The 57,671-nt window shown below is 47.7% G+C and carries 49 protein-coding genes, 5 tRNA genes and 1 pseudogene (1 of these 55 running past the window's edge); 26 read left to right on the forward strand and 29 right to left on the reverse strand.

Annotated features, from left to right (window positions below):
• Nucleotides 1-402 precede the first annotated feature (402 nt).
• The 5 genes from SD53_RS10195 to SD53_RS10215 form a co-directional block, all read right to left on the reverse strand.
• Nucleotides 403-1,587: a class I SAM-dependent methyltransferase gene (locus SD53_RS10195; RefSeq protein WP_106693147.1), complete on the reverse strand. Its 1,185-nt coding sequence runs from the start codon at nucleotides 1,585-1,587 to the stop codon at nucleotides 403-405.
• Between the two features lie 64 nt (nucleotides 1,588-1,651).
• Complete coding sequence (locus tag SD53_RS10200) at nucleotides 1,652-3,154, reverse strand: DNA recombination protein RmuC (RefSeq protein ID WP_046520141.1); 1,503 nt, start codon at nucleotides 3,152-3,154, stop codon at nucleotides 1,652-1,654.
• 22 nt (nucleotides 3,155-3,176) lie between these two features.
• The gene (locus tag SD53_RS10205) at nucleotides 3,177-3,596 is read right to left on the reverse strand and encodes a hypothetical protein (protein ID WP_046520142.1); all 420 of its coding nucleotides are present in this window, start codon (nucleotides 3,594-3,596) and stop codon (nucleotides 3,177-3,179) included.
• 189 nt (nucleotides 3,597-3,785) lie between these two features.
• On the reverse strand, nucleotides 3,786-4,712 hold the full coding sequence (locus SD53_RS10210; RefSeq protein ID WP_046520143.1) for an electron transfer flavoprotein subunit alpha/FixB family protein: 927 nt from the start codon (nucleotides 4,710-4,712) through the stop codon (nucleotides 3,786-3,788).
• Nucleotides 4,712-5,461 (reverse strand): electron transfer flavoprotein subunit beta/FixA family protein, encoded by a 750-nt coding sequence (locus SD53_RS10215; RefSeq protein ID WP_046520144.1) that lies wholly within the window; start codon nucleotides 5,459-5,461, stop codon nucleotides 4,712-4,714. The genes SD53_RS10210 and SD53_RS10215 overlap by 1 nt, the downstream gene beginning before the upstream one ends.
• Before the next feature lie 231 nt (nucleotides 5,462-5,692).
• On the opposite strand from SD53_RS10215, the gene SD53_RS10220 reads away from it, so the two are divergent.
• The 3 genes from SD53_RS10220 (at nucleotide 5,693) to SD53_RS10230 (ending at nucleotide 10,705) form a co-directional block, all read left to right on the forward strand.
• Nucleotides 5,693-7,321, forward strand: a complete 1,629-nt coding sequence (locus SD53_RS10220; RefSeq protein ID WP_046520145.1) for an electron transfer flavoprotein-ubiquinone oxidoreductase — start codon at nucleotides 5,693-5,695, stop codon at nucleotides 7,319-7,321.
• A gap of 370 nt (nucleotides 7,322-7,691) precedes the next feature.
• Nucleotides 7,692-9,788, forward strand: coding sequence for a hypothetical protein (locus SD53_RS10225; RefSeq protein ID WP_241481786.1), 2,097 nt, complete (start codon nucleotides 7,692-7,694; stop codon nucleotides 9,786-9,788).
• Between the two features lie 89 nt (nucleotides 9,789-9,877).
• On the forward strand, nucleotides 9,878-10,705 hold the full coding sequence (locus SD53_RS10230) for a 5'-nucleotidase, lipoprotein e(P4) family (RefSeq protein WP_046520147.1): 828 nt from the start codon (nucleotides 9,878-9,880) through the stop codon (nucleotides 10,703-10,705).
• A gap of 52 nt (nucleotides 10,706-10,757) precedes the next feature.
• Here the strand turns inward: SD53_RS10230 and SD53_RS10235 are convergent, their stop codons facing one another.
• On the reverse strand, nucleotides 10,758-11,720 hold the full coding sequence (locus SD53_RS10235) for an aldo/keto reductase (protein WP_046520148.1): 963 nt from the start codon (nucleotides 11,718-11,720) through the stop codon (nucleotides 10,758-10,760).
• 156 nt (nucleotides 11,721-11,876) lie between these two features.
• Between SD53_RS10235 and SD53_RS10240 the strand changes: the two genes are divergently transcribed.
• From SD53_RS10240 to SD53_RS10265, 6 genes are all read left to right on the forward strand, one after another.
• Entirely contained in the window at nucleotides 11,877-12,653 is a 777-nt protein-coding gene (locus tag SD53_RS10240; protein ID WP_046520149.1) for a pseudouridine synthase, read from the forward strand.
• On the forward strand, nucleotides 12,650-14,443 hold the full coding sequence (locus SD53_RS10245; RefSeq protein WP_046520150.1) for a sensor histidine kinase: 1,794 nt from the start codon (nucleotides 12,650-12,652) through the stop codon (nucleotides 14,441-14,443). Before SD53_RS10240 ends, SD53_RS10245 begins: the two co-directional genes overlap by 4 nt.
• The gene (locus SD53_RS10250; protein WP_046520151.1) at nucleotides 14,444-15,826 is read left to right on the forward strand and encodes a sigma-54-dependent transcriptional regulator; all 1,383 of its coding nucleotides are present in this window, start codon (nucleotides 14,444-14,446) and stop codon (nucleotides 15,824-15,826) included.
• A gap of 198 nt (nucleotides 15,827-16,024) precedes the next feature.
• The gene (locus tag SD53_RS10255) at nucleotides 16,025-17,347 is read left to right on the forward strand and encodes a dicarboxylate/amino acid:cation symporter (RefSeq protein WP_046520152.1); all 1,323 of its coding nucleotides are present in this window, start codon (nucleotides 16,025-16,027) and stop codon (nucleotides 17,345-17,347) included.
• A complete protein-coding gene (locus SD53_RS10260; RefSeq protein ID WP_046520153.1) occupies nucleotides 17,340-18,296 on the forward strand; it encodes a porin in 957 nt (318 codons plus the stop codon). The genes SD53_RS10255 and SD53_RS10260 overlap by 8 nt, the downstream gene beginning before the upstream one ends.
• A gap of 44 nt (nucleotides 18,297-18,340) precedes the next feature.
• Entirely contained in the window at nucleotides 18,341-19,759 is a 1,419-nt protein-coding gene (locus SD53_RS10265) for an SLC13 family permease (RefSeq protein ID WP_046520154.1), read from the forward strand.
• Between the two features lie 111 nt (nucleotides 19,760-19,870).
• Here the strand turns inward: SD53_RS10265 and SD53_RS10270 are convergent.
• The 8 genes from SD53_RS10270 to SD53_RS10305 form a co-directional block, all read right to left on the reverse strand.
• Nucleotides 19,871-19,946 (reverse strand) — tRNA-Gly (locus tag SD53_RS10270).
• Between the two features lie 73 nt (nucleotides 19,947-20,019).
• Nucleotides 20,020-20,106: transfer RNA gene (locus SD53_RS10275), tRNA-Leu, on the reverse strand.
• A gap of 58 nt (nucleotides 20,107-20,164) precedes the next feature.
• Nucleotides 20,165-20,238, reverse strand: a tRNA-Cys gene (locus SD53_RS10280).
• 15 nt (nucleotides 20,239-20,253) lie between these two features.
• A tRNA-Gly gene (locus tag SD53_RS10285) sits at nucleotides 20,254-20,329 on the reverse strand.
• A 133-nt stretch (nucleotides 20,330-20,462) separates the two neighbouring features.
• On the reverse strand, nucleotides 20,463-21,005 hold the full coding sequence (gene pgsA / locus SD53_RS10290) for a CDP-diacylglycerol--glycerol-3-phosphate 3-phosphatidyltransferase (RefSeq protein ID WP_046520155.1): 543 nt from the start codon (nucleotides 21,003-21,005) through the stop codon (nucleotides 20,463-20,465).
• Between the two features lie 30 nt (nucleotides 21,006-21,035).
• Nucleotides 21,036-22,850: an excinuclease ABC subunit UvrC gene (gene uvrC, locus SD53_RS10295; RefSeq protein WP_046520156.1), complete on the reverse strand. Its 1,815-nt coding sequence runs from the start codon at nucleotides 22,848-22,850 to the stop codon at nucleotides 21,036-21,038.
• Nucleotides 22,851-22,874: 24 nt separating this feature from the next.
• On the reverse strand, nucleotides 22,875-23,510 hold the full coding sequence (gene uvrY / locus SD53_RS10300) for a UvrY/SirA/GacA family response regulator transcription factor (RefSeq protein WP_436197674.1): 636 nt from the start codon (nucleotides 23,508-23,510) through the stop codon (nucleotides 22,875-22,877).
• Nucleotides 23,511-23,724: 214 nt separating this feature from the next.
• Nucleotides 23,725-23,815: transfer RNA gene (locus SD53_RS10305), tRNA-Ser, on the reverse strand.
• Between the two features lie 233 nt (nucleotides 23,816-24,048).
• Between SD53_RS10305 and ansA the strand changes: the two genes are divergently transcribed.
• A complete protein-coding gene (ansA, locus tag SD53_RS10310) occupies nucleotides 24,049-25,062 on the forward strand; it encodes an asparaginase (RefSeq protein ID WP_046520158.1) in 1,014 nt (337 codons plus the stop codon).
• 65 nt (nucleotides 25,063-25,127) lie between these two features.
• On the opposite strand, the gene SD53_RS10315 is transcribed toward ansA, so the two are convergent.
• The 5 genes from SD53_RS10315 to SD53_RS10335 form a co-directional block, all read right to left on the reverse strand.
• On the reverse strand, nucleotides 25,128-27,824 hold the full coding sequence (locus tag SD53_RS10315; protein WP_052749341.1) for a DUF349 domain-containing protein: 2,697 nt from the start codon (nucleotides 27,822-27,824) through the stop codon (nucleotides 25,128-25,130).
• Complete coding sequence (locus SD53_RS10320) at nucleotides 27,811-28,092, reverse strand: YeaC family protein (RefSeq protein ID WP_046520159.1); 282 nt, start codon at nucleotides 28,090-28,092, stop codon at nucleotides 27,811-27,813. The genes SD53_RS10315 and SD53_RS10320 overlap by 14 nt, the downstream gene beginning before the upstream one ends.
• Before the next feature lies 1 nt (nucleotide 28,093).
• Nucleotides 28,094-28,420 carry a hypothetical protein gene (locus SD53_RS10325; RefSeq protein ID WP_046520160.1) on the reverse strand — a complete coding sequence of 109 codons (327 nt, stop codon included), beginning with the start codon at nucleotides 28,418-28,420 and terminating at the stop codon, nucleotides 28,094-28,096.
• Between the two features lie 96 nt (nucleotides 28,421-28,516).
• Nucleotides 28,517-29,644, reverse strand: a complete 1,128-nt coding sequence (locus SD53_RS10330) for a M14 family metallopeptidase (protein ID WP_046520161.1) — start codon at nucleotides 29,642-29,644, stop codon at nucleotides 28,517-28,519.
• Nucleotides 29,645-29,799: 155 nt separating this feature from the next.
• Nucleotides 29,800-31,251: a glyceraldehyde-3-phosphate dehydrogenase gene (locus SD53_RS10335; RefSeq protein WP_046520162.1), complete on the reverse strand. Its 1,452-nt coding sequence runs from the start codon at nucleotides 31,249-31,251 to the stop codon at nucleotides 29,800-29,802.
• Between the two features lie 165 nt (nucleotides 31,252-31,416).
• Between SD53_RS10335 and SD53_RS10340 the strand changes: the two genes are divergently transcribed.
• Nucleotides 31,417-32,211, forward strand: coding sequence for a DUF2989 domain-containing protein (locus tag SD53_RS10340; RefSeq protein WP_046520198.1), 795 nt, complete (start codon nucleotides 31,417-31,419; stop codon nucleotides 32,209-32,211).
• Here SD53_RS10340 and msrB read toward each other — a convergent pair.
• The 5 genes from msrB to malQ form a co-directional block, all read right to left on the reverse strand.
• Nucleotides 32,192-32,590 carry a peptide-methionine (R)-S-oxide reductase MsrB gene (msrB, locus tag SD53_RS10345; RefSeq protein WP_046520163.1) on the reverse strand — a complete coding sequence of 133 codons (399 nt, stop codon included), beginning with the start codon at nucleotides 32,588-32,590 and terminating at the stop codon, nucleotides 32,192-32,194. The two genes, SD53_RS10340 and msrB, sit on opposite strands and share 20 nt — an antisense overlap.
• A gap of 115 nt (nucleotides 32,591-32,705) precedes the next feature.
• Nucleotides 32,706-34,235 (reverse strand): NADP-dependent phosphogluconate dehydrogenase, encoded by a 1,530-nt coding sequence (gene gnd / locus SD53_RS10350; RefSeq protein ID WP_046520164.1) that lies wholly within the window; start codon nucleotides 34,233-34,235, stop codon nucleotides 32,706-32,708.
• 89 nt (nucleotides 34,236-34,324) lie between these two features.
• Nucleotides 34,325-36,370 (reverse strand): glycogen debranching protein GlgX, encoded by a 2,046-nt coding sequence (gene glgX / locus SD53_RS10355; RefSeq protein WP_046520165.1) that lies wholly within the window; start codon nucleotides 36,368-36,370, stop codon nucleotides 34,325-34,327.
• A 2-nt stretch (nucleotides 36,371-36,372) separates the two neighbouring features.
• Entirely contained in the window at nucleotides 36,373-38,550 is a 2,178-nt protein-coding gene (glgB, locus tag SD53_RS10360) for a 1,4-alpha-glucan branching protein GlgB (RefSeq protein WP_046520166.1), read from the reverse strand.
• Between the two features lie 163 nt (nucleotides 38,551-38,713).
• Entirely contained in the window at nucleotides 38,714-40,897 is a 2,184-nt protein-coding gene (gene malQ, locus SD53_RS10365; protein ID WP_046520167.1) for a 4-alpha-glucanotransferase, read from the reverse strand.
• Between the two features lie 185 nt (nucleotides 40,898-41,082).
• Between malQ and gap the strand changes: the two genes are divergently transcribed.
• Together gap and SD53_RS10375 are read left to right on the forward strand one after the other, a co-directional pair.
• On the forward strand, nucleotides 41,083-42,096 hold the full coding sequence (gene gap / locus SD53_RS10370) for a type I glyceraldehyde-3-phosphate dehydrogenase (RefSeq protein ID WP_046520168.1): 1,014 nt from the start codon (nucleotides 41,083-41,085) through the stop codon (nucleotides 42,094-42,096).
• A gap of 67 nt (nucleotides 42,097-42,163) precedes the next feature.
• The gene (locus SD53_RS10375) at nucleotides 42,164-43,015 is read left to right on the forward strand and encodes a D-hexose-6-phosphate mutarotase (protein WP_046520169.1); all 852 of its coding nucleotides are present in this window, start codon (nucleotides 42,164-42,166) and stop codon (nucleotides 43,013-43,015) included.
• On the opposite strand, the gene SD53_RS10380 is transcribed toward SD53_RS10375, so the two are convergent.
• Nucleotides 43,012-43,416 carry a hypothetical protein gene (locus SD53_RS10380; protein WP_046520170.1) on the reverse strand — a complete coding sequence of 135 codons (405 nt, stop codon included), beginning with the start codon at nucleotides 43,414-43,416 and terminating at the stop codon, nucleotides 43,012-43,014. The genes SD53_RS10375 and SD53_RS10380 overlap by 4 nt on opposite strands.
• 290 nt (nucleotides 43,417-43,706) lie before the next feature.
• On the opposite strand from SD53_RS10380, the gene ccoN reads away from it, so the two are divergent.
• From ccoN to ttcA, 11 genes and pseudogenes are all read left to right on the forward strand, one after another.
• Nucleotides 43,707-45,137 carry a cytochrome-c oxidase, cbb3-type subunit I gene (ccoN, locus tag SD53_RS10385; protein ID WP_046520171.1) on the forward strand — a complete coding sequence of 477 codons (1,431 nt, stop codon included), beginning with the start codon at nucleotides 43,707-43,709 and terminating at the stop codon, nucleotides 45,135-45,137.
• A gap of 10 nt (nucleotides 45,138-45,147) precedes the next feature.
• Nucleotides 45,148-45,789 (forward strand): cytochrome-c oxidase, cbb3-type subunit II, encoded by a 642-nt coding sequence (gene ccoO / locus SD53_RS10390; protein WP_046520172.1) that lies wholly within the window; start codon nucleotides 45,148-45,150, stop codon nucleotides 45,787-45,789.
• A gap of 5 nt (nucleotides 45,790-45,794) precedes the next feature.
• Nucleotides 45,795-45,974, forward strand: a complete 180-nt coding sequence (locus SD53_RS10395) for a CcoQ/FixQ family Cbb3-type cytochrome c oxidase assembly chaperone (RefSeq protein ID WP_046520173.1) — start codon at nucleotides 45,795-45,797, stop codon at nucleotides 45,972-45,974.
• Complete coding sequence (gene ccoP / locus SD53_RS10400; protein WP_046520174.1) at nucleotides 45,967-46,944, forward strand: cytochrome-c oxidase, cbb3-type subunit III; 978 nt, start codon at nucleotides 45,967-45,969, stop codon at nucleotides 46,942-46,944. Before SD53_RS10395 ends, ccoP begins: the two co-directional genes overlap by 8 nt.
• 71 nt (nucleotides 46,945-47,015) lie before the next feature.
• Nucleotides 47,016-47,501: a FixH family protein gene (locus SD53_RS10405; protein WP_046520175.1), complete on the forward strand. Its 486-nt coding sequence runs from the start codon at nucleotides 47,016-47,018 to the stop codon at nucleotides 47,499-47,501.
• 3 nt (nucleotides 47,502-47,504) lie between these two features.
• Nucleotides 47,505-49,895, forward strand: coding sequence for a heavy metal translocating P-type ATPase (locus SD53_RS10410; protein ID WP_046520176.1), 2,391 nt, complete (start codon nucleotides 47,505-47,507; stop codon nucleotides 49,893-49,895).
• A complete protein-coding gene (ccoS, locus tag SD53_RS10415) occupies nucleotides 49,892-50,080 on the forward strand; it encodes a cbb3-type cytochrome oxidase assembly protein CcoS (protein WP_046520177.1) in 189 nt (62 codons plus the stop codon). The genes SD53_RS10410 and ccoS overlap by 4 nt, the downstream gene beginning before the upstream one ends.
• The gene (locus tag SD53_RS10420; protein ID WP_046520178.1) at nucleotides 50,077-50,763 is read left to right on the forward strand and encodes a sulfite exporter TauE/SafE family protein; all 687 of its coding nucleotides are present in this window, start codon (nucleotides 50,077-50,079) and stop codon (nucleotides 50,761-50,763) included. The genes ccoS and SD53_RS10420 overlap by 4 nt, the downstream gene beginning before the upstream one ends.
• Nucleotides 50,764-50,790: 27 nt before the next feature.
• Nucleotides 50,791-51,510, forward strand: a pseudogene (gene fnr / locus SD53_RS10425) (fumarate/nitrate reduction transcriptional regulator Fnr); the annotation flags it as partial.
• Nucleotides 51,511-51,727: 217 nt separating this feature from the next.
• Nucleotides 51,728-52,660, forward strand: coding sequence for a universal stress protein UspE (gene uspE / locus SD53_RS10430; protein WP_046520180.1), 933 nt, complete (start codon nucleotides 51,728-51,730; stop codon nucleotides 52,658-52,660).
• Nucleotides 52,661-52,731: 71 nt separating this feature from the next.
• A complete protein-coding gene (ttcA, locus tag SD53_RS10435) occupies nucleotides 52,732-53,652 on the forward strand; it encodes a tRNA 2-thiocytidine(32) synthetase TtcA (protein ID WP_046520181.1) in 921 nt (306 codons plus the stop codon).
• A 54-nt stretch (nucleotides 53,653-53,706) separates the two neighbouring features.
• Here ttcA and SD53_RS10440 read toward each other — a convergent pair whose 3' ends face one another.
• Genes SD53_RS10440 through SD53_RS10450 form a run of 3 tightly spaced genes read right to left on the reverse strand, consistent with a single transcriptional unit; the run spans nucleotide 53,707 to nucleotide 55,774 of the window.
• Complete coding sequence (locus tag SD53_RS10440) at nucleotides 53,707-54,258, reverse strand: DTW domain-containing protein (RefSeq protein WP_046520182.1); 552 nt, start codon at nucleotides 54,256-54,258, stop codon at nucleotides 53,707-53,709.
• 11 nt (nucleotides 54,259-54,269) lie between these two features.
• Complete coding sequence (locus SD53_RS18050) at nucleotides 54,270-54,914, reverse strand: DUF2987 domain-containing protein (RefSeq protein ID WP_082101846.1); 645 nt, start codon at nucleotides 54,912-54,914, stop codon at nucleotides 54,270-54,272.
• A complete protein-coding gene (locus tag SD53_RS10450) occupies nucleotides 54,914-55,774 on the reverse strand; it encodes a glucosaminidase domain-containing protein (protein ID WP_046520183.1) in 861 nt (286 codons plus the stop codon). The genes SD53_RS18050 and SD53_RS10450 overlap by 1 nt, the downstream gene beginning before the upstream one ends.
• Before the next feature lie 225 nt (nucleotides 55,775-55,999).
• On the opposite strand from SD53_RS10450, the gene SD53_RS10455 reads away from it, so the two are divergent.
• Complete coding sequence (locus tag SD53_RS10455; RefSeq protein ID WP_046520184.1) at nucleotides 56,000-56,632, forward strand: toast rack family protein; 633 nt, start codon at nucleotides 56,000-56,002, stop codon at nucleotides 56,630-56,632.
• Nucleotides 56,633-56,650: 18 nt separating this feature from the next.
• Here the strand turns inward: SD53_RS10455 and SD53_RS10460 are convergent, their stop codons facing one another.
• Nucleotides 56,651-57,061, reverse strand: coding sequence for a hypothetical protein (locus SD53_RS10460; protein ID WP_052749344.1), 411 nt, complete (start codon nucleotides 57,059-57,061; stop codon nucleotides 56,651-56,653).
• A gap of 121 nt (nucleotides 57,062-57,182) precedes the next feature.
• Between SD53_RS10460 and SD53_RS10465 the strand changes: the two genes are divergently transcribed.
• On the forward strand, nucleotides 57,183-57,671 hold the beginning of the coding sequence (locus SD53_RS10465; protein WP_046520185.1) for a pyridoxal phosphate-dependent aminotransferase. 726 nt of this gene lie beyond the right edge of the window; the window shows 489 of its 1,215 coding nt (coding positions 1-489); the start codon lies at nucleotides 57,183-57,185; its stop codon lies beyond the right edge, outside the window.

Raw genomic sequence — 57,671 nt, forward strand, 5'->3', positions numbered from 1 at the left:
TGAAACTAAAAAAAACGAAATGGTTAATAAGGCTATAACTTTGAACATTTTAGAAATTCCTTTTATGTTTTTATTTTTAAAAATCTGAGTCTGCACCTGAAATCGGGAATTCAATTTAGCAGCGTAAGCCAACGTTAGTAAATGATTTTCGGTGTTAGTAGGTGACTATTTTATCTAGGAAAACTCAAGCATGAAATTGAAGCGGCTGAAGTAGGGCAAATGTTCAGAGTGCCTGCTTTTCACACAAAGCGACGATGCAAAGGAACTTAGAAAACGGACGGGCTACTACGTTAGCAGACCCTGTCCAGCATGGATGCTGGACAGGAGCCTACAAGGATGTATTTACGGCGTGTCTGCGTTGTAGTTGCCCGCTCCGTTTTGAGGCAGAAGCACGAGTCTGAATCACTCCGACTGCAGCAATAACTCTTCCAAGCAATGCTGCTGTATCCCGTAAAACGCTTTGATCTGCTGAACCTGGGCCAAAATCTGTTCGCGGCTTTTAGGCTTTTGGCTTTTTACCGCCAGGATCATTTTATTTTTGCTGGTGTGTTCCAGTGAGATAAATTCAAACACCTGAGTGTCGTAGCCATAAGCTTCCAGCAGCAAGGCGCGTAAGCTGTCGGTGAGCATTTCAGCTTGCTCACCGGCATGAATACCGTGTTTGAGCATAGGTTGTAACAGTGGCGGGCTGATCAGTTGCGGTCGTAGCTGTTTATGGCAACAAGGTGAGCACATAATCATCGAAGCGCCGGTGCGAATGCCCATATGAATAGCGTAATCCGTCGCTATATCGCAGGCATGCAGCGCTATCATCACATCTATGCCTTTGGCCTGAAAATGCTTTACATCGCCCTGCTCAAAGCCAATACCCTGCAAATTTAAATCACAGGCCACGCTATTGCATAAATCCACCAGTTCCTGGCGCAGTTCGACGCCCGTCACTTTGGCATTAAGCCCTAACTGATGTGTCAGATAGTCATGCACCGCAAAAGTCAGATAAGCTTTGCCGGAGCCAAAATCAGCAATATGCACTTGAGGTTTTTGTTTTAAGCCGGTTTGGTTTAACGCCCGGTCGAACACTTCAACAAACTTATTGATTTGCTTCCATTTACGTGACATGGCGGGCACCAGCTTATGGTTAGCATCCGTCACACCAAGCTGCTGCAAAAAAGGCCTGTCCAGCGTTAAAAAGCGCTGCTTTTCTTTATCATGAGTGAAGGCCGCAGAGCTCGCAGCAGCCTGTTTAATAGCTTTAGTGCTGCTTAACACTTTGCCTTTTTTGCTGATACTGAGCTGTGTTTCGCTATCCAGCGCTGTGAAATGAGCGGCTTTAAAATCAGTGCCTAATAAGGTTTGAATAAGCACAAGCCCTTCAGTCACCACGAAGTTTTTAGTGATATCCCGCGTTTTATGCCGGTATAAAAAACTTAAATGCGGGATTTCTTTTAATACCACAGGCCGCACTTCAATCCGCACCAATGTGCTGTCTTCGCCCTGATAACTGCTTAAAACCAGCTTTTGCCAGCTATTGTGTTCAAGTTTTTGCTGAAGAAGTTGCATAAAGGCGCTGAAATCTGAAGTACTCACGGAAATTCTCTGCAATTAAAAAAGGCGGTTAGTATAAACCTGACCACGCATCGCCCCTAGTGCTTTATGGCGCTGACGGAGTTTTTGTCTCTGCCAAAGCGTCTGAATCAAACTCAATCTGCGATTTTTCGACAAAATACTCCGGCAGCTCCGCCTGTATAGCCGGAGTTAACTCTTTAAATTCATTGACCTGTTTCACCAGGTTCGCCCTGCCCTTATACAGTTGGCTTTCCGCGGTTTCGTAGGCTTCCTGCGCCTTGTTCAGGCTTTCTTTCACCCTTAAAAAGGTGGTCAGGAAAGTGCGCAGTTTGTTAAACACCGCATCGGCGCGTTTGGCGAGCTCTGCCGTGTGCTTATGCTGCTCCTCGTAGCGCCATAACTGCCGCACAATATTCAGGCTGGTGAGCAACGTAGTCGGTGTCGCTACCAATACATTCTGATTCAGCGCTTGCTGGAATAAGCTTTCATCGGCTTTTAACGCTTCAACAAAAGCCGATTCAATAGGCACAAACATAAAGACTAAATCCGGAGAATTCAGGCCAGGTAATTTATGATAATTACGGTCGGACAGCTCTTTAATCCGCGCCGCCATGGAAGCCACATGTTCCTGTAGCGCCAGTTTACGCTCCGTATCATCTTCTGAATTGATATACCGGCTGTAGGCGTTTAACGACACTTTGGCGTCAATGATCAAATGTTTGCCCTGCGGCAAAAACACTACTAAATCAGGCCTTAACTTATGGCCATCTTCCTGAGTGACCGAAAACTCGCGCTGGTAATCCTGGCCTGATCGCAAGCCGGAACGCTCCAGTACATTTTCTAAAACTAGTTCACCCCAGTTGCCCTGAGTTTTTTTTTGGCCTTTCAGTGCCACCGCCAGTTGATGCGCTTCTTCGGTGATTTGCTGGTTCAGCAGTTTTAAATGCTGTAGCTCGTGATTGAGGAGCGCCTGCTGCTGACTGTCTTTGAGGTGAATATCTTCGACTTTGCTTTTAAAGGCATCCAGTTGCAAACGGAATGGATTAAGCAGGCTATTTAATGCCTCTTGATTCGAGGCCTGGAAACGGCTCGATTTTTCTTCAAAAATTTGCTGCGCTAGCTGCTGAAATTCAAGGCTGAGTTGCTGCTTGCTTTGTTGTAACAAGGCTTGCTGCTCGGCGAAATGCTGCTGTTTTTCTTTTAAGCTGATTTGCAAGGCGCTGTGTTCACGCTGCAACTGCATATAGTCGTGCTGCTGGCTTTGATACTGCTGTTTTAATTCAGTCCAAAGTTCCGATACCTGCTGATACTGGCTTTGGCTGCGCGCCAGCTCGGCAGCATATTTTTGCTGCTGGTAACTTAAGTCTTTAAAGTCGTCCTGCGCCTGTTGTAGCTGCTGCTGAACCTGCTCAAGCACTAGCTTATCGTGTTGATTTTGTTGGGCTTGCAGTTGGTTAGCGCTTTGCAGTAACAGCAATTCCTGCTGCTTTTTCTGCGCTTCTCTGTACCAATACCATAGGCCGCCAGCACAACACAGCATCCCCACAGCGCAACACACCAATAAAATAAACGAAGCTTGTGGGGTCATGGTCCTCTCGGTATCTGGTTATTTAGCGGCTTGGGTTACCTATAGCGCATTTATGTTCAATACAGGCGCTGACGGGTGGCAGCATCATCTGGCAGGTTGACATTAAGCCAAGCTTTTCATTTTGCTGCTTTTTTAGCTTTTGGTAACGTTCACTGGTGTAGCTTAGCATTTTTTCATCCGTGTGCAGTGTCGAATAAATCAGATACTGATCCGGTCCTCCACAAGGCCGGGCTCCTATACCTATAACTTTGCACTGATTGTCCTGCTCACAGCCTTTATTCTCAGTCAGGCGCTCCAGCCGCATTTGCAATTGGCGGGTGTCCAGTTGCAATTGAGCTAAAGGGCCATCTAACTGGGTGGTCAGGTTGTCTTTGTCTGCAGGTACGGTAGCGCACCCGGTTAATGACAATACAAGCAAACTCAGAGTTAACGTTTTTTTCATTTTTTATCTCCTGAACAGCTTGCCCGCCCAAATGGCGAAAAGCCCTGCAACAGCGCATGATGCGCCTATCTTAGAGATCGAACGCAACGCGGACAAGAGAGTTACAGCAGAAATTTGTAAGCAATTTATTAACTTGAGTAAAGAGAGCGAAAAAACACTCTCTTTACTCCGATCAAATGAAGGTGAACATTAAATCTTCGCTTCGAGCTCAGGCAGGATAGTAAACAAGTCGCCGACCAGACCGTAATCGGCCACCTGGAAAATAGGCGCTTCAGGGTCTTTGTTGATCGCCACTATTACTTTGGAGTCTTTCATCCCCGCCAAATGCTGGATGGCACCAGATATACCCACCGCAATATACAAGTCTGGCGCTACAATTTTACCTGTCTGACCAACCTGCATATCGTTTGGCACAAAACCCGCGTCTACTGCAGCGCGTGAGGCACCAATAGCAGCGTTCAGCTTGTCGGCTATACCATTTAACAGCGCAAAGTTTTCGCCATTTTGCATACCACGGCCGCCTGAGATAATCACGCGTGCTGCAGTCAGTTCCGGGCGCTCAGATTTGGTCAGCTCTTCACCAACAAAACGGGATACACCAGCGTCTTTTGCCAGGCTGATAGTTTCAATCGCTGCACTATTGCCTGTTTCCACCGCATCAAAAGCGGCAGAGCGTACTGTCAGCACTTTGATGGCATCGCTACTTTTTACTGTCGCTATCGCATTACCGGCATAGACTGGGCGGACAAAGGTATCGGCGCTTTCAATGGCAATGACATCAGAAATTTGTGCCACATCTAATAAAGCAGCAACCCGGGGTAAAAAGTTTTTACCATGGGTGGTCGCACTGGCGACAACATGCTGATAATCCTTTGCCAGTTCTGTCACCAGCAAACTGATATTTTCTGCCAACTGATGCTGATACACGGCTGAATCTGCGTGCAATACTTTGCTGACACCCGCCAAAGTCGCCGCTTCAGCCGCTACTGCAGCAGAGTTAAAGCCTGCTACTAGCAGGTGAATATCACCACCAATCTGACTGGCGGCTTTAACGGCTTTATGGGTATCGGCCTTCAGGCTCTGATTGTTGTGTTCGGCTATGACTAAAATGCTCATCAGATCACCTTCGCTTCTTGTTTTAATTTGGCTACCAATTCATCAACTGAACCCACCACTACACCGGCTTTGCGGCTTGCCGGGGCTGTGACTTTCAACGTAGTGACATTGGAGTTTAAGTTCACACCGTAGCTGTCGGCCGCTTTGACATCCAAAGGTTTTTTCTTCGCTTTCATAATGTTAGGCAGTGACGCATAACGAGGTTCGTTTAAACGCAGATCGGTCGATACCACGGCTGGTAAGTTCAATTCCACCTGCTGTAAACCACCGTCAATTTCGCGAGTCACATTGACTTTGCCATCGGCCACAACCACTTTAGAGGCAAAAGTGCCCTGGCCCATACCCGTTAATGCCGCCAGCATCTGACCTGTCTGGTTATTGTCTGAATCTATGGCTTGTTTACCCAAGATCACCAGTTGTGGCTGCTCATCTGCCACCACTTTGCTTAATAACTTCGCCACTTGCAGTGAATCAAGGCTTAATTCAGTGTCAATTTGCAATGCACGGTCTGCACCTAAAGCTAATGCAGTACGCAGTTGTTCCTGCACTGCGGCAGGCCCAATAGACACCACCACCACTTCAGTGGCTACGCCTGCTTCTTTTAAGCGTACTGCTTCTTCGACTGCGATTTCACAAAACGGATTGAGTGCCATTTTTACGTTGGCTAAATCCACACCGCTTTGATCGGCCTTTACCCGTACTTTGACGTTGTAATCTATGACCCGTTTGACCGGTACTAAAATCTTCATAAAAACCCCATTCGGCCGCTATACTCAGCACTAAGTTGACGTTAAGGTAAAGCTGATTCGTTTCACGCCAACAATCTACTGACTGTTGACGTTAACGTCAACCTGAAATACCCTAGCGCACAGCAGAAGTTCTAAATTTTATGTCAAGATAAACATCCATCAGCAGAACAAGGCAAAACGCCAGACAAAAACGATGGATAAGTTGAGGTTGTTGTGGTTGAACGTGAGTCGATGGAATTTGATGTAGTGATAGTAGGTGCGGGCCCTGCAGGTTTATCGACCGCTATCCGCCTGGCTCAGCAAGCTAAAACCGCTGGCACAGAGATCAGCCTCTGCGTGGTGGAAAAAGGCTCAGAAGTGGGAGCCCATATTTTATCCGGTGCCGTATTTGAACCCCGCGCTTTAAACGAGCTATTCCCTGACTGGCAAAAGATGAACGCTCCCGTAACCACATCGGTTACGCATGACCATATTTATCTGTTAAAAAATGAAACCGATGCACAAAAATTGCCTAATTTTCTGGTGCCTAAAACCATGCACAATGAAGGGAACTACATTGTGTCGATCGGCAACTTATGTCGCTGGCTCGCCACACAGGCGGAACAACTGGGAGTCGAGATTTTCCCCGGTTTTACTGCCGCAGACTTGCTGATCGAAGATGATGTGGTCAAAGGTGTAATTACCGGCGAAATGGGCGTAGCCCGGGATGGCAGCCAAAAAGACAGTTACGTGCCCGCCATGGAGCTGCGTGGTAAATACACTGTGTTTGCCGAAGGCTGCCGTGGTCATTTAGGCAAGCAACTGATTGCCCGCTATGAACTGGATAAAGGCCGCTCTCCGCAGCATTATGCGTTAGGTTTTAAAGAAATCTGGGACGTACCGGCAGAGCAGCATCAACAAGGTTTAGTGGTGCACAGCGCAGGCTGGCCATTACAGGACGACACCAGCGGTGGTGGTTACTTATACCATGCCGAAGGTCAGCAAATTGTGGTGGGTTTAATAGTGGATTTGAACTACAGCAACCCACACCTGAGCCCCTTTGAAGAATTTCAACGTTACAAACAGCACCCTGTGATTAAGCAGTATCTGCAAGGCGGTAAACGGGTGTGTTACGGTGCCCGCGCTATTGCCAAAGGCGGTTTGAATAGCCTGCCAAAAATGACCTTTCCCGGCGGCGTATTGGTCGGTTGTGACGCCGGCACGCTGAACTTTGCCAAAATCAAAGGCAATCACACTGCGATGAAATCCGGCATGTTGGCGGCAGAAACTATCTTTGCAGCCTTGCAACAAGACAAAGCTGGTGCTGATCTCACTGAATTTGCAGCGCAGTTTGAACAAAGCTGGTTATTTGATGAGTTATTCAGAAGCCGCAACTTTGGTCCTGCCATGCATAAATTTGGCTCCTTCTGGGGCGGTGCTTTTAATACGCTGGATCAGAATATCTTTGCCGGCAAACTGCCCTTTACTTTAAAAGATGAGACTGTGGATCATCTGACGTTAAGACCAGCAGCCGAAGTGCCAAAAATTCAGTATGCCAAACCAGACAATGTCCTTAGTTTCGACCGTTTGTCTTCGGTGTACTTGTCCAACACCAATCATGAAGAAGATCAGCCCTGCCATTTGAAACTGGCGGATGCTGCTATTCCTGTGTCAGTGAACCTGGCTTTATACGATGAACCTGCACAGCGCTATTGCCCCGCCGGTGTTTACGAAATTGTTGAAGAGAATAACCAGCCGCGACTGCAGATCAATGCGCAAAACTGTATTCATTGCAAAACCTGTGATATCAAAGACCCACGCCAAAACATCACCTGGGTGACGCCTGAGGGCGCCGGTGGTCCAAATTATCCGAATATGTAGTGCTCACTAGGTAATAGTCAGGGGGAGATGGGATCAGAAGCAAAAAACTAAAATCGACAGCTTCTGATCCCATTTATTTGCAGCGAACTGCCATATTTTTCAATTTTATTTTTCTGTTTATCAAAAAGTTCAATTCTCTGCGATGATTTTGCTGTACTGTTCCAGATGCCAATTGTAATAATAGACAGCTAAGTCTATGTTTATGACACGAATAGATTGCAGCTCAGAACAATAAAAATAGCCCGGAAGGTCATCCATGAGTACAAAAGTGATAAAAAGCAGCGCCAGTAAAGACGATGTCAGTGTAACAGTGCGTCCATTCTCCGCCACTGAAACTGAAGCTGACCTGAATTTTGGTTCGGGCCGCTACATGTATTTCACTGAACGCGACCTGAGCCGGATTTTGTCCAATCTGGATGCTTTACGAAATAGTGTATTCCCCGTTACCGCCTCAGAAGAAGAAGACTCCAACAGACGCCAGCAACAATTTCCTTCGGTTTGCTTAATAGGTTTAGGCCGTTGTGGCTCCAACATAGCGTTGGATGTGGCCTCTCTTGTCTACAACGCCCGTAGCTTCTATATGAATGAATTTAATATTGAAGAACGTCAGCAAAAAGAGACTGAATACCGCCCGGTGCGCTGGATTAAAAAAGGTTTAAATCTGGATAGATCACATCAGGTTAAACCTGTGTTCCTGATTGAGCCGCTGGTGATGTTGGGGGATTTGGATAAGGACATTGAAGGCCGTATTCGTTTTTCACACAAAGGCGAAAAGTCCAATTTCCTGCAGGATTACAATAAAATGAAAATCATGGACTTGTCTGAAGTCCATGCCGGTGGTGCAGGTAACGCCCCTATTCTGGGCCAGTATTTAGCCAAAATCATTCTGAATAAAGACACACAAAAGTTCTCCAATCAGGACTGGAAATTTATCCACTCTTATCTGATTGACTCCTGCGGTATCAAAGCCAACCAGTCGCGTTTGTATTTCTATATTTTCAGTGCCGGGGGTGGTACTGGTTCTGGTATGGCATCCGAATTTGGCCTGGCGCAGCAATATGCCTATATGGCGAAAACCTTTGATACCAGACCGGAAACGGAAAACGAAGCTAACGCGGGCCACTCTTTTGTGTTCGAGCCTATTTTCACCAGTGGTATCTGTATTCTGCCGAATATTACCGACCACGGCGTAGAAATGTCAGAAGCGCTGCATATCAACTCAGGCCGCTTGTTGTGTAAATACCTGGCGGAAGAATGGGATTTCTCCTACAACCTGGAAAATGAAGACAGCGCCGAATCCAGCGTGATGCACCGTATCCGGCCGTGGAATGCGATGATGCTGATTTCTAACGATATTATGCGTTATGCTGAAGAAACCGATGATGGTGAAATTCAGCACATCGACGTGAATGCGATGGAAAAATATGCCAACCAGTATATTTCGCAGCAAATTTTCAACATTTTAACAGCACAAGCGGTCACCACAGACTACGACGAGAATTACTTCCGTCGTGCCGGTATCGACATTGGTGAAACCATACGTTTAGACGCCAACGACTTGTTTATGAGTCTAGCCGGCCCCGTGGCTGTGGCTTATGCCGAATCGGTGATCCCTAATGCGCCTGCTGCTGTGGATAAACTGAAACTGTTCGACAAAAACAGCAACAGCGGTTTGAATATAGATGATCTGTTTTTCCGCTCTATTGACCTGCCCCACTTTAATAAAGTGACCCAGGCCATTGAGGGCATCAGTTTATTACCTATCGAGTCTGGTCGTTACCGTGAAGCTTTAGCCTCCTATGTGAAAAATGGCTACGATCCAAAGGATTTAAAAGACCTGCACTTCTTTAAAAACTGCTCGTCTGTGGTGTCTATCATCTCGTTACCGAAAGACTACAAACTGTCGTACATGGATTTAAATCGCCTGAAGAGCCATTTAAATACCCTGTTCCCGAACACTACCTTAAAACGTTATGCATTGGTGATTGGCGCCTCAGCCAATATCTCGCTGACCACATTGATTGTAAAAAGTCCGTGTTTAAGTGACGATTTCCTGACCTTGATCGTGTCGTTTATCAAACGTTGTTTCGCCAAAGATGACTACCGCTTTAACGATTCACTGGACAAAGCCATGCTGGACTTTATCCGTGATGAGCACTTTGACGAAGAACGTTTAGACAGCATGCTGCACGAGTTTGAAAATCCAGCGAAAATTCTCGATACCAATTGGTATGCGATCAAACCTATGTACGAGAAAAAATACCGTGAACTGATCCGCAACAGAGACAAGTTTGTCTCTATTAATGACATCCGTTTATCCCGTGACAGTGTGAAAAAATCTATTCATTACCTGCGCGAGATTTATCGTCATAAGATCAGTAAAACCAAGGTGATTTCTCTGAATAATTTGTCGGACAAATCGTCTGACAAAGCAGCCAAAGCCGATCCGGCTGCGGACAGAGCCTGAATCTGAAGGCCTCCGCAGCGCGGAGGCTTTTTTCTATAAAGAAGTACCGCTGTTCTTTTAATCTGCTAACTGTTCCTTTGGAGTCTCTGATGAAATTCTCTGTATCTTCGCTGCTCAGCGGCCTGCTGTTGTGTACTTTTGCTTCGCAAGCCGCACCTCATGACAATATGAACGCCACCTTGTGGTATCAAACCTCAGCCGAATTTAAAGCCAGTGCTATTCAGACTTATCAAACGGCCGCTTTACAGTTGCCGCATGCTATTGCAGATAAAAACTGGACAGCCTTACCAAACCAGACCCACAACTACCAGCAGTTACCTCTGGCCATTATTGTCGATATTGACGAGACTATTCTGGACAACTCACCCACCGCAGCACAAAGCGTGCTGTTAAACGCCGGTTATGATCCAAAACGCTGGGATCAATGGGTGGCGCTGGCAGCCGCCAAAGCTGTGCCAGGTGCTGTGGCTTTTGTCAATAAAGCCGAAGCGGCCGGGGTGAAAGTGCTGTATATCAGCAATAGGGAGTGTGAAAAACGTGCCGGTTCCAATGAGAGCTGCCCACAAAAAACTGACACGCTGCGTAATTTAAAAGCTGTGGGTATAACAAAGATAGACGCTTCTCAAATCTGGTTAAAGTCAGAACAACAAGACTGGAGCAGTGAAAAAGAAAGCCGCCGTCTGCTGGCCGCCAAAGATTTCCGTATTTTAATGTCGATTGGCGATGACTTCGGGGATTTCCTGCCGGACGTAAAGAAAAATATCACGCCTGAACAGCGCTCAGCCTTAGTCGACAAGTTCCAGGACTACTGGGGCGCCAAATGGTTTGTGTTAGCCAACCCAACTTATGGTTCCTGGCAGACCATTTTAAAGCAGCCCAACCGTCAGTATTTGCAGTCCGTGCCTGCAACTAAGTAATTAATTTTAACAATAAAAAAGGGCCGGCAGGCCCTTTTTTATTCCACCGGCATTAAGGTAACGCCTTGCCTCTGGCTGCCACATATAGCGCATACCAGTGTTCACGGCTTAAGTTCACTGTTAAAGCCTGCTGGCAAGCGGCAATACGTGAGGGTGACGTTGTGCCTATCACAGGCTGGATCCCGGCCGGATGTTTCAATAAAAACGCCAGAACTATAGCTTCAGCGCTGGTTTGATAGTCCGCGGCTAACTGAGCCACCAATGCCGCTGTCGCTTGTTGTGCGGCAGTTTCAGGTGTACGGCCTCCGCTAAACAGACCTTGGGCCAGGCTACCCCAGGCCTGCAGTTGCACCTTATGCAACTGACAGTACTCGACTGTACCGTAACTGTAATGATGAGCTGCGCCTTCTGGCATAGCGGTCAGCACATTTTGCTCCAGCCAGTTCACATCGTTCAGACTCATTTGCAACTGATTAGCCACCAGCGGCTCAGGCAAAGCGGATTGCAATAACTGCAGTTGCGGCCAGCCAAAATTCGACACACCAAAGGCCTTCACTTTACCCTGCTGTTTCAGCTCAGCAAAAGCTTCGGCCACTTCGTCTACCCACATCAGTTGATCCGGTCTGTGCAGCAATAAAATATCTATGTAGTCAGTTTGCAGTCGTTGTAACGACTGATGCACTGAATTCAGAATATAATCTTTACTGAAATCATAGCGGCCAACGGCTGTTGCATCAGCAAAGCGGATGGCACATTTAGTTTGCAGTAGTAATTGTTCACGTAAACCTGGCTGCGCTTTCAGATAGTCGCCAAACACAGCTTCAGCTTTGCCGCGGGTATAAATATCGGCATGATCAAAAAAGCGGATACCAGCCTCCAGCGCGGCCTCTATCGCGGTGTAAGATAAATCCCGCTGCTCTTTACTGGTGGTGGCATGATCCCAACTGCCACCCAGTCCCATACAACCATAAACTAAGGCATCGGCTTTGGGAAAATAGTGCTGAATAGGTAACATCAGTGGTCCCTTTTAAAAAGTGAGCAGCAAGTTTACCTGATCTGCCCGCCTTGCCAAGACCCGGCTATTTTTCTGCGGTAAAATAAATACCAGCCTTGCCCCTGATGCATTGTGCACCTAAACTATCGTCCTTTTTCAACTGCCGGGTGTTGCGCTTTGGAACAAACAACATTGTTTCGTTTAAATAAATTTATCAGTGATACAGGTTTTTGTTCACGCCGTGAAGCCGACAAGCTGATTGAACAAGGTCTGGTAAGCGTCAATGGCCAGCCCGGTACGCTCGGCACCAAAGTGACAGAGCAGGACCAGGTACTGGTCAATGGCAAGCCTTTAAGAGCCAAACCCCGCCGCGTCTATCTGGCGTACCATAAAGCTGTGGGTATCACCTGCACCACAGAGCTGGATGTCAAAGGCAATATTATCGACGCTATCGGCTATCCGGAGCGGATTTTCCCGATAGGACGGCTGGATAAAGAATCGGAAGGTTTAATTTTTCTGACCAACGACGGTGATATCGTCAATAAAATTCTGCGCGCTGGTAATGAGCACGAAAAAGAATATGTAGTCACTGTCGACAAGCCCATTACAGAGCAGTTTCTACGCAAAATGGCGTCAGGAGTTCCGATCCTGGACACCATCACTTTGCCTTGTCAGGTTAAACAAATCTCCCGTCAAACCTTTAACATCGTGCTGACCCAGGGCCTGAACCGCCAAATTCGTCGTATGACCGAGTTTTTAGGCTTTAATGTCACCAAACTCAAACGGATTCGTATTATGAATGTGCGGCTGGCTGAGCTAAAAGCCGGTCAATACCGTGAACTGACCCAAGCTGAAATGGCACAGCTGGAAAGCAAATTATTAAGTTCAAGCAAAACCGAAGAAGCCTCAGTGCTGGCAGCAAAAACCAGTGCAAGGGTAAGACACAACAGATGAGCAAACCGCGGCGTTGGTTGCTGTTGCTCTGTGGTTATTTGCTGGCTGTGATTCTGGCCGCATCCGCCGCTCAGCATTGGAACTATCGGCAACTGACAGTCAAAGCCCAGCATCAGAGCGACAACCTCGCTGCTTTTATTCGTTACGAAATAGGCCGATACGCTGATCTGCCTAAACAAATTGCCAGTTCTGAGTTGTTACAGTCGCTGCTGAGCCAACTTCCCGACAGCACAGAGCAACTTAATCAATACTTGTTTCAACTGCAGCGCAGCGCAGATGTTGCCGATCTTTATCTGGTCAACCCGGCCGGTATTGTGATCGCTACTTCTAATGTAAACGAAAGAGTTCATTATCTGGGCCGGGATTTTGGCTTCAGGCCTTATGTACAGCAAGCTTTAGCAGGTCAGGATGCTCAGTATTATGCCTTGGGCCATACCAGTGAGCGGCGCGGTTATTACTACAGCGTGCCAGTGCGTATAGAGGGCAAAATCCTCGCCGTGATGGTGGCTAAAGTGGATCTGGAACCGATAGAACAACATCAGCAGCAAATAGCGGGGTTAGCCGACAGCCATTTTATGGTCACAGGGCAAAGTGATGAGGTATTTTTATCTGACGTGCCGCAGTGGCGTTTAACCAGCCTGACCGGCCAAGCTTTAACCTCAGCCGAGCAACAACGATATATCACTCAGGCGATAAAACCTCTGCAGTATGCGGTGGGATCCGCTTTGCTGGCGCCGTCCTATCCACTCTGGCATTTACCTCTTGGCGATAAAACCTTAAGTTTTTTGCCCTACCAACGTACTTTAGCTGAGTTCGGCTGGACTTTGACTGTACTGGCCTCCCCTGCGGCGCATCGGGCCGCCTTATGGTCAGCCTTGTTGTTAGTGACTTTACTCTACAGCTCTGCCGTACTGGCAGTCTGGGTGCGTCGTGAGCGAAAAAAACGTCATCAACAGTTACTGCAGCACAATCAGCAGCTCGAGCAACGAGTGATAGCACGCACCAAAGATTTAGCCGAAACCAACCGGCAGTTGATACGCCAGATTGAACGGCGCGAACAAACTGAAACCGAGCTGGCGCAAACCGAGCAGCATTTGGTGCAGGCGGCAAAATTAGCCACCATAGGGGCTTTGTCTGCCTCATTAAATCATGAATTGAATCAGCCGCTGACCGCTTTGCAAAGTTATGCGCAAACGACAGAAAAGCTACTGGACAAAGGCTATCTGGATGATGCTAAAACCAATATTCAGGCCATGCGCCAGCTTATGCAGCGCTTAAGCGTGATCGTGGCGCAGTTTAAAGATTTTAGTCGCAAAAGTTCGGGCAAAAGTCAGTTGGTGCAGGTGAATAAACTCATTCTGGATGCGTTGGGTATAGTCCGGCACCAGTGCCAACAGCAAGGCGTCAAGCTGAGGTTGCAGTTGCCTGAGCAATCCCCTGTGGTGCTGGCGGACGGCATTCAGTTGGAGCAAGTGCTGGTGAATATCCTGACCAATGGTGTGCAGGCCATGACAGGACAAGCCGATGCTGCGTTTCATATTGCCGTCAAAACACAGGCGCAGCAGGTCAGCATTCATATCCGGGATCAGGGCCCCGGTATTGAACCTCATCATTTAGAGCGCATTTTTGAAGCCTTTTTTACCACCAAACAACGGGATGGCCTGGGCTTAGGCCTTTCCATTTCGCAGCGTATAGTGCAATCTTTTGGTGGTCAGCTCGAAGTACGAAATTCGCCACAAGGCGGAGCTGAATTTATTATTGTGCTTTTGACTGCGACCACAGGATGTTAAATGACCACGCCAGAACAGCAGTTTCCCTCTATCCTTTTTATTGATGACGAAGCAGATATTCGCAGTGCAGTCAGCCAGCTATTTAAGCTGGAAGACTTGCCTTGTGTCAGTACCGCTAACCCGGCAGAGGTGTTCAGTCGTATTAGCCCAACATTCGCAGGCATCGTGATCACCGATATGCATATGCCAGCGTTAAACGGCCTGGAGTTACTGCAAAAAATTCATGCCGTTGATGCTGAAATTCCGGTGGTTATGCTAACGGGCTATGGTGCAGTCTCACTGGCGGTGAAGGCTATGCAACAAGGTGCTTATGATTTTCTGGAAAAGCCGTTTGATAATGATCATCTGGTGGAAGTCAGTCGCCGCGCTTTAGAAAAACGTCATCTGGTTCTGGAAAACCGCCAGTTAAAAGCAGCAGTCGAACGGGAACAGCAACCCGGCTTGCGGATCTTAGGGCAAAGTCCGGCTATGCAGCAGCTTAGACGTACTTTGGATGCGGTGCTCAATGCGCCTGCTGATGTATTGATTTACGGTGAAACCGGCACGGGCAAAGAGCTGGTCGCGCGTTACCTGCATGAACAAAGCCACAGACGTCAGCATAATTTTGTCGCCATTAACTGTGGTGCCATCCCGGAGCAGTTGATTGAAAGTGAACTCTTCGGCGCCGAAGCCGGAGCTTTTACCGGCGCGGACAAAAAACGCATTGGTAAGTTTGAGTTTGCCAACGGCGGCACTTTGCTACTGGATGAAATCGAAAGTACACCTTTGTCTTTGCAGGTGAAACTGCTGCGGGTGCTGGAGGAGCGCAAAGTCACCCGCTTAGGCTCCAATCAGGCAATTGAGCTGGATATCAGGGTGATAGCGGCCAGTAAAGCAGACTTAAAGCAGTTAGCGGCCACAGGAGAATTTCGTAGCGACCTGTATTATCGCTTGTCTTTGGTTGATGTTCATCTTCCGCCGCTACGTCAACGCAAAGACGATGTATTTTTGTTGTTTGCCCATTTTGCCCGTATTGCTGCTGCGCGTTTTCATAAAGAATATATTCCGCTCCAAAGTACAGAGTTACAGCAACTGGCGCAGCACCCGTGGCCTGGTAATGTGCGGGAGTTACGCAATATGGCTGAGCGTTATGTATTAATGGGTGCGGATATCGCTTTTAATCAACAGCCACAGAAAGCGGAGCATGGCATCAGCGGCAGCATGAGTTTGCAACAACGGGTGGAGTACTACGAAAAAATGCTGCTCGAAGAAGCCCTGAACCAGCATAAAGGGGCGATAAAAGCCGTGATGGCTGAACTGGATTTGCCGCGTAAAACCTTATACGACAAGATGGCCAAATATCAACTGACCCGCCGCGATTTTCTGGATAAAAACGAAGACTAATCAGGCTTTTGTGTGGATTTGGTGACAGACGTTATAGCGCGCTGTGTGGAAATCCACACAAGCTTTCATCCACTGCCGCAAAAAAACAATATAACCTTATGTATTTAAACGATATTATATAAGTTCAAAAGCTGGCTTCCTCTTTGCTATTGACTGTCTGACAGGGAGATTTTCTCCATACTCAGAGAGACAATAACAATGAAAAATAAAGCCATAAAGCTGTTATCCAGCCTGTATATCCAAGTGTTACTCGCCATCAGTATTGGTATCTTTTTAGGCCATTTTTATCCGGAGCTTGGCACCGCCATGCAGCCTCTGGGTACCGCCTTTATCAAGCTGATTAAAATGATTATCGCGCCCATTATCTTTTGTACCGTGGTGGTGGGTATAGCGGGTATGGAAGATATGAAAAAAGTGGGGAAAACCGGCGGCTACGCCCTGCTCTACTTTGAAATCGTCTCGACCATCGCTTTAGTGATCGGCTTAGTGGTGATTAATGTCGTCAAACCTGGCGTCGGTATGCATATAGATCCCGCCAGTCTCGACCAGCAATCCATCAGCAAATACACAGCGCCTGATCAAATGCACAGCACCACGGATTTTTTACTGAACGTGATCCCCAGCAGCGTATTTGATGCGTTCGCCCGCGGCGATATGTTGCAAGTGCTGTTTTTCTCTATCTTATTTGGTTTTGCCCTGCAGCGTTTAGGTGGGCGGCAAAATCTGATTTTTGGTTATGTCGAAAAAAGCTCTGAAGTGTTATTTGCCATAGTGCATATGTTGATGAAAGTGGCTCCTATCGGTGCTTTTGGCGCCATGGCCTTTACCATAGGTAAATACGGCATTGCGACTTTATGGTCGTTGGCTGGCTTGATGGCGACCTTCTACATCACCTGCCTGTTGTTTATTTTTATCGTGCTGGGCGCTATTTGCCGCTACCACGGTTTTTCCATCAGCAAATTCATCCGTTACATCAAAGAAGAATTACTGATTGTGTTGGGTACGTCGTCCTCTGAATCTGTGCTGCCACGCATGATGGCGAAACTGGAGAAGTTGGGTGCGACCAAGTCTACAGTAGGTTTGGTGATCCCAACAGGTTATTCCTTTAACCTCGACGGTACGGCGATTTATCTGACGATGGCCGCTGTATTTATCGCTCAGGCGACAGATACACCGATGGATTTAACTCAGCAACTGACCCTCTTGGCAGTGTTACTGGTCACCTCCAAAGGGGCCGCTGGTGTCACAGGCAGCGGTTTTATTGTATTAGCTGCCACTTTAGCTTCGGTAGGCTCGGTGCCTGTGGCTGGCATAGCCTTGATCTTAGGCATAGACAGATTTATGTCTGAAGCCCGGGCTTTAACCAATCTGATAGGGAACGGAGTTGCAACTTTGGTGGTATCAAAATGGTGTGGTGAACTGGATATGGCGCAACTGGACAGAGAACTGGCCCAGGGAGCGACTACTGCAGAAACCACTACGGCAGCCAACTCCGCGACTGCGGAGGTCCAGCATGGCTAAGTCGTATTTAACTGCAGCTCTGTGTACTACTATTGCTTTGAGCCCTGCTGCCGATGCTTTTGAATGGGATTGGTATGGCAAAGTTGAATTGCAGGCGCTGGACGTCGACAAGGGGTTATATCGTTATGCTGACCAGGGCCGTCAGATTGAAGCGCCATTTTCCCGCTTAGGTGTAAAAGCTAAACATCAAATCATGGATGGATTGGATGTTATTGCAGTGTATGAATGGCAAGTCAATGGCTTGGATGACGCCAATAAAGATCAGAGGCTAGGTTCCCGTAACACTTATATTGGGGTTGCTGGCACATATGGCGAGCTTGTGTTTGGCAAAAATGACACGAAGTTCAAAAAATCAGAAGGCAAAATCGACTTGTTTAACGAGACAGTGGCTGATATCGCTCAAATTACACCAGGTCAGGACAGGCTTGAAAATGTGATTGGCTACCAGTCTCCGCTGATTGAGGGTTTTAACTTATCTGCCACCTACCAGACAGGGGCCAGTGACGAAACCGCCGGAGGTTATGATTGGGTGCTAGGCTATGGCGACCCTGCGTTAAAAAAATACCCGCTGTATCTGGCCTACGGCCGTGCGGACGAGCTGAATAACATCAGCGCCGAACGCTTGTTAGCGCAACTGCCGTTGTGGCAACTGGATGGCGCTTTGCTTGCTGCAGGCTTGATGTATCAACACAGCGAACATCTGGTGCGCCATACACAAGGCGATGCCTGGCTGGCGCAATTGAGTTATCAGCGTGGCGACTGGACTTACAAATGGCAATGGCAAAAAGATGACAGCCAGACCCGCCACGCCGAAAAAGCCCGTCTGAACAATCTGGGGATAGATTATCAATGGCAAAACTATTTGACGGCTTACTTGCTTCTGTCCACACTCAAGTTTGAAACCGAACAAGACCACGCGGCCGCTTTGGGCCTTAAGTTCTTATTCTGAACAGACCGGAGCTAAGCTCCGATTGCTTTTGCTAAGGTATCATTATGTCTAGTGTCACCAGCCGTTTGCTTTTACTCTGCGGCCCTTTATTACTTTTAGTCACCGCTCTGTTGCCTCCTCCATCCGCACAAATGACTCAGGCCGCCTGGATGGTCACAGGCTTAATGGCCTGGATGGTGCTTTGGTGGATCAGCGAAGTTGTGCCTATTCCTGTCACTTCCTTGCTGCCGATGATTTTTATTCCACTGCTTGGGATCGACAAGCTGGACGCAGCCACCTCGCCTTATGCACATCCACTGATATTTTTATTTTTCGGCGGTTTTTTCCTGTCTATTGCAATGGAGAAAACCAATTTACATCAGCGTATTGCATTAAAGGCCTTGTCTCTGGTCGGGACAGCTCCGGGATTACAAATCGCGGCCCTGATGGGCGTGACCGCGTTTTTGTCGATGTGGATGTCTAATACAGCCACGGCCGTGATGATGTTGCCTATCGGTTTGTCGATTATCGCTATGGCCAATGCGTCAACCCAAGACCAGTTTGGCAAAGCCGTGTTATTAGGAATTGCCTACAGTGCCAGTATTGGCGGTATCGCTACCCTGATAGGAACACCACCGAATGCATTATTAGCCGCTTATTTGTCAAAAAGTTATGGTATTCAAATCAGCTTTGCCGATTGGATGGTTCTGGGTGTGCCTTTGGCACTGACTATGCTGATTATTTGTTGGCTCTGGCTGACAAAAATACATTTTCGGATGCCGAAAACAGAAGCCAGTCTGAATGATACGCCAGCCCAGTTAAAAGCTTTGGGCCTGATGTCGCGTTCACAAAAACTGGTGCTGCTGGTATTTGCGCTGGCCGCTTTCAGTTGGATCAGTCAGCAATGGTTGGTGAAATGGACTGGATTACCCATCAGCGATACAGTGATCGCACTGTGCGCCGCAGCTTTACTATTTTTATTGCCCGGAGAAAAAGGCTCTGACACAGCCTTGTTGGAATGGAAAGACAGTCAGAACCTGCCCTGGGGCGTGTTATTGCTATTTGGTGGTGGTTTGACTATGGCCGATCAGATCCAAAAAACCGGTGTATCTGAACTTTTAGCGCAACAACTGCAGTTATTGCAGGGGGTGCCCGCTATTCTGCTGCTACTCGCCGTCACCAGTCTGATTATTTTCCTGACCGAAGTGACCAGCAATACCGCCACCGCAGCAGCTTTTCTGCCGCTTTTAGGCCCTGTCGCCGTTTCTATGGAATTGTCACCGCTGTATTTAGTGGTCCCTGCCGCCTTAGCCGCTAGCTTTGCCTTTATGCTGCCAGTGGCAACACCGCCCAACGCTATAGTGTTTGCATCAGGTAAGTTACAAATCAAAGATATGGTCAGAGCAGGTTTAGTATTAAATCTACTTGGTATAGCGGCGATTAGCCTATTCAGTTTATGGTTAGGGCCACAACTGGCGGGTTAACTGTCAGAGGTTCAAGTAAGCGGCTCAGGCCGCTTTTTGACCCGCTTAGATCTAATAAAGTGCTGTAAGAGAAAAAGCAAAAAGCAGCTTGATAGCTGCTTTTCTTGAATTTGGAGCGGGCAACGAGGCTCGAACTCGTGACCTCGACCTTGGCAAGGTCGCGCTCTACCAACTGAGCTATGCCCGCTTAGGCATTTTGCAGATAACAATCTGCTTTGGTATTTTATGTGTTAGCTCATCTCTTGCTATTAGCTGTGAGATGGTGCCCGGGGCCGGACTTGAACCGGCACGCCCTTTCGAGCGAGGGATTTTAAATCCCTTGTGTCTACCGATTTCACCACCCGGGCAAACACTTTACTATTTTGCATTACAGCCAACAGCATTTCATCGTAAACCGACGTTAAATGGAGGCGGGTCCCGGAGTCGAACCGAGGTGGACGGATTTGCAATCCGCTGCATGGCCACTCTGCCAACCCGCCATCTGGCGTACAACTTGGAGCGGGCAACGAGGCTCGAACTCGTGACCTCGACCTTGGCAAGGTCGCGCTCTACCAACTGAGCTATGCCCGCTTCACACTGGCCATTCGCCGTAACACGAGACGCATTCTACTGGTTTATGCTTTTACGTCAACCACAAATTTATGCTTTTAAATTCGTTTGCTCAAAAAGTAGCTGCACTGCTGATTTTGCAAACTTTTTCCGTTTATTTACTCAGCGCTGGCCAGGATGCTTTTAAGTACACCAACATAGACCAGACCGTTAATAACGTAGCGATATACAGCAATGCCATACTCAGATCGGTCAGCCAGTCGACCGGTTGCCAAATTAAACCAATTAACGCCAGCATCTGAGCTGCAGTCTTGTATTTGCCCACCTCAGACACCGCCACCTGAGCCCGCTGGCCCAGGCCCGCCATCCATTCCCGCAAGGCCGAAATTAAAATTTCACGGCTGATCATAATAAAAGCCGGAATAGTCACCCACAGGGTTTGCATATCCACAGCTATTAACACCAAGGCGGCAGCCACCATTAGTTTGTCGGCAACAGGGTCTAAGAATGCGCCAAAAGGTGTCATTAATTGCATTCTACGTGCGATATAGCCGTCCAGCATATCTGTGATAGCGGCGAACCAAAAGGCAAAAGCAGCCAAAAAACGGGCGTGTTCCAGTTCAGAGTAGAAGCAGAATAGACAAACCGGGATCAAACACAATCGGAACAGAGTCAACAGATTTGGAATATTCCACATAACACTACGTCTCAAAGTCGGCACAAATTTTTAGTTATTGTGACATGCCTGGTAAATCTTTTCGGCCTGTTGCCTGGAAATTCCCGGTACTGTCGCGAGTTCGTCCACCGAAGCCTGCATCACGCCATGCAAACCTCCGAGGTATTGTAACAAAGCTTGTCGGCGTTTCTCACCTACTCCATCGATATTTTCTAACGGGCTTTTGATAATGGCTTTACCGCGTTTATTGCGATGGCCGGTAATGGCAAAACGGTGTGCCTCGTCGCGGATTTGTTGAATCAAATGCAAAGCCGGTGATTCAGAGGGTAAGGAGAAGCCTGCCGGGTTATCCGGTAAAATTAAGGTCTCTAAACCAGGCTTACGACTAGTGCCTTTGGCTACCCCAACCAATAACGGCTTTTTCGTAAAAGGCCAGTCAGTGAAAAAATTGATCGCTTGTGTTAACTGGCCCTGACCACCGTCTATTAAAATCAAATCCGGAATACGGCTTTCATCCGTCAGCTTGCCATAGCGTTTATTCAGGGCAAATAACATGGCGGCATAATCATCACCTGGGGTAATGCCTTCGACATTAAAACGGCGGTATTCGCTTTTGTTTGGCCCCTGCCCGTCAAACACCACACAAGAGGCAATAGTCGACTGCCCCATGGTATGACTGATATCAAAGCATTCCATCCTTTCTAACAACTCAAGCTTGAGTGTCTGTCTGAGCTCACGGTAACGGACTGCGACTTGTTCTTTCACCGAAAGCTTAGTGGCCGCCGCCAGTTGGGCATTTTTTTGCGCCAGGGCCAGATAGCGGGCTTTTTCGCCGCGTTTGGCATAGACAAAACTGACTTTACGCTGTGCTAATTCACCGATGGCCTGGGCAAGCTGCTCGTCATCTGCGATTTGTTCACTTAAAACCAGCTCCTTGGGCACCATTTGGCCACCGGCACCGCTTAAATAAAACTGCGCTAAAAAGGACGGTAGAATTTCTTCAGGATCAGAACCCGCAGGCACTTTCGGGAAAAAGTTTTTACTGCCCAGCACTTTGTGATCGCGAACAAAAAGTACATGGATACAAGCCACACCGTGCGACCATTCCAGTGCTATCACATCCATCTCTTCGTGATCACCGCTGACGTATTGTTGCTCCTGGACTTTACGTAAACTGATGATCTGATCACGAAACTGCGCCGCTTTTTCAAAGGCCATTTCGCTGCTGGCCTGTTCCATCTGCTGCACCAGTTGTTCAATCAACTGCTGACTTTTGCCAGATAAAAACAGTGAGGTGTTTTTCACCTGAGCGGCATAGTCTTCGTCAGAGATTTTTCCCACACAAGGCGCAGAACAGAGTTTCAACTGGTATTGCAGGCAAGGCCTGGTTCGGGCGCGGTAAAAGCCGTCCTCACACTGGCGAATAGGAAACACTTTTTGCAGCAGCTTTAAGCTTTGCCAGACCGCGCCAGCACTAGGATAAGGGCCAAAATACTGTCCCTCCACTTTACGGGGGCCGCGATGTGCGCTGATGCGGGGATGTTTATGGTTGGTGATCAAGATAAATGGATAAGATTTATCGTCCCTGAGCAAAATATTGTATTTCGGCAGGTACTGTTTGATCAGGTTATTTTCTAAGATCAGCGCTTCGGTTTCGCTTTGGGTGACGGTCAGTTCCACACTATGGATGTGACTGACCAAAGCCCTGGTTTTACTGCCGGACACATTCTGGCGGAAATAACTGGATAAACGCTTTTTCAGATCCTTGGCTTTACCGACGTAAATCACTGTCTCTTTCTGATCCAGCATACGATAAACACCAGGTAAATGAGGCGCAGTTTTCAGAAAGCTCTTGGCATCAAACATCGAATTTAAACATCATCAGGACAATTACAACTTTGCAATATCAATCATGCCGTGGCGCAACGCCAGGTGGGTCAGCTCCACATCACCACTGATCGCCAGTTTTTCAAACATTCGGTAGCGATAGGAATTAACTGTTTTGGCGCTGACATTCAGTTGCTCTGCGATGTCATTGACCTTTTCGCCACGGGTGATCATCAACATGATCTGCATTTCACGGTCAGATAACTCTTCAAAAGGATTCTGGTTACTGCTGGTGACACGGCTCATCGCCATTTTTTGTGCGACTTCCCCTGAGATATAACGCTCCCCTGCATGCACTTTGCGTATGGCACTAACCATCTCAGAGGGCGCGGCATTTTTAGAAATAAAACCAGCAGCCCCTAATTGCATTACTTTGGTAGGGACAGGCTCTTCACAAGACACAGACAACGCCAGTACTTTGATGTCAGGACAATAATGCAGAATACGTTTAGTGGCTGTCATACCGCCCATACCGGGCATATTCATATCCATTAACACCACATCCGGCGTTTGGGCACGGCAAAATTGAATGGCCGCCTCTCCGGAAATGGCTTCGCCTATCACTTTGATACCACGTTCGTCCATTAGTATACGACTGATGCCGGTCCGAACCAGCTCGTGATCATCCACTAATAACACATTTATCAATTTGAACTCTCCGGGGCCAAAGTTATCGTCTCTAGTCTAGCTGTATTCTGCCTGAGCATAAAGCAGAGACAGGATAAAGCTCAAGCCCTTCAGCACAGAAAGCGACGAGTAGCAGGACCTTAGTGGAGAAAAAGCAGAAAAAACTTATAAACCAATGGGATAGCAAATTTTAGACATAAAAAAACCACCTTGATGGTGGCTTTAATGGCGGAGGGGGAGAGATTCGAACTCTCGGAAGGCTATTAACCTTCGCCGGTTTTCAAGACCGGTGCATTAAACCGCTCTGCCACCCCTCCGCGTTGGACGTCATATTAGGGGGCCTGCATTTTTTTGTAAAGTGCTTTTCTATCGCTTTTCATTCGTTTGCTCAGCATTTGTGCAAAGTGGTCACTTTTTACTAGTTTACTGCCCCCTGGCACGCCATAAAGACCGAAATAACTGTTTACGCTGTAAGTAAATTGAACAAAACCTGACAGGCCTGCCACTGTTGATTACAATAGCGACACAACAGATCAGGACCTTCTCTGTCATGAATAAAAAACGAATTTATGTCGCCTACACAGGCGGAACCATAGGTATGCAACAATCCAGCAATGGTTTTGTGCCTGTCCCGGGCTTTTTATCCGATACAGTTAAAAACATGCCGGAGTTTTACCGCTCAGAAATGCCGGAGTTTGATATCCACGAATACCATCCGGTCATTGACTCGTCTGATATGACACCAGCCCACTGGTTGGAGATTGCCACTGACATTCAAAGTCATTATGCCGACTATGATGGTTTTGTCGTGCTGCACGGCACTGATACTATGGCTTATACCGCCTCAGCTTTATCTTTTATGCTGGAGGATTTAGCTAAACCTGTGATAGTCACAGGCTCACAAATTCCACTGGCGCAATTGCGCTCCGATGGCCAGGTGAATTTACTCAATGCTTTGTATCTGGCGGCTTACTACCCTATCGCCGAAGTCGCATTATTTTTTAATAATAAATTGTTCAGAGGAAATCGCGCGACCAAGGCTGATGCAGATGGGTTTGACGCCTTTGCTTCTCCGAACTTTTCACCGCTGATTGAAGCTGGTATCCATATCAATTTAATCGCTGGCCATTTGGCCTCAACCGCTGTGACCAAAGCCTTAAAAGTGGCACAGATCACCCCTCAGCCGATCAGCGTCGTGACTTTGTATCCCGGCATCAGTGCTGAAGTGATTAAGAATATGGCGGCCGCTCCGATCAAGGCGTTGATCATTAAATCTTATGGAGTGGGTAATGCACCACAGCAACCAGAGCTGCTCGAAGCTCTGACGGAAGCCTCAAAACGTGGCACTATTATTGTCAACTGCACCCAGTGTTTTAAAGGCAAAGTGAATATGGGCGGCTATGCCACAGGCAATGCGCTGCGGGCCTGCGGTGTGATCAGTGGCTACGATATGACACTCGAAGCGACCTTAACCAAACTGCATTATTTATTGAGCCAGCCTTTAAGCACTGAGCAGGTACGGCTTTTTATGCAACAAAGTTTGCGCGGAGAGTTAACTCTTTAACAGGCCGTGAGTGCGGATACAACAAAGCCAGCGAAAACGCTGGCTTTGTTTTTATCCACCCGGATTTATGCAAATACCTGTCTTAAACGTTGCAACAGGCTCTGCTCTTGTGGATGTACAGGGCCAAAACTTAACCAGCGTTTTAACAAAGCATCGACGGTCAGACTGGAACCTGTATTGTGTTTGTCGGATAGCAATTGTAATTGCACCTGCGCCTTATCTGCGGCAATACAGTCTTTACCGCTGATCAGCTCAATAGCAGTGGTCAGTTGCGCACGACTCCATTGCATTTCATTGCTTTTGGCAAAGTATTCACGAAAACGAGCTGGCAGTGCCTCTGCTGTAATCTCTGGGTCCGACAAAGCATCGAATAGCTGTTGGTAACTGGCATTCACAGCACTCTGCTGCACGCTATCCAGCTTCTGCTGGATTTGCGCCAGTAACTGCTGCTTTTGCTCTGATAACGCAGATTTTGCCGGCGGCTCTACAGCGTTTAATGCAAGCTGTGCTGCCTGCAATTGCGCTGCAGTCTCCGCCTGAGCCAGTAACGCTGCAATCTGGTTGAACTGAGATTCAACTTGTCGCTGTTGCTCTGCCCACTGTTGGTCCTGCTGCTGTTTTGCTGCAGTTTTATTGGCAAAAATCTGATCACAGACAAGCCGGAACTCAGACCAGAGTTGTTGATCCGCTTTACCGGCAAAGCCAAGCTTTTTCCAGTCTTGTTGCAGCTTTTTCGCCCCAGCCACGGCTTCATCGACAGACAAAGACACTAATTGTTGTGCTTTTTCAATCAGTAACTTTTTCTCAGCAAGATTGTTTTCATGCTGAGCACGAACCCGAGCTTTTAGCTGATCGACCAGCGCCTTAAACTGAGCTGAAAGTTGTTTATACAACGCAGACTCGGTGGGACCACTGTCACGCCAGCTTTTTTGCAATGCAGCCAGTTGACTGTCAAAACTCTTATCCAGAGGTTTTTCAAGCAGAGCGCTTAAGTCAGTCAAAATCTGCTGTTTCACCAGCGCGTTTTGTTTGCGTTGTTCGTCCTGCGCAGCAAAGTAGTCGCGACAAGGAGCAAAAGCTTGCTCACAAGCCAGATTAAAAGCCTGATTCAATTCAGCGTCCAGCGCCTCGTCAGCGCGGCCTAAAGTGAGCCAGGTGGCTCGGGCTAACTTAACCTGCTCGGCGCGTTGCGGTGGCGCCACGTCCGTGGCCACAGCCAAGGCTTGCATCTGTGCAACCAACTCCTGCTTACGGGGAGTTGCTATGTAGTTTTGCAATTCATTGAGTTGCTGTAATTGCTGCTCCGCGGCCTGGTAATCCTTTACCAGTTGTAGCTGCTGTGACTGACTCAGCCCGGCGTAGCTGTGTTGGATACCTTTAAACAAACCAAACAGCACTTTGTAGCGCCCAGCCTCGTACAAACGCCGGAATTCGGCGAGCTTAGAGCGCACTGATTTCAGCTCTTTCTCAGCCTGAGCGGCAAAGTCAGCCATTACTGGCTGCCACTGCGAACTGAGTTGTTGCTGCGCCTGCGCCAAAGTCTCAGGTAGCATAGTACCTAAGATTTTACGACCTTTGCTCCATTCCCGTTGCCACTGCAGGTACTTCGCTTCGATGTGTTGAAACTCTGCTGTATTGGCCGGAATAACAGCAGCCGACCAGTCGGCTAACAGGCGGGTCAATGCAAATAACTGTTCGGCCTGAGCAGGTAACTGCTGTAATTGGCGTTCAAAACTAACCAGAGCTTTTTGCAAGCCGGCCTTTACGCCTGCAGCTAATTCAGTTTGGGACACGTGCTGCTGCAAGGCTTCTGCTTCTGCTGCTAATGGCTCGGTTTCATCAAGCCGGCCCTCAGACATCAGTTGGGATAATTGCTGCTGCATCCGCTGCAGTTGGTGCTCGAACTGCTGCTGTTGCTGTTGCAACTGCGCCATTTTTTGTTGTTGGGCAAGTAATTGTTGTTGTGCTTTTTGCAGCGGCGCCCACGCGGCTTGCGTTAACGATGCTATTTTTTCAAATTTTTGGGTCAGTTCAGCGGCATCATCCAACAGCATCAGATCAGACTGCACAGCAGCCCACTCTTGCAGGTATTGCTGCCATTTTTGCTGCATCTGAGTTAAATCACCACGTTCACGCACTGCGTTCAATTTTGCTAACAGCAAGTTCACCGCTTTACGAACCTGAACCGGCTTGTCTTTCGCTGCTTGCTGTTGGTGTAATTGTTGTTTTAACTCGCTGGCTAACGGCTCCGCCAGTTGCTTGCTGAGCTTTTCTAACTGCTTTGGTTCCGTAATAAGGCTCAGCAACTGACGTTTTTGCTCAAGACTCAGCACATCCTGCTGTAAATTGCTCAGGATCAGATCATTTTTTTTCAGCCGCATAATCAGCGAGAACCGGATATCAGCGTCTGCTTCTGTTAACGCTAACTTTTCTAAAATACTGCTTCTGTGGCACTCTTCGATAAATTGGCGCTTCAACGGCGCAGCAATACGGTTTTCCAGAATCATCTGCACCAGTTGAGATTCAGCGTATTGTTTTAACCGTTCAGCACTGTCCTGTTTACTGGCTTGCCACCACAACGAAAATTCATTAAGTTTTTCTAACGCTGCACGTCTTACCGCTTCGTGGCCGTCGTTAAAAGCCAGTTCATGCAAAATTTCTTTATGCTGAGCATCCACACTCAACCCGGCAATGGCCTGTTGCCGTACAGCGGCGTCTTTGTGTTGCCATTTCGGCGCGAACCAACGTTTAAAGATCATCATGCGCAAACCTTGCTATCGAAGAATCCTGAGAAAATTGTTTTTTCATTTCGGCTTTGGATTTAATCACCATCTCTCCATCTGCACCTATAGTGTAAGGCTCAGTGGATTTGAGGACATAAGCCTGATAAGCCATCACCAGTTGCAGCGTATGTGCTTTTTGACTGTCTGACAGCGCAACACCATCAGCCCAACGACCTGTGGCTACTGTATCGAGCAGGGATTGGTAAGTTTCTGGCGACATCGCCAATACAAGAGCTTTGAAATCCATATTAATTCTTTCGCTTGAGATAAATCAGTCGAGCGCGGGCATAAATATACCAAAGGAAGCCAATGGCTATCATGCCTTTGGAGACAATAGCTTCATAGCCATCCGGCTCTAAAGCCCAAAAATACAGGAAACAAAAACCAGCTAAAAACAGGATCAGTGCCAACATGGACTGATTTAAAGCCCCCTGAATTTTCTTATCGAGACTTTGGACTGCCAGATGATGTTTTTTTTCTGCTGACATGCCCGTTAAATCCAATTGACAGTGCTGACAGCTTTGGCTTTTATCCGAAATCTTTTTCGCGCAACGTGGACAGGAAATAATTGCCATACTAAAACCCTCTGAAAGTTATGGCGCACTATAAAGCAAAAGAACAAAGTTGCAAGCCAGCCGAAACTGGCTTGCGGGATTGTAATTACGTATGGATTAACGCAGTTGATCAACCACGGCAAGCACTGCGACTAAGCTATCCTGCCCTAGCTTCATCGAGCGAACATCAGACCAGCCGTAATCGGAGTCCGGCAGATCCGCATTGTCCTTAAATGGCATTTCAACAGTGTAAGATAAACAGTTAAATTGTTCTGCCACCCAGGTCGAAGCGATCGTCAGGTTGGCCTGGCCTGGTGCATCCAGTTCATAACCAAATTCGGTTTGGAACTCAGGTGTGGCCAATAACAGCGCGTTTTTAAACGCAGTTTCCAGTTGTTGCATTTTAGCGTTGTACGACGGAACACCTTCAGCCCCTGCGACAAAATTGTACGGCAGGTTTTCGTCACCGTGCACATCCAGCAGCATATCTACGCCGGTTTCCAGCATCTGCTGACGCACTAAATACACCTCCGGACTTTTTTCCATGCTCGGCGATTGCCATTCACGGTTTAAATTGACACCAGCGGCGTTGGTGCGTAAATGGCCACGGACACTGCCATCCGGGTTCATATTCGGCACTATGTAAAATACCGCTTTGTCTAACAAAATACGAGCCACGGCATCGTCTTCATCCAGTAATCTGTTTAACATACCCTCAACAAACCACTCCGCCATCGACTCACCCGGATGTTGACGGGCGGTGATCCAGATTTTTCTCTTACCTTCTGCTGGCTCACCTACCACCAGCATACTCATGTCGCGGCCGTCCAGAGTCTCACCCAGCTCGACAATCTGCGCCATCCCCGAGCTTTGTGCAAAATGTAACAAGTCCATATGGCGCTCATAGCTGTATGGCGCAAAGTAGGCAAAATATACAGATTCGGCTTCTGGGTAATGGGTGATCACCAGTTGTTCATTGACCAGTTGTGTCTCGACTCTGAACCAGGTTTCTCTGTCGTATGAGGCCACCGCCTGATACCCTTTCCAGCCATCCGGGTACGCAGAATCTTTCACGTTCACAATACGGATGGTGTGAGGTTCAGTGCTTTGCGAATGTAAACGGAAATGGAACCATTGATAAAAGTCTGAATTGTGGTCTTTACGGATCGCCAGCTGAATATCGGCTGGATCGTCGGCTTTGATCACTTCAATATTTCCGCTGTCAAAATTACAGGTGATTTTCATAACATATCCACTTGGTTAGGTAACAGATGCTGCATTGGCTTGCAGTCTTAAAGGAGCGGCATCATAACACTATCCCCCTCGCACTTGAAGCCGCAGCACTGCTCCGCGCCATAACAAAAAGGCCGCTCTGAGGCGGCCTGGCTATTGATTGATTTTTATTTGTTGACCGGCAACGTCGGGTACTTAATACCCGCCATTTCATTCATGACACGAATGACCTGTGTGCTGTAGCCAAATTCATTGTCATACCATACATAAAGCACACAACGGTCGTCCTGCACTATCGTGGCCTGAGAATCGATCACGCCCGCATAACGTGATCCAACCAGATCACTGGATACAATTTCAGTGGAGCTGGTGAAATCAATCTGATCCTGTAACTCAGAGAACAGCGCGACTTTTTGCAGGTAGCTGTTCAACTCTTCCCGGTTGGTGGTTTTGTGCAAATTCAGCGACAAAATCGCCATAGACACATTAGGCGTCGGTACACGAATCGCGTTCCCCGTCAGCTTGCCCTTTAATTCAGGCAAAGCTTTAGCCACAGCGCTGGCAGCACCCGTTGAGGTAATCACCATATTTAACGGTGCTGCACGTCCACGACGCTCAGCTTTGTGGTAGTTGTCTATTAAGTTCTGATCGTTGGTGTACGAATGCACTGTTTCAACGTGGCCGTTTTTAATACCGTACTCGTCGTTCAACGCTTTTAATACCGGCGTAATAGCGTTGGTGGTGCAGCTTGCAGCAGACACTATAAGGTCCTGCGGCTGGATCATACTGTGATTGACACCATAAACCACATTGTGCACTTCGCCTTTAGCGGGTGCTGTCAGTAACACTTTGGCAGCACCTTTGGATTTAAAGTGAATGGACAGCTCTTTGTCGTCTTTCCAGATCCCCGTGTTATCGACGACCAGGGCGTCATGAATACCATAAGCAGTGTAATCCACCAGCTCAGGTGAATCGGCGTAGATCACTTTAATAAAAGTACCATTGGCTTTAATACCACCATTTTCTTCATCTACAGTGATGCTGCCATTAAATGGGCCATGGATAGAATCACGGCGCAGCAGACTGGCGCGTTTTTCTAAGTCGCCTTTACGACCACCACGCACCACAACAGCACGCAGACGTAACTTACTGCTTGGACCTGAGCGCTCCAGCATCAGCCGGGCTAACAAACGACCAATACGACCGAAACCATAAAGCACTACATCTACAGGTTTGATTTGATCATCACGATGTAATATTTCAGCAAGCTGATTATCCAGATACTGCTGCAAACTTTGACCTTCGCCAGCGTTTTTGTATAGATAAGCAAAAGCCAACTTACCAATATCGACACGGCCTGGAGCCAGGTCCATCTTAGCAATAGCTTCTAATACCGGAAAACTTTCTCTTAAGCGTAACTTCTGTTGTTCAAAACGTTCGACTGTTTTATGCGCCTTGATAATATCAATAGTCGTTGCGTTGACCAGAGGACGACCATAAACCACAACTTCAATGCCTTTATTGCGATACAAACGACCTATAATAGGTTGCATGTTCTCAGCGTACTCCTGGCGCTCCTGCCAGCTGCGTTGATACTGTTCTTCGTGTGATAGAGTCATGGTTTCGCCTTTTACGTCTTGTAGGTTCAGAGGTGTGCCTGTGGTCATCGCCACATTGAGGCAGGCGCATTGTAATTGAACATGTAATACTACGACAAGAATTACAAAAAGATTTTTTCTGAATTCTTCGTTATGCTGGCGGCAGAAAAGATGAATGAGATACTTATGAAATATTTGGTACTAAGCATGAGCCTGGTGTTGCTCGGAGCCTGTTCTGACGGTGAAGTTACCTTACGCTCTGTCTGTGAAAAAGAGCCTGGGCTTTGTAACGACTTAAATGACGATTCCCACTGTAACCTGCAACGCCGGGATCTGATCATGCAGCGCTTTGAAGAAAAGCATCTGCCCTCCGACAAAAACAAATATCAGTTGCTGGTCGACTTTGAGAAATACTCAAAATGTATTGAGCTTGCTGCAGGTATTGAGCATATCAAACTGAAGGAAAAAACCAGTACCCGAATGATAGGCTATATGACCAGTCTGAGAGAAATTAAACGACTGAGTGATGAGACCGTCAGTTCAGATGATCCCTATCTGCTGTATTACCATTGGTCTCGCAATAAAAGTGACAGCCACCTGCAACGTTTCCTGCAGGCAGAGCAAGAAAACCGGCTGGAAACACCTGAACTGCAAATGGCTCTGGTCAGCTATTACAGTAAAAGAGACAGAGAAAAGAGTATTCAACTGTTACATCATGCTTTAGAACTGTATCCAGCGGAACCGACAGTGGATCCAGAAATATACGCCTCACTGACCAGTATGTTTTACAAGAAAAAAGATTATGCCAGTGCCTACCACTGGGCCTTATTGGCTCAGCAAAGCGGCGCCTTTAATGTAGAACTGCAAGAGTTAAAAATTTATCTGGAGCAAGCTCAGCTTGATCACGAAAAAATTAAAGACGCCGCCGAACATACCTTAGCTCAGCTACAACTGGGACATTTTACTCCGCCGAAATTTTAACATCCGGGTGGAAGAGTAATGACACGGAATTGACACAATAACGTTGCCCGGTTGGAGCCGGGCCGTCGTCAAACACATGACCTAAATGCGCATCGCAGTGCTGGCATAAAATCTCAATACGGTTCATGCCAAAAGAGCTGTCTTTTTCATACCTGACCTGGCCTTGGATAGCTTTGCTAAAAGATGGCCAGCCGCAGCCTGAATCAAATTTGTCAGCAGAATCGAACAAAGGTTGCTGGCAACATACACAGTGATAACAGCCAGTTTCGTTGTTATGCAATAAGCGACCACTAAAAGGATATTCAGTGCCCTTTTGTCGCGTCACTCTGTATTGCTCATCAGTGAGTAACAGACGCCATTCGTGTTCTGTTTTTTTCATTCATTACTCCAGGTCAAAGTACAGGCAGCAAAACAAAAAACTGATGCGCTGTTCAACAGCAGTTTATGCCGACAGTACTCTTTATACGTAAAAAGCTCCTTGCGGAGCTTTTTATTTACTTAATTTTTTGCATCGTCCTGTCGGTATGACTCCAGTCAACGTGAAAAGTTTTGCCTTTGGCTTTGTCGGTCCGCTCGAAGGTATGAGCACCGAAATAATCCCGTTGTCCCTGCAGTAAATTAGCAGGCAGCACAGCGGTACGGTACGAGTCATAATAGCTCAGAGCTGAACTTAAGGCAGAAACCGGGATCCCGGTCATAGCTGCTTCTGCCACAGCCCGACGCCAGTTCATCTGATTGACAGAAATCTGTTTGGAGAAAAACGGGTCCAGCAATAAATTCTGCAAGTCGTCGTTCCGCTCGTAAGCTTCGGTAATAGACTGCAAAAATACCGCGCGGATGATACAGCCTGCGCGCCAGATCTTGGCTATTTCCGCAAAGTTCAGTTGCCAGCCGTGTTCTGCCGCTGCGGTTTTCATCAAATCAAAACCTTGCGCGTACACACAGATTTTTGCGCAGTACAGGGCGTCATGTAGCTGTTTGATCATCTGCTCAGCGCTTTGGTTGGTGCAATGTTCACGCACCGGACCAGACAATAAAGTCGACGCAAGTACCCGCTGATCTTTTAAAGTCGACATCGAACGGGCAAATACAGCTTCGCTGATCGTAGGTGCAGGACAACCTAATTCCAGACTGCTGACTGCAGTCCAGAGCCCAGTACCTTTTTGCCCTGCTTTATCCAGGATCACATCCACCAGCGGCAAGCCAGTTTCTGAATCTTTAGTCGCCAGCACTTCGGCGCTGATTTCCATCAGGTAGCTGTTGAGAATGCCCTGATTCCACTCTTTAAATACCTTGGATATCTGCTCAGCACTCATACCAAGCGCATCACGCATCACCTGATAAACTTCACAAATAAGCTGCATATCGGCGTATTCGATACCGTTGTGCACCATTTTCACATAATGACCTGAACCACCAGGCCCAATGTAAGTGGCACAAGGCTCGCCTTCAATAACAGGATTGCCCGGCTCATGTCGCTCCAGTGGACGACCCGTGGTCGGATCCACTTTGGCAGCGATGGCACGCCAGATAGGTTCGATTCGGGTCCAGGCATAAGGATCACCGCTTGGCATTAACGAAGGACCAAAACGGGCGCCGACTTCTCCCCCTGATACCGCAGTACTGAAGAAAATAAACTTGCCTTCGTAATGTTTTTCGCGGCGTACCGTATCTGTCCACAGGCTATTGCCGGTATCGACGATAATGTCATCCGCCTGAATACCGGCATCAATCAGTTTTAAACAGACATCGTCGACAGGTTTGCCGGCTGGCACAGATAAAATCACTAAATGGGGAGCAGATAAACGCGACAGCAGTTCGGTGTAAGAGCTACAACTGATCACGCGGGCGGGTTGATCGCCCCGTTCAGCTTTGTCCTGTGCTATCACAGCTTCCAGTTTTTTATGGTCTAAATCAAAAGCGGCAACCCGATAACCGTGATCAGCCAGGTTTAAAATGAGGTTCTTCCCCATCACACCTGCGCCGACAAAACCTATATCACATAATACGGATGTCTCAGACATTTGATTTTCCTTTTAAAATCCGGCACTGCAAAAGTGGCCGCGATTATACTGGAAAACTGCGGATAAAGAAAAAGCTCAGCAGAAAAAACTCAGCTCCAAATGGATAAAGATCGCTCGCTTTGCAGATAACGTGTTCTTGTTGCTGCTTTTTCCGGCGGTTCACCTGTCTCGTATCTGGTATCGATCAACAGCTGCCAGCTTTTTTTCGGCAAATCTACCTGCAGCACCTGATCACCCGCATTGATAATCACCAGCAAACTGCGATGGTCTTTTAAATGCTCAATCACGAAAATACAGTTGGTCTTGTAGGGATCTGTCCAATCCTCGTCCTGCTTAATGCTGCTATCAGCCAGATACCAACTGACCTGATGCTTATCACCGTGCAACTGATACTGGTCGTCCAGCAAAGACAGTTGCTGTAAACAACTAAACTGCTGACGCAGACGGATCATCTTTTTGACAAAACTCAGAAACTGGGTCGCCTGGTAATCCAGTTGCCAATGCAGCCAACTGATTTCATTGTCCTGACAATAGGCGTTGTTATTGCCCTGTTGACTTTGGCTGAGCTCATCGCCGCCCAACCAATGCACTATGCCTTGGCTCAGCATCAGAGTTGCCACTAAATTGCGCTTGTGCTGATATCGTTTGTGCAAAATTCCGGCATCATGAGTGGGACCTTCCACGCCATAATTCAGACTTAAATTGTGGCCATGGCCATCACGATTCTGCTCTGCATTGAGCCAATTATGCTTGTCCTGATAGGACACCAGATCCTGTAAGGTAAAGCCATCGTGGTAGCTGATGTAATTCACACTGCAACAAGCCGGTTTATGGTGTTTCTGAAAAATATCGCGGGAGCCCAGTAAACGGGTGGCAAATAGTGGCAACTGCCCCGGATCCTGCCGCCAGAATGCGCGAAAAGTATCCCGGCATTTATCATTCAGTTCCGACCAATGCGCCGGAAATTGTCCGAGCTGATAACCAAAGGGGCCTAAATCCCAGGGCTCTGCGATTAACTTCAGTTGGCTCAGCACCGGGTCCTGCGCTATCACCTGTAAAAAAGTCGCGTAGGCGTCAAAGCGCTTATGTTCGCGGGCTAAGGTTACGGCCAAATCAAAGCGAAAACCATCTACCTGCATCTCTGTTGCCCAATAGCGCAAAGCATCCAGCACTAAACGCTGGGTCATGGGATGAGCCACGTTAAGTGTATTGCCACAACCACTATAATTGCAGTTGTGCTGGTAGTCGGTAATATCCGCGTGATTTTCAAACAGGTAATAATGTCGGTTCGCCAAGCCTCTGAAACTTAAGCGGTAATCCTCAGCTTCTGCCGTGTGGTTAAACACCACATCCAAAATAACTTCCAAACCATGCTGGTGATAAGTGCGGACTAATTCTTTAAACTCGGTGACGGCATCATCCACCTGATAGCGGGCATCTGGCGCAAAAAAGTTAATGGGGTTATAGCCCCAATAATTACTCAGTTTCAGCTTTTCTAACCGGGGCTCACTCATAAAACTGGCGATGGGCAATAGCTGTACTGTGGTAACGCCCAGATCCGTTAAATGGCGAATAATGGCAGAGTGACACATGCCCTGATACTTGCCTCTGAGCTCTTGCGGTACGTCAGGATGCAGTTTGGTCAGGCCTTTGACATGAGCCTCATAGATAATGGTTTTTTCGCGGGGAATGGCAGGTTTTTTCGCATTTTGCCAGTCAAATTCGGCGGTTTTTAATACAGCCTTAGGTACCATATAGTGACTATGCGCCTGATAAAGCCGCTCATTCCAGACCAAAGCCCGGTTTAATTGTTTAGCATAAGGGTCTATCAGCAAACGACCACGCTCAAAAACCAGGCCTGAACTGGCCTGACAAACCCCATCAGCACGCAAACCATACAAAGTACCTTGCTCAATACCTGTCAGATGCAAATGCCACATTTCACCGGTGCGGGCGAAAAACTCGATTTCCGCCAGAGGCTCTTCGGTATCAGCACAAAATAAACATAACCACAGTGCAGCAGCATCGGGGGCGTAAACAGCAAAGTTCCAACTGTCTACACCGGTCTGGCTTGGACCGGGTGGATAAGCACAACCTACAGAGCTGACCCAGTGATTTTTGTGTTCTGTGTCCATACTCACGTTGCTTTTCTTCTCAGATACAGGGTCGATAATGGTGGTAAATCCAGTTGCACCATGTAGTCTAGGCCAAACGCAGCGGCGGCAAAGGCTGGCAGATAATCACCCACCGGATAATTGCTGCCCCAATAGTATTCGCTGTCGGTGTTGAGGATCACTTCATATTCCCCCTGCTCCGCTACAGACAAACGAAAGGCGTTGCGGGGGACTGGCGTAAAATTACCAACCACGTACACCGCATTGCCTTGCCTATCCAAACGGTAAAAACTCAAGGTACTGTGTTCGGCGTCCTGATAATTGATCCAGCGAAAACCAGCAGCGTCGTGATCCAATTGGTACAACGGTGGACAGGCCTTATAGGTCAGGTTTAAATCGCGACATAGCTGTTGAATGCCTTTGTGTTTCTCAAACGACAATAAGAACCAGGGTAACTGTTGGTTGTGATCCCACTCAGTGCCCTGGCCAAACTCATTGCCCATAAAATTCAGTTTTTTACCCGGATGAGCGAACATAAACGCATAGTAGGCTCTCAGATTCGCAGCTTGTTGCCATTCATCACCGGGCATCTTGTTGATAATACTGCCTTTACCGTGCACCACCTCATCATGCGACAATGGCAGTATGAAGTTTTCGTTGTAGGCGTACACCATAGAAAAGGTTAAATCGTTATGGTGAAACTTACGGTAAGCCGGGTCTTTTTTAATGTAACGCAGCGTGTCATTCATCCAGCCCATGTTCCATTTAAAACCAAAGCCCAGCCCGCCCAAATCCACTGGCCGGGTAACGCCATCAAAAGAAGTGGACTCTTCTGCGATCATCATCGCTTTGGGATACTGCCGATAGACTTCAGTATTTAACCAGCGTAACAGACTGATGGCTTCGTAGTTGTGATTACCACCGTCGATATTCGGTACCCACTCGCCATCCCGACGGGAATAATCCAGATACAACATGGACGCAACAGCATCAACACGCAGCCCATCGATATGAAAGTAGTCCAGCCAGAACAATGCGCTTGCAACTAAAAACTGACGAACCGGATCTTTGCCGTAGTCATAAATGCAGGAGTTCCAGTCCGGATGCCAGCCGCGGCGCGGATCCTCGTACTCATACAAGTGGCTGCCATCAAACCTGGCCAGGCCATGGGCATCTTCCGGAAAGTGTGCTGGAACCCAATCTAAAATCACGCCAATTCCGGCCTGATGACAGGCATCAACAAAAGCCTTGAACTGATCGGGTGTGCCAAAACGTGAGGTTGCGGCAAATAAACCAAGCGGTTGGTATCCCCAGGAGCCTGAATAAGGATGCTCCATCACCGGAAGCAACTCAATATGGGTATAGCCCATATCCAGCACATAAGGTATAAGCTCAAGCGCAAGCTCAGTGTAGGTTAAAGGTTCACCGTGTTGATTGTGCTTCCAGGAACCGGGGTGCAGCTCGTAAATACTCATGGCTTCGTGATAAGGTTCAACAGAACGTTCCTGCCATTTCTGATCCTGCCATTGATACTTCGAGTGATCAAACACCAGCGATGCATGAGAGGGATACTGTTCCGCGGCGAACGCCAGTGGGTCCGCTTTATGGGGTAATAAATTACCAAAACTGTCCTTGATTTCAAACTTATAACGCACACCAGCGCCTATCTGTGGCACCACCAGCACCCAATGGCCACATTCTGTCCGCTGCATCGGATGACGTCTGCCATCCCATTGATTCATATCGCCAATCAGGCTGACGCTGGATGCATTAGGGGCAAAGACGGCAAATCGGGTGGCCTTGAGTGTTTTTTTACCCAATGATAACTCGACCAGTTGCGCACCCAACTGCTTGTAAAGGTTTTCAGGCTTAGTGTGAACAAAGTGCACCGCATAATAAGCCTGTTCTTTGAATTGATAAGGGTCGACCAGCTCGTAGCTGTGATGGTGTGGTGTTTCAATCAGGAAATAATAAGGACTGGCCTTTCGTTTGGCTGGCAACTCAAGTTCAAACAAACCATGTAACACAGGCTGAGCCGTCATGTGTCCCAGGGATTTTCGGCTCGCATAATCAAAGACTTCCACTTTGGCTGCATCCGGCAAATAAGCCCGGATCATCAAGCCTTTGACTGCACTTTTTTGCCAGGACAATACAGAAAACGGAGACGAACAACTGGCAGAGGCTAACTGAGTTACGGACATGAACTATCCTTTTGATTTTTTTACCGTCTTGTTTTTTAAGATAACAAATTAGACTAAAACTGCCATCGGGTTTTGGCAGTTTTATAGCCAAATTATTTGCAGCCATAACTCCAGTGTTGCTACGGCTGCAAAAACTCAGCGTGATTTACCTGCGTTGGTACAATTAACCGCGACGCAAGCGCGTCAGCTCTTGTAGCAACTCATTGACGTTGTGTTGCTGTGCCAGTTGCTCTAAAGTCATGGTCAATTTACGACGCCAGTTTGGATACTCGTCGCTGGTGCCAGGGATATTGACAGGTTGTGTCATCTCCATCCAATCTTCTAACTGCAAACACAACAACTGACTAGACCCTTTGGCAACATGACGCTGAATCGCATGACTCAACTCGGTAGTCATACCCACATGATCGACGTTGTGGTCAAAATTCGGACTTAACATCTGGTGACCATGCAATGAATCAAGTATTTTTTGTTTATCTTTGTGACGGGATTCAAACAGACCCGGCAGTTGATCATCACGGTACAGTCCTACCTCCTTGCCTAAATGCAAATCGCCACAATGCCAGTAGCCAATTAAAGTAGGCATGTCATGCGTGGTTAATGTTGCCATGGCCTGAACAGGGTAATGCGCCGGCGACACATATCCGCCATCTTCAGCTTTTTCGAAGAAAAACACCCGGTAAGAATACATGCCATATTCAGCCAGAATGTCACGAATGCCGTCCGGTACAGTGCCTAAGTCTTCCCCTATCACCACCACCTGATGGCGCTGCGATTCCAGCGCTAAAATACCCAACAAATCCTGGATCGGGTAATAGACATAAGCACCATCTCCGGCACTCTCAGCCCCCTTGGGTACCCACCACAGACGCAGCAAAGCCATGACGTGATCAATACGCAGCGCACCGGAGTTTTGCATATTAGCCCGGAATAAATCGATCATAGGCCGATAGGCTTGCTGGAACATCTGATAAGGTAACATCGGAGGTAAACCCCAGTTCTGGCCTTTAGGTCCTAAAATATCCGGTGGCGCACCAACGCTGGCACCACGGCAATACAAGTCCGGGTTGCCCCAGATTTCTGTTGAGGCTTCGCTGACCCCAACCGCCAAATCGCGGTACAAGCCTAATAACATGCCCTGCTGTTTGGCAAACGCCTGAGCTGCAGCCAATTGCTCGCGGGCGATAAATTGCAGATAGCAGTAAAAATCCAGTTCATCGGCATGGGCTTTGGCAAAGGCCAGCACTTCATCGCTATCAGGTTTTTGCCAGGCTTGCGGCCAAACTGGCCAGCCCCAGGCATGGCTATCTTTTTGGATCAAATGGGCATGAATAGCGTCATAAAGCGCCATTTGTAATAAACTTTCACCAGATTGTTGTTTAAATACAGAAAAAGCGTGCGCCAATTCTGCATGTTCAGACTGATGTTCAATAAACCATTGATACAAGGCTTTGAATACTGGCAGTTTCAGGCGGGTGACCGCCGTGTAATCGACCCACTCTGCAGCGCGTGCAGCCGCGAGCTGTTGCTTAAATCCTGGTGCATTGATCAGTTGTTGCACCTGCTTGCACTGGTCAAAACCAGGCATCTGTGGTGCAGCCAGGTAAATGATGTTTAACCAGCGCCGTGACGACGGACTGTAAGGACTGGCAGATTCCGGCATAGCAGGATACAGCGCATGAATAGGATTCAAGCCGACAAAATCAGCGCCTTGTTGCGCTAAATGGCCGAGCAGGAAACGCAAATCAGCAAAATCACCTATGCCCCAGTTTTGCTCTGAGCGCACACAGTACAATTGAACGGAGACGCCCCATTGTTTTTGCTTGTTAAATTCGGCTGGCTTGAAACAGGCTGATGGCGTGATGATCAGGGACTGCACAAACTCCAGCTCACCCAGCGTCAGGCGAACACTGTGGTAGCCCTGGTCGAGCAGAACAGGTAAAGTCCATTGATATTGTTGATATTCTTCCCCATCGAATACCACCACCTGATTTAAATCGGCGTCCTCTGTTGCGGTCAGAGTAAAACGATGCGTTTTGCCTTGTTCAGTCGTTAACAGCAGTTCTAATGCGGTATTGGCCAGTGCTATCGGTAATTTCAACTGAATATGGGTATCCTGACCAGCTTTTTGCACCGATACAGGGTCCAGCATCTGTTCCCAGTGGTCTTGCTGGCGCTCCAGCAATTGCTCACGCGCCAGAGCCTCATTATCCACGGCAAAGCCTTGAGCGGCCAATAAAGTAAGTAAGTTTTTCTCTGCGACTTCTGATTGGTTGCCCCATGCGTCGGTAAATTGTGTTTCTATGCCTGTAAAGGCAATCAGATCAGAAAGTAATTGTTTGTCCATAAAGGCTCCAGCGACCTGCTTTTTGCTCGGAAAAGTAAATGGTTAGGAAAAATTAACTACCACAGTCTACTCCAGATTCAAGACCCGGATTAAGAAAATACGAATGCATAACTTTTTTGCACTTGAAAAGCATGACAAAAAATGTAATTTTATTACAGAATTAAATTACAGTCTGGGGATAGGTTATGACAATTCGTGTAGCAATTAATGGTTTTGGCCGTATCGGCCGCAACGTTTTACGCGCTTTATATGAATCAAAAAAGAATTACGACATCAAAGTTGTAGCCATTAACGATTTAGGCGATGCCGCTATCAATGCCCATTTATTGAAGTACGACACAGCGCATGGCATTTTTTTCGCTGATGTAGAACACTCAGACAAAGCTATTTTCGTTAATAAAGATGAAATTCTGACCTTAAGTGAACGTAGTCCGGCGAACCTGCCGTGGGCCGAGCTTAACGTAGACGTGGTGCTGGAATGTACGGGCCTGTTCACCAACCGTCAGACTGCAGGCGCTCACTTAACTGCTGGTGCGAAAAAAGTCATTATCTCGGCTCCAGCCAAAGATGTGGACGCCACTGTCGTTTACGGCGTCAACCATGATGTTATTACGAAAGACATGACCATCATCTCTAACGCATCATGCACCACCAACTGTTTATCTCCAATCGCCAAGCCGTTAAACGATGCTTTAGGCATTGAATCAGGCTTGATGACGACTATTCATGCTTATACCAACGACCAGCGTTTAAGTGATGTGTACCACACTGATGTGCGCCGTGCCCGTGCTGCGGCGATGTCAATGATCCCAACTCAAACCGGCGCCGCTGCTGCTGTTGGTTTGGTTGTACCGGAGCTCAAAGGCAAATTTGATGGTTTAGCGGTGCGTGTGCCGACGCTGAACGTGTCATTAGTGGATTTGTCTTTTATCGCCGGTCGCCACACCACAGTTGAAGAAGTCAACGACATCATCCGCAAAGCTGCAGCACAAAGCCCGATGAATCAGGTGTTGGCAGTCAACGACTTGCCATTGGTATCCGTGGATTTTAACCACAATCCTATGTCCTCTATTTTTGATGCCAGCGAAACCCGCGTCAACGGTCGTCTGGTGAAAGTAATGGCCTGGTACGACAATGAGTGGGGTTTCAGTAACCGTATGCTGGACAATACTGTTGAACTGATGAAATTTTCAAAGTAATTTAAACACCCTTGACAGAGGCGGCTTTTGAGCCGCCTTTTCTTTCCCCAAAATTTGAGATCAACAAATGACCAGCAACGCTATTACGCAGCTTTCCGGCTTTGGCCAGTTAAAGGATTTGCCTTGTTATGTACTTAGGTGCGGCCAGGCGAGTGCTGTCATTAGTCGCTATGGTGCGCACCTGCTTTCTTACAAGCCAAAGGCAGAGGTTGAAGTTATTTACTTATCGCCTGAGGCTGTCTGGCAAAACAACACCCCGATCAGAGGGGGCGTTCCTGTGTGCTGGCCCTGGTTTGGTCCGGCCGCGGCAGAATTTAACCCTGCAGCACAAAAATTGCCGAATCATGGTGTAGTGCGCACTGAACTCTGGCACGTCGTGAAAGAGTCAGTCACAGAAGCCGCTGTCAGCATTGAATTACGTATAGCAAACAAAACCTTGCCTTATGCCAACGCACCTTCTTATCTGAGTTTAACCCTACAGCTCACCGAAGAGGCTTTAACTCTGAAGCTAAACTCGGATCAGGGGGTACAGCAGGCTGCATTGCATAGCTACTTTAACGTAGATTCTGTGCATCAGGTTTGCGTCAGTACTTTAGCAGGTGATTATCTGGATAAGCTCAAAGCTGGTGAGCGCTCTGTACAACGCCAGCCCGAGCTGAAGTTCACCGCAGAAGTTGACAGGGTTTATCTGGATACGGCTGCTGAGCTGACCTTACAACAACAGGGTTCAGCGGTGCAGATCACTCAGCAAGGCCATGATGCCAGTGTGCTGTGGAATCCATGGGCAGAAAAAGCGACCGCCTTAAAAGATTTACCTGATTTAGGTTATCTCGATTTTGTTTGTGTCGAGACCGCCCGTCTGAGCCTGACCAATACAGCCCCACTGCAACTGGTACAACAGATCCGCTATCTGGGTTAGTCAGGCCAACTGGAGTAAAAAGGCAGCAACAACAACTTTTCCCCTTGGGTGGCATGAAGCAGTTTAAGCTGCAATTGCCACTTCATCTTAGGCTGACTACAGGCTCCTAACACCATTTCAGTCGTATAAAGCTGTGGTTGGGCAGCAACAGCCTTAAACGACAAAGGTATAATGCCCATACTCATCGACAGACCTGTCACCTCGGCCTGTTTAATCTGCCAGCCGTCTGCCAATTTCACTGTCCAGCTCAAAACCTCTTCAACCGGCGCATCAGCCGGGCTTAAACTAACGCTGACGTTTTCGTCTTGGTGCAATTGCAAGACCTCGTTCTGCGGTATAGCGCTTTGATCTGAGCAGCCCGCAAGACAGAACAAATAAAAAGCCAGAACAAGCAATCTCATCTGATCATTTTCCGTAAATAAAGGCAGGCAAGTGTACCCTCTCGTCGCTATGAAACGCAAAACACTGCTGTAATTGGTTATTTTGCGACCAGCAGTATTGTTCTACATCATAAAAGCGGCTGTTTTGCCTATCTTTTTCAAGGCAAAACTCGTATTATTTCGCCCCAAAATGGTTAGGAGTTTAGTTGCTTTGCACGTTTTGGAGGCTGCTACACTGTTAATCAACAATAAGAAGGGTCACCTTAGGGTGAATTTTTAATCACTAGCAATAAACTGCAGCGGAACTCAACATGAGCCAGACCAAATCGTTAAATGTTGACTACAACTATACCGTTGTCCGCCTTTTTGCCGTCACCACAGTTCTGTGGGGTATTGTCGGTATGGGGTTGGGTGTATTACTTGCGGCGCAACTGTATTGGCCCGCACTTAATTTCGACACGGCATGGTTTACTTACAGTCGTCTTCGTCCTCTTCACACTAACGCAGTAATCTTCGCCTTTGGTACAAGTGCCCTGTTTGCCACATCTTATTACGTGGTGCAGCGTACCTGTCAGGTCAGGCTTTTTGCAGAAAAGCTGGCGATGTTTACTTTCATTGGCTGGCAAGCAGTCATTATCGCTGCAATTATCACCTTACCTCAGGGGATAGGTAACAGCAGTAAAGAATATGCTGAATTGGAGTGGCCAATCGATATTCTGATTGCCTTGGTGTGGATTTCTTACGCTGTGGTGTTTTTTGGCACGCTAGTCAAACGTAAAACCAGCCATATTTACGTGGCCAACTGGTTCTACGGTGGTTTTATTATCACTGTTGCTGCCTTGCACATCGTCAACAGTATGGCTGTGCCTGTATCGCTGACTAAGTCTTACTCAGTCTATGCCGGTGCTGTCGATGCCATGGTGCAATGGTGGTACGGTCACAATGCGGTAGGTTTCTTGTTAACTGCCGGCTTCCTGGGGATGATGTACTACTTCGTGCCGAAACAGGCTGGCCGCCCTGTGTACTCCTACCGTTTATCTGTGGTGCACTTCTGGGCTCTGATTGCTTTATACATTTGGGCTGGTTCCCACCACTTGCATTACACTGCCCTGCCTGACTGGACTCAGTCTGTAGGTATGGTGATGTCAGTCATCCTGTTTGTGCCAAGCTGGGGTGGCATGATCAACGGTATCATGACCTTATCTGGTGCCTGGCATAAACTGAAAACTGACCCTATTTTGCGCTTCCTGATTGTATCTCTGTCCTTCTACGGTATGTCGACTTTCGAAGGCCCGATGATGGCGATCAAGTCAGTAAACGCTTTATCGCACTACACGGACTGGACTGTAGGTCACGTTCACTCTGGTGCTTTAGGTTGGGTTGCCATGGTGTCTATCGGCGCTATCTACCACCTGATCCCAAACATTTATAACCAAGGCCGGATGTACAGCATCAAGCTGATTAACACCCACTTCTGGTTACACACTATAGGCGTGGTTCTGTACATTGTTGCTATGTGGATCAGCGGTATTATGCAAGGCATGATGTGGCGTGCAGTCAACACAGACGGTACTCTGACCTACAGCTTTGTACAAAGTTTGGAAGCCTCTTACCCGTTCTACCTGATGCGTTTTATCGGTGGCTGTTTTGTCGTCGCTGGTATGCTGGTCATGGCGTACAACGTTGTGAAAACTATCAGAGCGAACGATGGTGCTCTGGAACCAGTAGCTGAAGCAGCGTAAGGAGCTTATTGTGTCTAAAAATTATCATGAAGTTTTTGAGAAAAGTGCAGGCTGGTTAGCTATAGGTACTGTGCTGGCCATCAGCTTTGGTACCCTGGTTGAAATCACTCCTTTGCTGTTTTTAAAAGAAACCACCGAACCTGTAGACGGCTTAAAACCCTATACAGCGCTGCAACTGGAAGGCCGTGACATTTACATCCGTGAAGGATGTGTTAACTGTCACAGCCAGATGATCCGTCCGTTTCGCCATGAAGTAGAGCGTTACGGTCACTACTCTGTTGCCGGTGAAAGTGTCTGGGAACATCCATTCCTGTGGGGTTCAAAACGCACAGGGCCTGATTTAGCCCGTGTCGGTGGTCGTTATAGTGACGATTGGCACTATGCCCACTTAATCAACCCACGTGACGTTGTGCCTCAGTCGAATATGCCTGGTTTTCCATGGCTGGCGACCAATACGCTGGATGGCGAGTTAACTCCGAAGAAGATGGAAATCATGAACAAGTTAACGAAAGGCAAAATGCCGGCAAACGATGAAGACGGTGTGATGTACTCTGCCGAAGAAATCGCTGCAGCCACTGAATCAGTCAAAGGAAAAACAGAGATGCAAGCTCTTATTGCTTATCTGCAATCCCTTGGCACAGCGCTGAAGTAATAACGATGGATATTGCAACCCTACACAGTATTTTCACCGTGCTAGTGTTTGTAGGTTTTATTGGTCTGGTAGTCTGGCTTTTTGTGTTAAAACGCAAGCCAGACTTCGATGAGCAGGCAAATTTGCCTTTTGCAGACGACCAAAAACCAAAACAACAACAGAAACAGGAGTCGGATCATGAGTAGCTTTTGGAGCGCTTGGATCATTGTCTTAACAATAGCGTGTATCGTATTTTGCGCCGTCATTTTAACCTGGAACTTAAAGAACCACGTCGGGGTGAAAGAAGGCGAATCGACAGGTCACGAGTTTGATGGCATTGAAGAAATTAACAATCCACTGCCAAAGTGGTGGACCTATATGTTTTACGCCACCATCGTCTGGTCTGTGTATTACTTTGCCGCCTACCCTGGCTTAGGGAACTACAAAGGCTTTTTAAACTGGACCAGTTCTAACCAGGGCATTAAAAGTCTGGCTGAATCCAAAGCCGCTGTTGAACAAAACAAATTGGATGGTAAAAACGTGCAGTTGGATCGCGAGTATGAAGCGGCCAATGAAACCTATGCCAAAGAGTTTGCCAAATACACCAGCCGCGACATTCTGGATTTAGCCTACGACCCGGCAGCCCTTAAAGTAGGTCAACGTTTGTTCCTGCAAAACTGTGCTCAGTGTCACGGCTCAGATGCCCGCGGTCAGCGTGGCTTCCCCAACCTGACCGATGATGACTGGTTATATGGTGGTACGCCGGACAAGATCAAAGAAACATTGCTGTATGGCCGCAAAGCCGCTATGCCAGCCTGGGGTGAAGCTCTGGGTGAGCAAGGCGTAAAAGAAATGACAGCTTATGTACTGAGTCTGTCAGGCCGTAAAGTAAACGATAAAGACGCAGCCGCAGGGAAAGCCAAGTTTGGTATGTGTGCCGCCTGTCACGGTGCAGATGGTAAAGGTAGCTTAGCTCATAATCTGCCATTTGGTGCACCAAACCTGACAGACAATACCTGGTTGTACGGTGGTTCACACGGTGCTGTTGAAGAAACACTGCTCAAAGGCCGCAATGGTCAGATGCCAGCGTTTAAAGAGATTTTAGGTGAAGATAAAATCCATATTATCTCTGCCTACGTTTACCGTTTATCTCGTCCTGAAGAAAGCAGTAAGTAATAGATTGTACTGCTTCATCTGAATAAGCCCCGCCCTGTGGGGCTTATTGTTATCTGTAAGAGGAATACCTTATGTTGCATGATACAAAACCCTGGTACAAACAACTCTGGCCCTGGTTGTTGATCGCCTTCCCTATCGTCTCCTTTCTCAAAGGCGGCCATACCATTTATATCATGCAGCAAAATAATCCGGACCTGGTGGTGGATGATTATTATAAAGAAGGCCGGGCTATTAATATGAATTTGGCCAAATACCGTGAGGCTCAACTACGGAATTTACACGCCAGTACGCTGATTGCCGCCAATCAGGTGATCGTAAGGTTTGAACAAAATAAAACGCTGGGTCAGCACCTACAGCTAGAATTTTTTCATAACACCATAGCCGCCAAAGATTTTGTTATTACCGCTGAGCGCAGTGGTGAAAATTTATATGTGGCTACTTTACCTGAAGTACTGGAAGGGAAATGGAATCTGGTGGTGTCGGATGAACACAAAGATTGGAAACTGCGGGCAACAGCGATGCTGCCACAACAAGGTGAATTTAAACTGGGATATTAAACAGTGTCGTATACAGGTTGTTTTCACTGCAATGAAGCCATACCGGCTGACTCGGACTTTAGTCTTCTGATAGAACAGCAGCCTCGCCAATTCTGTTGTCCTGGCTGCCTGGCTGTTGCCGAAACTATTATCGACCAGGGTCTAGGCGACTATTATAAATTCCGTACAGCCCCCGCCAGTAAGGCGCAACTGGTACCAGACCAGTTGCAACTGAGTAATTTTGACAGTGCTGAAGTACTAGCTGACTTGACCCAACACAAAGAAAATCAGACGCAGATTGAATTGTCTGTGACTGGCATCAGTTGTGCCGCTTGTGCCTGGCTGATAGAAAAACAATTGCAAAAAAATCCGGCGATCCACAACGTCAGTGTCAACTCCAGTACAGCCCGTTGTGTCGTGAGCTGGGATGTACAGCAGCTCAAACTCAGTGAGCTGCTGAGTCTTATCAGCAAGTTAGGTTATCAGGCATCGCCTTTTATAGCCGATCAGGAAGAGGCCGCTCAGCAGGCCGAGTTACGCCGTTTTTTAAAGCGCCTGGCAGTGTCTGGTTTTATGAGTATGCAGGTGATGATGCTGGCCTTTGGCCTGTATTTTGGTGATTACACTGGCATAGAACCCGAATTCGAAGGCTACTTACGCTGGATCAGTTTGTTCCTCACCACTCCTGTGGTGTTTTACAGCGCTAAACCTTTTACCTTAAGTGCCTGGCGGGCCATCAAAGGCCGTGAACTGAATATGGATGTCCCCGTCACTCTGGCCGTCTTTTACACTTTCCTCGCTTCAGCCTATGCCACAGTATTTGACACAGGCGAAGTCTATTTTGAATCTGTCTGTATGTTTGTATTTTTACTGCAGTTGGGGAAATTTTTTGAATTCCGTGCCCGAACTCAGGCCCGCGCAGCTACCGGAAACCTGTTAAAGATTATGCCGGTGTCCGCCCGGCTGGTGCAGGGAGATGCGGTGGTGCCCGTGTCGGCCCGTCGGTTAGAAGCAGGTCAGGTGATTCTGGTCCAACCCGGAGAGACTATTGCGGCTGATGGTGTGGTGTTGTCAGGACAAAGTTCGGTCGACGAGTCCATGCTGACCGGTGAATACAAGGCAGTGAATAAAGCCCAGGGCGACACCGTGATGGCTGGCAGTATTAATCATGATGGTGTGCTGACGGTCACAGTGCATCAGGCGTTAGCTCATTCGCGGCTGGGGCAGATTATCGAACTGCAACAGCAGACGCTGAACCAGAAACCGCAGATCGTGGAAAAAACCACGCAACTGGCACGTTTTTTTATTCAGCGCTTGTTGATTATCGCCTTAGGTACTTTTTTGCTCTGGTATTTTTGGTTGGACAAAGACAGGGCATTTTGGGTCACCTTGTCTGTGCTGGTGGCCACCTGCCCATGCGCGTTAACCCTGGCCACTCCTACTGCTATTACCTGTGCCTTGGCGCGCCTTAATCGCAAAGGCATTCTGATCAAGAATCAGCAAGTGCTGGAGATAGTGCCACAGCTCAGTTCTGTCTTTCTGGATAAGACAGGTAGTCTAACGCAAGGCCGTTTTAGTATCCAGCGCACGCAATTATATGACCAGTCCTACACCCCGGCTACGCTGTTAGCCCTGATCGCCCGTATGGAAGCCTATTCAGAACATCCTATAGCCCGCGCATTTGACAGCTATCTGGACTCTGGAATTAAACTGGAACAGGTACGGGTTCATGTCGGGTCCGGCCTGTCTGCGGTTTGGGTTCGGGAGCATGGCAGCACTGCAGAAGTTAAAGTGGGCAGCGCGGCATTTTGTGGCGCTGAAGCTCAAACCTCTGCAGCAGTATGCTGCAGCATTAATCAGCAACTGGTGTTCTGCGTTGAGTTATCGGACGCGCTGCGTCCTGAAGTGCCAACCTTGATTCAGAGGTTAAAACAACGTGGACTGCGTTTATCCATGCTGACAGGTGATTCTTCCGCCCAGGTTGAGGATGTTCAGCAGCAATTGCAATTTGATCAGGTGTTTAAAGGCTGCAGCCCGGAGCAAAAAGTTCAGCATATTCGCCAGGACGTAGCCAAGGGTAATAAGGTGTTGATGTTAGGCGATGGCATTAACGATAGTCCTTGTTTTCACGCCGCTCATGTTTCTGTCGCTCTGGATTCGGGCACAGATTTATCAAAAAATCAGGCTGATGTGGTATTGCTGCATAACGATCTGAATTTATTACAAGAACTGATCGAAGGTGCCGCATTGGCACAGCGGATCGTCAAACAAAATCTGTGGTGGGCTGTAGGCTATAATCTGGTCATTATTCCTCTGGCGGTGATGGGATTTGTTTCTCCTTATATCGCCGTGATCGGCATGTCGTTTAGCTCTATTCTGGTGGTATCAAACTCACTGAGGTTACTGAAAGCATGAGTATTATTTATGTGCTGATCCCCATAGCGATACTTTTTGTTTGTATCGGTCTTGGTATCTTTTTTTGGGCCGTGCGCAGCCGTCAGTTTGATGATTTAAACAAAGAAGGCATGAGTATTTTGTTTGAAGATGAGAAAAAAACTGGCAAACCAGGCACAGATCCGGACCAACAACCGCCGCAATGAACCCGGAACTTACGCTAAATCTTCTGGCTGCCCTTGGTATAGGCTTTTTGGGCAGCAGCCATTGTCTGGTGATGTGTGGTGGTATTGCCAGCGCATTGCAACTTTCCATGCCACCACTGGCTCCGTTACAACAGCTCAAACTGCAGCTCATGCTCAGCCTGGGCCGTGTAACAACTTATAGTTTTTTAGGTGCATTGACCGGCGCTTTTGGCGCTGCTGTGTTGGTAAAGCTGGGTATCAGTTTATTCTGGTTGAAGGTAGTGGCCGGTCTGATGCTGTTGCTGATGGCCTTTTATGTTGCTCGTCTTTGGTTTGCGCTGACGCTATTGGAAAAACTGGGATCGGCTTTATGGCGCAAGATCCAGCCTTTGGCCAAAGCCCTGTTGCCTCTGGATAGCAGCTCAAAAGCCTTAGCGTATGGGCTGTGCTGGGGTTTTCTGCCTTGTGGTTTGGTCTATAGCAGTTTAGGCTGGAGTCTGGCCAGTGGCAGTGCTTTACAAGGGGCCTTATTGATGTGTGCTTTTGGTGTGGGTACCTTACCAGCTATGTTAGCGGTTGGCCGTTTTGCACAGCGCCTGAGTCGGTTTAAAAACAAACAGTGGGTCCGGGTCAGTGCCGCTCTGTTACTGGCGTTGTACGCACTTTACACTATAGCTATTGCAATAGCGCCACGACTTTTCTAAGCTGGAACAGTCGTCTTTAAGGAACAGAATATGTCCGGTTCAAATTTAAGTTGCCAACATTGTGGGTTCAGCCAGCTTTGCCTGCCTTTTACTTTAAATAATGCTGAACTGGATACGCTGGACGAGATTATCGAGCGTAAAAAACCCTTGCACAAAGGCGATTTTTTAATAGAGGCAGGTACCGCCCTGCACTCCTTATATGCGGTGCGCAGCGGTTCATTTAAGACCTTCACCCTCACTGAATCCGGTGAAGAGCAAATTACCGGCTTTCATTTGCCCGGCGACGTGATAGGGTTTGATGCCATAGGTGAGCAGCAACATCCCAGTTTTGCTCAGGCACTGGAGACCGCTATGGTCTGCGAAATTCCCTACAACCAAATGGACCAGCTTATGGGTCAGTTGCCAAAACTGCGACAACAGATGATGCGTCTGATGAGCCAGGATATTAGTGGGGATCAACAAATGCTGTTGTTGTTAAACCGTAAAAATGCGGAAGAAAAACTGGCAGCCTTTCTGACCAATCTGGCACAGCGTTTTGCCAATCGTGGTTTTTCGAAAAAAGAGTTCCGTTTAAGTATGACGCGCGGCGAAATAGGCAACTATTTAGGCCTGACAGTTGAAACTATTAGTCGTTTATTAGGTCGATTCCATAAGGACGATTTAATACAGGTCGACGGCAAGCTGATTTGCATTAGCGATCCGGAGGCTTTAAGTAAACTGGCTGGTGGTTCTGCCATCGCTCGCTGAACAGGGTGATTCACCCAAATTAACTGGAGTTGCAGTGCGCCGATAAGTGTTCGGGAGCCCAGAAGCATATGATGTGATTGGGACGAGAACAGGCAGTCAACCAAACTGCAACTTCAGGTAACAAGGGTATCATTGATCCAGCACAAGGACTTATCAGCCTATCTTAGCTACCTTGGCTACACTTACAGGGTAAGCCCTAGCTTAGCAGGAGCATGATATGACCTTATATCCCAAAGTATTGGTAGTACTGGACCCGTCTGTTGCTGAACAAAAAGCCCTGAAACGGGCTGTCGAGCTGGCCAAACTGCAAGACTGCCAACTCACAGCTTTTTTATCTATTTACGACTTTTCCTACGAAATGACCACTATGTTGTCAGGGGAAGAGCGCGAGTCGATGCGTCAGGCAGTGATCAGCGACAGAGAGATGTGGATCAGCGAGTTAATCGACGAGTATAAAGAGCAAGGTCTGAATATAGCCATTCAGGTGGTCTGGCATAACAGACCCTTTGAAGCCATAGTGCAGGCCGTATTGGAGAAAGACTACAGTCTGGTGATCAAAGGCACGCACGATCATGATGTGCTTAAATCCATGATTTTCACCCCAACCGACTGGCATATTCTGCGAAAATGTCCATGCCCGGTGTTACTGGTGAAAGACCATGAATGGCCTGAGCACGGCAATATAGTGGCTGCCGTCAATGCAGGCAGTGAACAAAGCCATCATAGCTCGTTAAATCAACGTATTATTCAGCAATCCAAACAGCTTGCAGCGCTGCTCAATAGCCGGGTGCAACTGGTGAATGCCTTCCCCGGCACACCAGTCAATATTGCGATAGAAATCCCTGAGTTCAATCCACAGGAATACAATCAGACGATGAAAACTCATCATCTGGAAGCGGTACATAAACTGGCTCTGGAGTTTGAGCTGCCGTCGGCTCAGACCCATGTGCTTGAGGGTATGCCAGAGGATGTGATCCCTAAATTAGCCCAGCAGTTGGATGCTGAGATGGTGGTGATTGGTACTATAGGGCGCACAGGTTTATCTGCAGCCATCATCGGCAATACAGCAGAGCATGTGATAGACAGATTGGATTGTGATGTACTGGCAGTCAAACCTGCAGGTTTTGTCTGCCCTTTAGCAAAACAATAAGCTGCATACGCTACAAAGCTGGCGCGTAGTTGGTTATACTACGCGCCATTTTTATCTGGGGTCGTTGTTTTATGTCACATGCAGCAGAAGCCAAAGCACAATATAACCTGAACAAATTACATAAACGCCTGCGTCGTGGCGTCGGTCAGGCTATTGCCGACTTTAATATGATTGAAGATGGCGACAAAGTGATGGTCTGTTTGTCGGGCGGCAAGGATAGTTATACTCTGCTGGATATTCTGCTGAACTTACAGCAATCGGCCCCTATTCAGTTTTCGATCGTCGCGGTGAATCTGGACCAAAAACAACCCGGCTTCCCCGCCGATGTGTTACCCGGCTATTTAAGCCAAATTGGTGTGGATTTTAAGATAGTCACCGAAGACACCTACTCTATCGTCAAAGAAAAAATCCCGGAAGGTAAAACTACCTGCTCTTTGTGTTCCCGCTTGCGCCGTGGCATTTTGTATCGCACGGCCAAAGAGCTGGGTGCAACTAAAATCGCCTTAGGCCATCATCGCGACGACATGATTGAAACTATGTTTTTAAATATGTTTTACGGTGGCAAGATGAAATCGATGCCGGCCAAGCTCATCAGCGATAACGGAGAACATATTGTCATTCGTCCTCTGGCTTATTGTCGCGAAAAAGATATTGAGAAATATTCTGTCGCCCGCCAGTTCCCAATCATCCCTTGTAACTTATGTGGCTCACAGGATGGCTTGCAACGTCAGGTGGTAAAAGAAATGTTGCAGGACTGGGACAAACGTTTCCCTGGTCGTATCGAAACCATGTTCCAGGCTATGCAAAATATTGTGCCCTCTCATATGATTGATAAAAATCTGTTTGATTTTGCAGGGATCAGTAAAGACAGTCCTTTAGCAGTCGAAGGTGATATGGCCTTTGATAAACCTGATGTGCCCAAGGTGCCGGTCGGTTTATTGCAGGATGACGACGAACCCGCCGCCTCAGTGCAATTTGTTGAACTGACGTAGAGATGGGCTTCGCCCCCTCAGCCCGTCCCAAATTCTAATCCTGTACTAGCAGGCTTAGCGCGTGTTCAATTCATCAAAGAGCTGCATCAGTAGCTCTTTTTCGTTGTTCAACCCGGTTTGTTGCAGCAATTCCATCACCACTTCGGCGGTACACAAAGCTCCGTCTTTTTGATTCCGTCGCAGTCTATACACTGACGCGGTATCAGGTTTCACTGCAACACGGTAGCAAGACTGCAAATACGGGCTTTGCCTGAGCATTTTTGCCGTTTCCTGCCAGGTGCCATCCAGCACAACCCAGTGCTTCACGGCTTCGTTCTGACGAAGCTGTCGCTGAAGGAGTCCTTCGGTATTTTGCGGCTGATACTGGCCTTGCTGCAGCAAATAACAGGCTTGGCTTGTCTCTACTTGCAAGGGATAGACTAAGCCCAATCGCTGCGCTGCAGATAACGCCAGCAAGGATGAAGCCGGGACTTTACGTTGCCATTCAATACGTTCAACCCTGACGTTGCCTGAAGCCGCTAAGGCTTGCAGTACTACAGTCCCGGTGTTGGTCTTTTTCTGCAACTCTCTGCTGTGCGTCAGCAGATAAAGCACCAAAACGGCCATATGGTGAAAGGCTACTGCAGCAGAGGAGTGGCGTGATCAGGGACCTTGGAGAACTGCACTGTCGCTGTATCAGCCAAGGCGTCAGGTAAAAGGATCCGGCAACGATTTTGCTCACACAAAAGCTGCTGGTTCAGCGCCGCGTCAGAGCTTTGAGCCACCACTTCAGAGTCAAAATGCACAGTTAAACCTGAGACGTCAGGCAACCAGTATTTTCCCCAGCCCGCCAATGAATCCAGCAGCTCATCAAACTGTCGCTGCAACTTGCGTAGCTGAGCCACACTCGCCTGTTGTGGTACAGGCATTTTGCTGCGTAGCTTAAAGTTTAAATCGCAGGGCGCTGCACCTTCAGGTTGTTTCAGCACGATCAGCGCTTTTTGCGCATTTAGCATCAGATCAAAGGGCAGCATCAGTTCGCCATTACCCGCAATGGTTAAAGGCGCTTCAGAAATATCTGTGGTGATAAGAGCTTTATCTACACTACAAACTTCATTGGTACCGGCTTTTTGCAGTACAAAAGCCAAGGTAATATCACTGAACTCGACCTTTTCGCTTTTTTTCATCCGAGCGTAAAAGCCGTCGTAATTAAACACAGTATCAGCCAACGCCGAACCGGTAAAAGTAACCAGCAAACTGGCCAGAACGTAAAGTTTCATCATTAGCTGTCTATATGTTTAGTATTGGCTTTAAGCATAGTGTGGATCTCTTTGACATAATCCTGACCACGCTCTGAATACCGGCTCAACCCTGCAACCAGATGATGCCCGGCAACGTCACCCTCAGCGCGGCGTTTTGCTCTGAGCTGGCGTAAATCCTCATACACATAAAAGGTGTTGAGGTTATAAAAATAACTGTTGATGGCCGCAGCTACATGAGGAAACACCGCAACCTCATGGTATTTACCCGCACTGCGCTGTTGCGGCACTAAACCACAACCGGCCTTAAAGCACCATTGGCCAAAAAAGTTGTATGCCTCCAAAGCGAAACGACTACTGCCCCAGCCTGATTCTTTTGCAGCCTGGATTAACACTAAATCAGCAGGTATGGCATCAACACGACTGAGCAGCAAACGAAAGCCTTGCGCATCAACGTCCGGGTAATCTAACTTGAACTCGTCATACAGGCTGTAGATAAAGGCATACTCCTCTACGGTCAGCTCCTGTTGTTGCTGCTTTTGCTGCACTTCAATGATCTGCTGACGAATATGCAACAGCCGGGCATTTTCACGCTCAATAAAAGGCATTAAATAATCAAAAAATGCCTTTTTCTTTTCGACCACATCTTTGTACTGCTCAAAATCGGGCACAGGCAGTAACTCTGGCATAGCGACAGGATAAGCCAGCCGCTTTAATAACTTGCGTTGATCGGCGGCATCCAGAGAGCCCAGCTTTGATGGCATTTGCCAGTCCGCCAACGATGCAATATCTTCAACAGGAGCAGGCTTAAGCCAGGGGTAGATAGCGGCATAAAGCACCGCAGCCCAAAACACCAACCAAAAGCTCAATTCTGTTTTTTTCATGCAATACCCTGAATTCGTTTTTTATCTGATCCTGTTGAAGGATCATCAGCAAGGCCAGAACAATGGCGCGTATTCTAACCAGATCTGGTGGTAGTTTCGACCACAAAATGGCCGAAATGATAAACAACAAATCGAACCAATTACTTAAGCGCATGTTTTTAAACAAAAAAATAATTGGCAAGAAAGCTGCATACGCTGTCATAACAACGAAAAAAGGAGAACAATATGCGTCAACTTAGTTTAGTTTCTGCTCTGGCACTGATTTTAACGACAACACCTACGATGGCAGAGGATGTAAAAGTGCTGGAAAAAACCATCGATGCCAAAAGCTTGACCAAACTGGTACTGGAAGCACCAGTAGGCGAAATCAAGCTGAACGCCAGCAAAGGCTCTGAAATCCGCTTAGTTGTCGAACTTGAACCGGATGAGGATTGGTTGGGGCGTAGCAGTGATTTATCCGACGCCCGGCTCAGCATAAACGACGATGGTTCGACCTTAAAGCTGAAGGTTGAATTGGAAGACGATGACGACATTGAGCAAAACTGGACTCTAACTATTCCGGCCGATATGGCGGTCTCGTTAAACTTAGGTGTAGGTTCTGTCGAAATTGATGATTTGGTGTCGGATATTAGTGTCGATTTGGGCGTAGGCGAAATTGATATCGATGTGGATACCAGTCTGTACGATTCGATCAAACTGGACGCTGGTGTCGGTGACACCTCAATCAAAGGTGGTAAAGGACGCTACGAGCGGGATCAGGTGCTCGTCACCAGTTCAAGCCAACTGCACGGTGAAGGTAAAAAAGCAGTAGAGGCCAATGTGGGTGTCGGCGATATAGAAGTGCGCGATAACCAGTAACAGCCAGTGGGCTGATTGTCACGGCGCTTTATGGATCCAATTTGGTGTAAAGCGCCAATAGGCAGCCAGGGCCTGCTTTAAGTCAAAAAAACTGGTTAAAGGCAACGAGTCGCCGCTGATACAACTGTAGGTAAAGCGGTGGCAGTTGTTTCTCAGCACGTCATAGTTCTGATAACTGTAGATCTGCTCAATCGCCCTGTTTGCTGCGCTTTGCGAGCCGATAATATCTCCGGCTGGCGTTGTGGCAAACATCAGTTCAGCGCCGGATCTATCCGCTAAAAACCGATGAAAAGATAAAGAACGCACTAAACCAGAGCCTGCCAGCTCCACTATCTGTCCATCTCCTATATAAATGCCGCTGTGCTCAAAAAACTGAAAAATTTCGCAACACACCACAGCGCCCACAGGGATAGTTCGCAGACTTAGCATAAAGCTCCTTATTTTCCGGCTTTTTTTCTCAATCATACTTGCAAAAGACGTCTAGGCGTGTAAAAAGGTGTAAGCAAATATATGCAATAAAAACAATAGATGGAGACATAAGGGTAGCGGTATGAAACCAATAGAGCGCTCGACAAAATTAGATGGGGTTTGTTATGACATTCGGGGTCCGGTGGCACGTGAAGCCAAACGGATGGAAGAAGAAGGTCAACGTATTTTAAAGCTCAATATTGGTAATCCCGCGCCTTTTGGTTTTGAAGCGCCGGACGAAATTTTAAAACACGTGATCCACAATTTGCCGACAGCTCAGGGCTATAGCGACTCCCAAGGTATTTATCCGGCCCGGGTGGCTGTTGCTCAATATTACCAACAACGCGGCATTCTGGGCGCTGATGCCGATGACGTCTACATCGGCAATGGTGTGTCAGAGTTGATTCTGATGTCGTTACAGGCGCTGTTAAATAACGGCGATGAGGTATTGATCCCCTCCCCTGATTATCCGCTCTGGACTGCTGCAGTGAATCTGGCCGGTGGCAATGCGGTGCATTACCGCTGTGACGAGCAATCCGACTGGTTCCCTGATTTAGCCGATATTCGCGCT

It is taken from the genome of Rheinheimera mesophila (assembly GCF_000986865.1).
Lineage (GTDB): Bacteria > Pseudomonadota > Gammaproteobacteria > Enterobacterales > Alteromonadaceae > Pararheinheimera > Pararheinheimera mesophila.

What these genes read in the sequence shown, in the direction of transcription:
- malQ (WP_046520167.1), bottom strand. Translation starts at nt 40,897, where the DNA reads ATGGACAAACAATTACTTTCTGATCTGATTGCCTTTACAGGCATAGAA.
- uvrC (WP_046520156.1), bottom strand. Translation starts at nt 22,850, where the DNA reads ATGTTTGATGCCAAGAGCTTTCTGAAAACTGCGCCTCATTTACCTGGT.
- SD53_RS10340 (WP_046520198.1), top strand. Translation starts at nt 31,417, where the DNA reads ATGAAATATTTGGTACTAAGCATGAGCCTGGTGTTGCTCGGAGCCTGT.
- SD53_RS18050 (WP_082101846.1), bottom strand. Translation starts at nt 54,914, where the DNA reads ATGATGAAACTTTACGTTCTGGCCAGTTTGCTGGTTACTTTTACCGGT.
- SD53_RS10405 (WP_046520175.1), top strand. Translation starts at nt 47,016, where the DNA reads ATGTTGCATGATACAAAACCCTGGTACAAACAACTCTGGCCCTGGTTG.
- SD53_RS10225 (WP_241481786.1), top strand. Translation starts at nt 7,692, where the DNA reads ATGTATTTCACTGAACGCGACCTGAGCCGGATTTTGTCCAATCTGGAT.
- SD53_RS10250 (WP_046520151.1), top strand. Translation starts at nt 14,444, where the DNA reads ATGACCACGCCAGAACAGCAGTTTCCCTCTATCCTTTTTATTGATGAC.
- SD53_RS10205 (WP_046520142.1), bottom strand. Translation starts at nt 3,596, where the DNA reads ATGAAAAAAACGTTAACTCTGAGTTTGCTTGTATTGTCATTAACCGGG.
- SD53_RS10200 (WP_046520141.1), bottom strand. Translation starts at nt 3,154, where the DNA reads ATGACCCCACAAGCTTCGTTTATTTTATTGGTGTGTTGCGCTGTGGGG.
- SD53_RS10395 (WP_046520173.1), top strand. Translation starts at nt 45,795, where the DNA reads ATGGATATTGCAACCCTACACAGTATTTTCACCGTGCTAGTGTTTGTA.
- SD53_RS10215 (WP_046520144.1), bottom strand. Translation starts at nt 5,461, where the DNA reads ATGAAGATTTTAGTACCGGTCAAACGGGTCATAGATTACAACGTCAAA.
- SD53_RS10460 (WP_052749344.1), bottom strand. Translation starts at nt 57,061, where the DNA reads ATGCTAAGTCTGCGAACTATCCCTGTGGGCGCTGTGGTGTGTTGCGAA.
- SD53_RS10320 (WP_046520159.1), bottom strand. Translation starts at nt 28,092, where the DNA reads ATGGATTTCAAAGCTCTTGTATTGGCGATGTCGCCAGAAACTTACCAA.
- uspE (WP_046520180.1), top strand. Translation starts at nt 51,728, where the DNA reads ATGACCTTATATCCCAAAGTATTGGTAGTACTGGACCCGTCTGTTGCT.
- SD53_RS10230 (WP_046520147.1), top strand. Translation starts at nt 9,878, where the DNA reads ATGAAATTCTCTGTATCTTCGCTGCTCAGCGGCCTGCTGTTGTGTACT.
- ccoP (WP_046520174.1), top strand. Translation starts at nt 45,967, where the DNA reads ATGAGTAGCTTTTGGAGCGCTTGGATCATTGTCTTAACAATAGCGTGT.
- SD53_RS10245 (WP_046520150.1), top strand. Translation starts at nt 12,650, where the DNA reads ATGAGCAAACCGCGGCGTTGGTTGCTGTTGCTCTGTGGTTATTTGCTG.
- SD53_RS10220 (WP_046520145.1), top strand. Translation starts at nt 5,693, where the DNA reads ATGGAATTTGATGTAGTGATAGTAGGTGCGGGCCCTGCAGGTTTATCG.
- gnd (WP_046520164.1), bottom strand. Translation starts at nt 34,235, where the DNA reads ATGTCTGAGACATCCGTATTATGTGATATAGGTTTTGTCGGCGCAGGT.
- SD53_RS10315 (WP_052749341.1), bottom strand. Translation starts at nt 27,824, where the DNA reads ATGATGATCTTTAAACGTTGGTTCGCGCCGAAATGGCAACACAAAGAC.
- SD53_RS10450 (WP_046520183.1), bottom strand. Translation starts at nt 55,774, where the DNA reads ATGAAAAAAACAGAATTGAGCTTTTGGTTGGTGTTTTGGGCTGCGGTG.
- ansA (WP_046520158.1), top strand. Translation starts at nt 24,049, where the DNA reads ATGAATAAAAAACGAATTTATGTCGCCTACACAGGCGGAACCATAGGT.
- SD53_RS10235 (WP_046520148.1), bottom strand. Translation starts at nt 11,720, where the DNA reads ATGTTACCTATTCAGCACTATTTTCCCAAAGCCGATGCCTTAGTTTAT.
- ccoS (WP_046520177.1), top strand. Translation starts at nt 49,892, where the DNA reads ATGAGTATTATTTATGTGCTGATCCCCATAGCGATACTTTTTGTTTGT.
- ttcA (WP_046520181.1), top strand. Translation starts at nt 52,732, where the DNA reads ATGTCACATGCAGCAGAAGCCAAAGCACAATATAACCTGAACAAATTA.
- SD53_RS10260 (WP_046520153.1), top strand. Translation starts at nt 17,340, where the DNA reads ATGGCTAAGTCGTATTTAACTGCAGCTCTGTGTACTACTATTGCTTTG.
- SD53_RS10265 (WP_046520154.1), top strand. Translation starts at nt 18,341, where the DNA reads ATGTCTAGTGTCACCAGCCGTTTGCTTTTACTCTGCGGCCCTTTATTA.
- SD53_RS10420 (WP_046520178.1), top strand. Translation starts at nt 50,077, where the DNA reads ATGAACCCGGAACTTACGCTAAATCTTCTGGCTGCCCTTGGTATAGGC.
- SD53_RS10210 (WP_046520143.1), bottom strand. Translation starts at nt 4,712, where the DNA reads ATGAGCATTTTAGTCATAGCCGAACACAACAATCAGAGCCTGAAGGCC.
- SD53_RS10255 (WP_046520152.1), top strand. Translation starts at nt 16,025, where the DNA reads ATGAAAAATAAAGCCATAAAGCTGTTATCCAGCCTGTATATCCAAGTG.
- SD53_RS10335 (WP_046520162.1), bottom strand. Translation starts at nt 31,251, where the DNA reads ATGACTCTATCACACGAAGAACAGTATCAACGCAGCTGGCAGGAGCGC.
- SD53_RS10375 (WP_046520169.1), top strand. Translation starts at nt 42,164, where the DNA reads ATGACCAGCAACGCTATTACGCAGCTTTCCGGCTTTGGCCAGTTAAAG.
- pgsA (WP_046520155.1), bottom strand. Translation starts at nt 21,005, where the DNA reads ATGTGGAATATTCCAAATCTGTTGACTCTGTTCCGATTGTGTTTGATC.
- gap (WP_046520168.1), top strand. Translation starts at nt 41,083, where the DNA reads ATGACAATTCGTGTAGCAATTAATGGTTTTGGCCGTATCGGCCGCAAC.
- msrB (WP_046520163.1), bottom strand. Translation starts at nt 32,590, where the DNA reads ATGAAAAAAACAGAACACGAATGGCGTCTGTTACTCACTGATGAGCAA.
- ccoN (WP_046520171.1), top strand. Translation starts at nt 43,707, where the DNA reads ATGAGCCAGACCAAATCGTTAAATGTTGACTACAACTATACCGTTGTC.
- SD53_RS10455 (WP_046520184.1), top strand. Translation starts at nt 56,000, where the DNA reads ATGCGTCAACTTAGTTTAGTTTCTGCTCTGGCACTGATTTTAACGACA.
- glgB (WP_046520166.1), bottom strand. Translation starts at nt 38,550, where the DNA reads ATGTCCGTAACTCAGTTAGCCTCTGCCAGTTGTTCGTCTCCGTTTTCT.
- SD53_RS10380 (WP_046520170.1), bottom strand. Translation starts at nt 43,416, where the DNA reads ATGAGATTGCTTGTTCTGGCTTTTTATTTGTTCTGTCTTGCGGGCTGC.
- SD53_RS10440 (WP_046520182.1), bottom strand. Translation starts at nt 54,258, where the DNA reads ATGGCCGTTTTGGTGCTTTATCTGCTGACGCACAGCAGAGAGTTGCAG.
- glgX (WP_046520165.1), bottom strand. Translation starts at nt 36,370, where the DNA reads ATGGACACAGAACACAAAAATCACTGGGTCAGCTCTGTAGGTTGTGCT.
- SD53_RS10325 (WP_046520160.1), bottom strand. Translation starts at nt 28,420, where the DNA reads ATGGCAATTATTTCCTGTCCACGTTGCGCGAAAAAGATTTCGGATAAA.
- SD53_RS10330 (WP_046520161.1), bottom strand. Translation starts at nt 29,644, where the DNA reads ATGAAAATCACCTGTAATTTTGACAGCGGAAATATTGAAGTGATCAAA.